The organism is Brevibacterium sp. LS14, assembly GCF_012027885.1.
In the GTDB taxonomy this organism is placed as follows: domain Bacteria; phylum Actinomycetota; class Actinomycetes; order Actinomycetales; family Brevibacteriaceae; genus Brevibacterium; species Brevibacterium casei.
Window position 1 is genome coordinate 1 of sequence record NZ_SJXG01000049.1, and the last position, 55,414, is coordinate 55,414.

Below are 55,414 nucleotides of genomic sequence, written 5' to 3' on the forward strand. Positions count from 1 at the left end.
GGCTCTTCGTAATTGAGAGTGTAGATCGGTGATTCCAGGACACGGCGAGTCGCTGCGCGGATAGACGTCGAGGTCTTCCGATGATGGAAGTTCTCACACAATCCATCCGAAAGACCTCGACGTGGCCAAGCCTACTTTCTCGACCCCTGACCTCACGACATTCTGCCGACTCGACACCCTCGATCTGACCTGCACCGGCCAAAACATCACCGGGCACAAGGCGATTCTGGAATGCCGGCCCAACACTGCTGATGACTGGTGCCGTCGGTGCGGTGGCCACGGGATCGTTCGCGATACCGTCGTCCGCCGTCTGGCCCACGAACCTTTCGGCTACCGACCAACCACGCTTCATCTTCGCCTCCGCCGTTACAAATGCGTCGAGTGTGGCCGCGTCTGGCGTCAAGACGCCACAGCCGCGGCACCACCACGAGCGAAGATCTCGCGAACCGGCCTCGACTGGGCGTTGCGTGCCCTCGTCATCGATCACGACACCGTGTCCGTCATCGCTGCGAAACTCGCAGTGTCCTGGCACACCGCGAACTCCGCCGTCCTCGCTGAAGGTCAGCGGTTGTTGATCAACGACCCGACTCGTTTCGACGGGGTCAGCGTCATTGGTGTCGACGAGCATGTATGGCGGCATACCCGGCGTGGCGACAAGTACGTCACCGTCATCATCGACCTCACCCCGATCAGCGAGGGAACAGGCTCGGCACGTCTGCTCGACATGGTGGCTGGCCGTTCGAAGCAGGTGTTCAAACAATGGTTGAAAGACCGACCGAAAGACTGGCGTGAGGGCATCGACGTCGTCGCGATGGACGGATTCTCCGGCTTCAAAACAGCCTCAGCTGAGGAGCTGCCCGACGCTGTCGAAGTCATGGACCCCTTCCACGTCGTCAAACTCGCCGGTGATGCCCTCGACGAGGTACGTCGCCGAGTTCAGCAAGAGACAACCGGCCATCGCGGACGAGCAAAGGACCCGTTGTACCGGGCAAGAAGAACTCTGCACACGGGCAGCAGCTTACTCACGACCAAGCAGCAGGAAAGAATCGCGAACCTCTTCGCTGACCCGAACTTCACCGAAGTCGAAGTCACCTGGGCCGTCTACCAAGACATTGTCAGCGCCTACCGAACCGCGGACCGCAAAGAGGGCAAGAGACTCTTGCAAACGGTCATCGACGCCCTGACAACGAATCTGCCATCCGAACTTGTCGAGCTCAAACGGTTAGGACGAACGTTGAAGCGTCGAGCTGCTGATGTGCTCGCGTTCTTCACCCGACCGGGAACGTCGAACGGTCCCACTGAAGCGATCAACGGCAGACTCGAGCATCTACGCGGGTCCGCGCTGGGATTCCGCAACCTCACGCATTACATCGCGAGGTGTCTGCTCGAGTCCGGTGGCTTCAGACCGGTTCTACACTCTCAATTACGATGAGCCCCTTATCCGCGCGGCAACTCTGATCTGCTGGCCCGGATCGGTGATCTGGGGGTGCTGGCCAGCGAGGCTCCTCCGGGGGCGACGCCGACCCGGTGGCGGTTCATGGCCCGCGCCCGTCTGCTGGGTGCGCTGTCGGGCGCGACGGTGATCCCGGAGGCGGGCTTCCGGTCGGGATCGCTGCTGGTGGCGACAGAAGCGCACCGGCACAGCCGCGCCGTCGGCGCGGTCCCTGGCCCGGTCACGTCGGCGGCGAGTGCGGGTCCGCATGAGCTCATCAATCGCGGACGCGCCGAGATCATCACCGATACCGCGGACGTGACCGCCCTGCTGGACTCGCTGCATGATCCGGGCCGGCTGCTGAACCGCCAGGCACCTGGCCGGCAGCTCGATACCCCGCCGCAGAACACGGCGTCGCAGGAGGGGCCGCGCCTGTAGTGCGCCTCATGATCCTGACGGGCTCGGGCTCAGACTTGGAGGAACAAGTCAGCAGAGAGCCATCTCCCGGCGTGTACGGCAGGAACCGACATCGAGAGCGTCCAACCTGCACAAGGAACTACTGTGACGTCGTGTCAGCCTTAAAGCGGAGGCGGCGCGCTTGGTACCATCAGGTGTGGGATATCCGTACGAAGACCTAGCAGAGGCTCAAATTGAGGCCCTCGTTGTCCAGGCTGCGAAACTACTCCTGGGCAGGGGTGTTCAGGGGTTTGCCACAGGCGTGGATGGTGGCAGGGATGCTCGGTTTGAGGGGCTTGCAGACGGCTTCCCCAGTGCGGCACGACCGTGGGACGGGATTTCTATCATCCAGGCCAAGCACACTATGTCGTACGGCTATTTCAGCGACTCTGACTTTAGCGGTGGAGCCGCCAGTTCGGTGCTGGCCAATGAGCTTCCGAGGGCCAAGAAGCTCTACGAGAACGGAAAGCTCAATAACTACCTGCTCTACTCGAACCGATATCTCACAGCGAACGCCAATGAAAAAATCATCGAGATGGTCTCAGCTGAGACGGGCATCCCCAGTGAGAGCGTGCATCTTTGTGGAATCGAGGCTCTAGACGAGTCGTTTCGAATGGAACCACGGCTGGCGCAACTGGCCGGGGTAAACCCTCTCGACGGGCCACTTATCGTATCCAGTCGTGAACTTGCGGAAGTCGTGGAGGCGATCGCTGAGATTATCGATGACAACACAACTGGGATGCAAAGTCGTCCGCAAGAGCGCACTTCGTTAGCGGCGAAGAACGAACTCAACAGCATGACTGAGAAAACCTCAAGACGCTTGATGGGTAACTATGGCCACCTGCTCACGCAGTTCAAGGACTTCTTGGCCGATCCCGGCAATAGTGCGATTCGTGACCTCTACGATAGCTGCGCGGAAGACTTCGATCTCAAGATTTTGGCCCACAAAGAGGAGCATCACACGTTCGATAAGGTCTTCGGTCAAATAGTTGATCTATTGACTAGCAGAGATCCTCTTCTGGGCAGAAATCGCCGCCTGACGCGAGCAATGGTCTTTTACATGTATTGGAACTGTGATATCGGTGATACGGAGGTCGAAGCGGATGTTGTTTCCAACCAAGCATGACCATCCCGACCAAACCGTCATAGCCGTCTCCGGAACTATGATGAAGTATCTTTCGAGATATCGAGTCGTGACCTACGACGCACTGCTTGAACATTGCCAAAGCAAGAATCAAAAGGTCGACTACCTGTTCTCTCCGGCGATCAGCCTTCTGTTCCTGCTGGGTCTCGTGCGATACCTTCCCAAGTCAGACTCCTTTGAGTGGGTGAAAGCATGAGGCTAGTCAGGCTCTACTCCAATCAACCGAACATTTTCAGCCCAATCGCCTTCAATGAAGGCTTATCGGTTGTGCTCGCGGAGATCCGTCGAGATCAAGGCAAGAGAAAAACCGTACATAATCTCGGCAAGAGCACGGTCGCTCGATTGATCGATTTCTGTCTACTGAAGGGTAGACACTCCAGTTTCTTCTTGTTCAAGCACGAGGATATCTTTGCCAACTTCACCTTCTTCTTGGAACTTCAGTTGGGAGACGGAAACTACATCACTGTTGCGCGATCGGTAGATGCCAAACGCCCCGTTTCGATCCTCACCTCCACTGTCGACGTGCCTGATGCGACTGAATTAGAGATCGACCAATGGTCGCACGTAGGACTAGGGATCTCTCCGGCAAAGCGGTTGCTGGACGGCTTATTCGGATTCTCAGTGATTTCGCCATACGATTATCGAGACATAATGGGGTACGTGTTGCGCGAGCAAGACGACTATAGCGACGTCTTCCACCTGCGCAAGTTTCGAGGTAAGCATAGGGAGTGGAAGCCATTTCTCGCGCACCTGCTCGGATTCAATGCAGAGTTGACCGTGGAGCTCTACGATCAGGTCGATGAAGAAGAGAAGCTTGACCAAGCGATATATCACCATCAACGCGAAGCTGGAACTGCAGATAATGCCGATGTCGGGAAGCTCGACGGAATTATCGCTATAAGAACCCGCGAACTTGACCAATTCCAGTCAACATTGGACACTTTCGACTTCTCGCGTGCAGATGCCGAGGCCACTGAGGACTTGGTTGAAGACATTGAAGAGAAGATCGCCGCGGGAAACGAGGAAGCGTATAGGCTCTCGCAGCTGCTGAACAGACTAAACGATTCTCTCAACGAAGACGCGATCCTTTTTAGCCCGAGCCAGACCGAGAAGCTCTTTGCTGAAGCCGGCGTGGCCTTCCCAGACCAACTAAAAAAGGATTTTGAACAACTTATTGAGTTCAATCGAGCCATCTCCCAGGAGCGTCGTGACTACCTCCTTGAGCAGCGCACCGAAACTGAAGAGAGATTGCAGGCTCTGACGCCTGAACTTGAGTCCTTGCAACGTGAGCGTGCAAGACTCTTTGAGTTCCTTGATGGTTCAGACACTATTGAGAAGTACAAGGAAGTCTCGAACCAGGTCATCAGCATTCGGGCAGATATTGCTTCACTGGACCGGCAGCGTGAGGCACTGTCTCAGATCGTGCACTTGCGGCAGGAAAAGCGACAGGTTCAGGAACGTAGAAATCACCTTCAAACTGCTATCGAGCAAGATGTCTTAGTCCAGTCTGAGACGGCAGGCAATCGCTATCGTGAGATCCAACAGTACTTTGATGAGATCGTGCATGACGTTCTCGATGAGCACGCCCTACTTTCGGTAACCGTGGCATCCACCGGTAGTCTTGAGTTTTCGGCTGAGATCGTAGATTCGACGGGCTCTGAAACAAGTGCTGGTAGAGGATTCACGTTTAAAAAGTTGTTGTGCATCGCGTTTGATTTGGCGGTTTTGCGCACTTATCTGGGGCAGCAGTTTCCTAGGTTTTCCTTCCATGACGGCGTGTTCGAGAGTCTCGAACCACGCGCAAAGAGGCGCCTAATCTCGGTCTTGCGTCAGTATGCGGACTTAGGATTGCAGCCTGTTATCACAACTCTTGATTCTGATCTTCCGGAGGCGATTTCCTCGTCGCCTGATGCTATTGAGACGAGCGAAGTGGTATGTACATTGCATGACGATGGGGCTGAGGGCAGGCTATTTCGCACTAAGTCTTTCTAGCCTGGATCGCGCTGTCATCAATCACTGTTTGTAGGCGATGGCCGCCCCCTTTGCTCATATCCTGACTTCGTCCAGATGTCGGCCGCGAAGTAGTGTCTTCTGCCGAGGATCAGCGTCCAAAGGTGATGTTGGAGCCCAGGAGCCCTACACGCATTTCCTGAGCCAAGGTTTGATTCGCTTCTACCGTGAGCACGCGTAGCGCTGCGTTGGCTCGGGCGTGGTCGATCTTCTGCGGGCCGGTTTGCGGGGCCGGGCCGAGTGGGGTGTCGTCGCTGATCTGGTAGCGGTCGCGGTAGGCGGCGATGGTTCGGGCGTCGCGTCGCCAGCGTGCCTGCTCGCGCCTGCCGGCGGGAGGGGTGCCGAGCGGCTGGGTCCAGGGCTCGCCAGTCTGGCGGGCAGTGTCGAGGATCGCGTCGGCGCGGGTCTCGATCAGCTCTCGTCGCTCGGTCAGCGCCTGCCGCATGTTTGCGGCGATCGAGCCTTGCACGTGTGGGATGAGGCCGGCGATCAGCCGCGGAGTCTTCCTCGTGCGCCCCGACCCGGCCGGCTGGGCGGTGGCGCGGGCGAGGCGGTAGTGCATGACCTTGGCGATGTCCTCGGCGTCATCGAACCCGCGAGCGGCCACCAGGCGCGGGAACAGCGCGTCAACGTCGTGGTGGTTGGCCTCGGCGCGTCGCAGCTCGGCAGTTAGCGCTCCGAACGCGACCGACCCGATCGCGGCGTCGGCCTGCTCCTCGGTCAGGCCCGAGCCGTGTAGGAGGGCGGCCCAGCGGTCGTGCTGGGCGGCTGCGGCGATGGTCTCGTACTCGGCGGCGAGCTGCGCGATCGAGCCCCACTGGTCCTGCTCGGCGGTGATCGTCTCGTGCGCGGAGACCTCGGCCCCCGAGTGCTGCACCACCCCGTAGAGCACGGTGCGCGAGCTCGCATCGGGATTGTCCGCCGGATGCGGTTCAGGGTGGTTGGGGTCGAGGCGGTCCGGGATCACGTAGGCCAGATTCGCCAGCCGACCGCGAGTCATCGCGACATAGAAGTTCTCACGGGTCGAGGACGGCTCGACCAGCACATGCGCGGTATCGACCGTGACGCCCTGGGCCCGGTGCGCAGTGACTGCGTATCCCAGATCGACGTGCTCTGCCACGTAGTCGGAGGGCAGCACGATCGACCCGAAACGGTGGCCGGGCTTGCGGATCGTGATCGACCCGTCATCGCGCACGTCGGTGATCTGCCACCGTTCGCCGTTGCGCACCCAGCCACGGCCGGTGCCGGTGCGCAGGCGCCGGTCGTTGCGGCGGGTGATGATCGTGTCCCCGACCCCGGCGGACGTGCCCTCGGCTAGCGCGACTTCGCGGCCGGGCTTGATCTTCCCGGTGAGGATGAGATCGGCGCGGGCTCTGGCGTTTAGTGCGGTCACGTCCTCGCGGGTCTCGGCGATCAGCACCGAGGCCCGTCCGGCGTCGCGGTCGGCACGCCAGGCGGTGTAGGCGGCGTCGATCATGTCCTCGGCATCACCGTCGCTGACGCGGTCGTGAGCGAGGTACGTGTCGATCACGCGGGTGCGGCCGTGGCGCAGATCGAGGGAGGCGGTCTTCTCCCATTCGTGGACGAAGCGGTGCACGTCCACGAGCTCGGGGGCGTCGTCGCGGTCGGCCACGAGCATCCCGAAGCTCCCACCCGCATCGACGGATTGGAGCTGCCCGTAGTCGCCGACCAGCAGCACCTTCGCGCCCGCCTCGGCCGCGAGGCCGGTGATGCGATCCAGCGACAGGGTGCCGGCCAGGGAAGCCTCGTCGATGATGACGAGCTGCCCGGCCTGGAACGTCTCCCCGTGGAGGAGATGGTTCTGCCACCATTTCGCCGTGTTCTCGGTCGCGATCCCGAGATCCTCGCCGAGGACCTGCGCCGCCACCGCCGACGGTGCCAGCCCGACCACGGACCCGTTCCCGTGCTGCTTCTCCCATGTCCGACGCAACGCCGACATGGCGGTGGTCTTCCCGGCTCCTGCCGGGCCGACCAGCACGTCGAGAACCCTCCCGGAGACCGCGATCTGGGTGAGCGCTTCGGCCTGGTCGTCACCGAGCAGGCGCCCTTCCCGGTCGGGCTTCGCGGTGATCTTCTCGACCGTCTCGACCTCGACCACCGGGCCGGTCAGGGTGCGGGAGCGTTCCAGGAGACGGTCTTCGGCCTCCAGCAGCACCGTGGAGGAGAACACGGTCGAGTGGCGGGGCCGGAACACGCTGCTGCCGTCTGGGCGGCGGAACGCGGCCGGGCTGGTGGCGAGCTCGGGCGGCGTCAGCCGCAGCGAGGCCTGCTCGGCGGCATCGGCGATCATCTCCACGATCGCCTCCCGGTCGCTCACTGTCGCGAACCTCCATGCCATCGACTGCCGGCTCGCCTCGGAGTGCAGGTTCCATCGCCGCCAGGTCGAGCGTTTCTCGCCGACGACCTCGACCACCGCCTGCCCGAGCTCGGAGATCACCTCCAACGGCACATCATCAGCCCGCAACGGCCGCACCTGCTGCGCCTCGGCGAGAAGGCCGCCGGCCCAGCCGGTCGCGTCCTCACCCAGCAGACGACCTGCCCGCTCACGCCAGCCGCTCGTCAGGTCGGCCAGGGAATGGACCTGTTTCTCGGGGCGTGTGGCGAGGGTGGCCTGGGCGCGCAGGCGCACGATCGTCCGCGCCGAGGGCCGGCGGCCGTGCTCGGCGGTGTAGGCGGCGATGAGCCGGTCGGTCTCGGCATCGATATCGCGGGCGCGGGAGGAGAACTCCTCGATCAGCTCCTCGCTGACCCCGGTGATCTCCCACGCCGGGTTACGGTCCCGGCCCCGATCCCGCGCCTCCCACTCCACGCCGAGCGTGCCGGTGAGGCGGTCGGCCAGGACCGCGTTGTAATGCTCCGAGAGCGCGACGACCGCCGCGTGCATCGGGCGGCCATCCAGTGACCGCCATCGTCCGTCCAACGCGGTCTGGACCTTGTTGGAGATCACGACGTGAGTGTGCAGCTGCGGGTCCCCGGAGCGGCTGTCGTAGTGATCGAAGGCCGTGGCGATCAGTCCGGTCACGTCGACCTGGGCGACCGCGCCGTCGGCGGCGGTGTAGCCGGTGCGGGTCGCGGCGACCTCGCGCTCCATGAAGTTCACGACCTCGGCGATCGCCTCGTGATGCGCCTGGGCGATCAGGGCCTGCGTGCCGGCGTCGGCCACGCCCCACAGCACGGAGACGGACTTCGGCACCGAGAACGTGTAGTCGAACCCCGCGACCGCACGGCGGTTGCCCCGCTCGTTCTCCTCGGCCTCGATCTGGCTGATCTGCTCGGCACGCTCACCCATCCCCAGGCCGGGGTCGAGGTCGGCGGCGCGCTTCTCGATCCGGTCGGCGACCGAGACGTACCGTGGGAAGGCCCGCCCGAGCGGGTCGCCGCTGACGGGATCGCGGCCCATCCCGATCAGCAACTGCAACTGCGACTCCGAGACCTCATCGCCGAGAGCGATCCGCCCGTCTCCGAGGCCGCGAAGGGCCGACCCGATCCAAGTGCCCGGTGGTGTTCCCTCTTCCGTGTAATACCTGGTCAACGGGGTCGAGAGGGAGCGGTCGCCGTCGGCGGCAGCGATCGTGCGCATCAGGTACTTGTACCCGTCGCCCGCGCTCATCACCCGCATCGAGACCGTCATGCAGACCAGGTGGACAGACTCACCACGGCATCGGTGTGAGCCTCAATGCCGGAGGTTGGCTACAGGGCCGGCCCGTCGTCGGACGGGCCGCGCCGCCGGGGAGCCTGCACGGTGGGCTCGAAGGTCGAGCGAAAGGGGTTCGGGAGCTGTCGGCGTGTTGCACTGGGGTTGCGCAACTGGTCGATCTCGCGCCGTTGCGCCTAGAGTTGCTCGTTCAGACCGTCCATGCTTGTGCGCAACTCGGCGAGCTGCTCGCTGATCTTCGCGTTGGCTTCGGTCAGGTAGTGCATGATCGCGACCTCGTAGCGCTCGGCATCAGAGGGTTGCAGCTCCGCGTTCACCACAACGAACTCAGCGAGAGCAAACGATCCGTTCCCGGCGGCCTCACTCATGCGACGGGAGGCCATGCGGGAGAACATTGCCGTGCGAGCGGCCCAAGGGGGAACTCGCCACCGTAGATGTCGCCGAAGGCTTCCTGGATGAGCTGGACCGTCTCCGGAGTGAGCAGCAACGGGTTCTCGCTCTCGATGACGGAGGCCATCGCCATGCAGCTCTCAGCAACCGCGTGGTGCGAGGCAGTCCTGCCCTTGATCTCCTGCGTGAGGTTCGGAGGCTCCAGCTCGTGCGGCTTCTGCTTCGTGAACACGTTCCAGAGATCGACTCCCGTGCGCTCATGGTAGGCGCCGTAACGACGTAGATCGTCAGCGATCTTGCCTCGCTCAGCCTCCGTGATCGCGAGCTCCACCCGTTCCACCATGACCTGTCTCCTGTCCCTTCGCTCGGCCCGCCGCGGGGCCTGTCGATCTCCAGGTGACCGCGCGATCCCGCCGCCGCGAAGCCTTGTCAACCTGGGTTGACACCTTGATCTGCAAGAGGTGTGGACCAACTCTGAGCGGTAGGTGATCAGGCTGGCGACGAGAGAACGCCGAGCCAAAAATTATGCCGTGGGAAGCCCGGTAAGGGTCGCGCAGGTGACAGGGAGGTGAGTGGGAAGCGCTGGAGAAGTTCGGCGCCGGAGACGGACTCGCTTACCTGGCAGCAACCAGACCGGTAGGGCAGGCAACCGCTCAGCACCGGGAAAGCCAATCACCCGGAGCAACTTGTGTCTGCACGTCGCACTTCCCCCCGTTTCCTCGCCGCGAATTGGCTCGACCTTCAGCGGGTACGGAGGGCTCGACCTTGCCGTCGAACACGCCACTGGTGGGGGATACGGTCTGGTTCTCCGAGATCAACACCTCGGTCGCGCAAGTCTTCTCTCACAATTGGTCGGATGCCCCAAACCTCGGCGACATCTCCGTCATAGACTGGAGTACCGTACCGCCGGTCGAAATCGTGATAAGCGGCTTCCCCTGCCAGGGCGTCTCAATCGTCGGCAAGGGTGCAGGCATCGCGCCAGGTACTCGCTCGGGGCTCTGGTCGTGCATGGCACGCGCAATCGAGGAGCTGCAACCCGCGTGCGTCGTGATCGAGAACGTAAGGGGTTGCTCTCGGCCCCCGCTACCCGACCCGCGAAGGGGTATCAAGTGGACCCGTTGACCGTGATCCTACAGCCGCTGGCCATGCAACCGTTTGCGACTTGGCATCCGACCCGTGCGGTCTGGGGGACGCATCAGCCCGACCTCTTCGGACGGCAGGCGCCGTACTCGGAGACCTGGCCGACTTGCGGTATGACGCACGATGGATCGGCCTACCGGCTTCACTTTCCGGCGCTGATCACCATCGCTTCCGTATCTTCATCGTCGCCTACCGCAGGGGCGCTGTTCCGGACGCCGCTAGCAACGGACTCCTCTCGGGGCGGAGAGACGATGGAGACGGTCAGAGCCCGCGGCGGCACTATCGCACTGAGTCATCAGATAATCGACCTCGCACTTAACGGACCGGGCGGCTCGACCATCAACTCGAACGCAGCGGAGACCCTGTTCGCGCTAGTCGACAGCATCTTCGTCGCTGGGGGCGATACGCCGACGCCGTCGCACGATGGGAGCACATCACCCGACGCGGCGCCCCTGCCCCCGCAGTTCTGAACGAGGACAGAGGGCCACGTTCGTCGCCGGAGTTCGTGGAATGGCTTATAGGTCTGCCAGTCGGATGGATCACCGACCCGATGGGTGATCTGACTGCAAATCAGCAGAACACCGCGTTGGGTAACGGGGTCCTGCCACTTCAAGCGCTCCTTGCCCTGCGCAGTCTTGGACTACGTATGGAACCACGCCGATTTGGGCGATCGTCAACTGCCGCGCAACGATCGGCGGAGTTCGGGAACAGTTCGACGGCCGAGCCTCAGATAATACCTTCGAGGCGCTGCTCGATCTGCGGCTTCGGCATCGCCCCGATGATCTCGCGCACGATCTCACCCTTGTCGAAGACCTTCATCGCAGGGATCGAACTGATGTTGTAGCGCGAGGCGATGTCGGGGTTCTCGTCGACATTGAGCTTGGCGATGAGAAGCTTTCCATCCTGCTCGGCAGCAATCTGGTCCAGGACCGGCGCGATTGCACGGCACGGGCCGCACCAGGCTGCCCAGAAGTCCACGAGAACGGGTACGTCGCTCTGGAGCACAACCTCATCGAAGGTCTGGGTGTCGACGGTGGTGACTTCGCTCATGGGACTGATTTCCTTCCTGTTACACGTTGCGTGCGATAGACCGCACGCACACCACAACACCCTACCCCCTGGGGGTATTCCCGTGGTGCTGGTTTCAGGCCAGTCGCATCGTGGTCAAGCAGGTTTGCGCATCGTCGTCGACGCTCGAAAGTTTGGAGGTGGCGGTCTGGCCGTCGTGGGTGATCGAGATCGACGTCTCGATGCCTCGGGGCAGCCAGATCCCGACGAAGCCGTTGTCGAGGGTTCTCATCTCCTCGTCGACGATCGTCTCGCCGGTCGTCGCATCCGTCACCGTGACGGCCACGTCTGCGTTGCGCAGCTCACCCAGGCATCCGGTCGGGCTGTGGTAGTAGCAATCATGGGGCTGCGACCGATACGGGGCGACGGATACGTAGATTTCGTTACTTGGCAACCGCACCTCTGCCGTGTGTTCGTGCTGATCGGTGAGCGTGACCGCCTCCGCAGTGATCGACGTGGTCAAGGTCTCCGTGCGTTCGTCCAGCGGGATCGCATCGAGCGTTTCGACCAGCTCACGCACGTCGAGGCCATCGAGACCGTTCTCGGCAAGGATCTCGGCTCCGCTGGCCGAGGAGGCTGAGGGTGAGTCGTTGGCGGCCGTGCATCCGGTGAGCAGGAAAGCGCCGACCACGACGGTGATTGCAGCGGTTTTCGTTCCGCCGTACTTCGGGAATGGCCTGAAGTTTTTCATGGGATTCCTTGCCGTGTCTGCCGTGGTGCCAATTGGCCATACTACCCCATAGGGGTAGTGCCTACCTGCGTGACGCGGAAGCCCCCCGGAACGAGCCCGGGAGGGGGCACTGCGTTCAGTCGTGCTTGCTGATTTCCGGTTCATGTTCGGCAATGTGCTCGGTCTCGATCTGGAAGGTCGAGTGATGGATGGAGACCTCGAAGTGTCCTGCGACGCAATCTTTGATCTCGTGGAGCGTCTGCGCGGCATGACCGTCGGTGAAACACTCGTCGTCGACGACGACGTGGGCGGTCAGGGTCGGCAGGCCGGTCGCCACGGTGGAGGCGTGCAGGTCATGGACATCTTTGACATGGTCAAGTTCGAGGATGTGCGAACGCACCTTGTCGAGGTCGAGGCCCTTGGGAGTGAACTCCATAAGGACGCCGGTGGTCTCGCGCATGAGCTTGAACGCGCGAGGCACGATCAATGTGGCGATAAGCAGTCCGGCGATGGCATCGGCCTGCATGAACCCGGTCGTGGCGATGACGATCGCCGCGATGATCACTCCGAGCGACCCGAGGGCATCATTGAGAACTTCGAGGAACGCGGCACGCATGTTGAAGTTCGAACCGCGGCTGGAGGCGAGGATGGTGATGGCGATGATGTTCGCGACCAGGCCGATGATGCCGAATATCAGCAGTTCGCTTGCGGGCACCTCCGGCGGCTCGAACAGTCGCCGGATGCCTTCGATGGCGGCGTAGGTGCCCACCGCCAGCAGCAGTGCCGACTGTCCGAGGGCTGCGATCACTTCGATACGCCGGAACCCCCAGGTGCGCTTGGAGTTGGCGGGCTTGAGCATCAGCGTCGCGGCGATCAGTGCGACCAGCAGCCCGGAGGCATCGGTAATGGCATGGGCGGTGTCGGTCAGCAGTGCGAGGCTGCCGGTGATGATCGAGCCGATGGCCTGGGCGACGACGATCGTCGCGGTGATCGAGAATGCGATCCAGAGTTTCTTGCGGAAATCTCCGGGGTGACCGGTCTCGCTGGCGGCGGGGCCGTGATTGTGTCCTGCGCCCATGACTACTTCTTGTCCGTATCTGTCGCGTGGTGGGTATGTGGGAGTCGCAGGTGCGTGCAGAGCAGGGCCTGCGTGCCGGTGGCATCGAGGAGGCGTTCGGCAGCGGCGATGAGGGTACGCAGGAGCTCGGACTGTGCCAGCGAGTACCAGGTGGAGCGCCCTTCCGGGCGCATCGTCGCCAGGCCGCACTCGACGAGGAAGCCGACATGCTTGCTCGCCGTGGACTGGGCCAGGCCCATGTGCTCGACCAGGTCCCGGACCCGGTGCTCCCCGGAGGCGAGGTGCTGCACGATCGCTAACCTCGTCGGCTCCGCAAATGCCTGGAACAGGTGGGCGTACGCTACTGTCGCCACTTCGTCGAGGGTTGCCCCCTCCTCTTGAATCATCGTCATAGGGCGATCATATCGCGCTAGAGCGATATTGTCGAGTGTGATCTGTTGCTCCGACACGGAATGAAGCTCAGGGGTCCCGTCGCACCCGAGGATGGGCTACCTGGGGGATGGTCGGTCGCATAGCTGCAGTGGGGAGCTACGTCAGCTGACCATCGGCCCCGGTGGAGAGCAGGCGGGGTGGGGAGCCGATGTCGATGAGTCGGGTGAAGTAGTCCTGTGCGCAGGTGGCGAAGACCCCTACCTGCGGGTGGCTCCTCCTCTGCCCTGGCCAGGTCAGCGCCACGGTCACCCGTGGGGCATCCTCGATGGGCAGATAGACCACCTCCGGCGCGCGGTGATTGTGCGTTGTCGCCTCTGCAGTGATGCCGATGGCGTCGCCGACAGCGATGCGGGTTAACCACTCGTCCGTGTTCGCCACCGAGATCGTGCGCGGCATGCGAGCAGTCGTACTCCACAGCTCCCCGGTGGCCGTCGGAGCGGTCGCGCAGACCGCCACCGGCCCGTCAGCGAGATCGGCTAGGGTCACCGACTCCTGCCGGGCACGCGAGTCGGTACTCGTCACCGATGCAACCAGGCGTTCGGTGAACAGCGGTAACCGCTCCAAACCCGGACCAATGGCACGTTTGGGTGAAGAAGAGCGGATGAGTGCGGCATCGATCGCCCCCGTCGCGCAGGGCCCAGATCGGGTCCGTCGGGCGACTGTATTCGATGAGCTCAGCGTGCCCACGCTTCCATTCCTGGAACAGAGGCAAGGTGTGACGGCCAAAGCCGGCCCAGGCGCAACGGCACCAGGATGCGCAGTGAGGCCGTGGTGCGATCTTCCAGGTGAAAAGGTAGGTTTGAATCCGGTTCCGAGAAGGGCACATGGGCCTGGGTCCGACGATCAGACTCTGTTGTGAGCCGCGGCCCGCCCTCGCCCTCGCAACGTTCAAGTGAGTAGATCCTGGAGCGGCCGAACTTCAGACGGATGCCGTAGCCGCCGTTGGGTCCGTCAGGCAGAAACTCTGCCCCCAATTCTTCGAGGGCGGCCCGCACACGCTCCTGCTTCTTCTACGACAAGTCGTGTCGCCCCTTCTCGAAGTCGCGCAACTCTTCCTTGGTCACGTTGGCTTCACGGGCAATATATTGGGCGCTCACCTTCACGAGGATGCGCGCGACGCGTGTCATGTCACCGTTGAAGATGTGCTGGCTCTCCATCACTCGCCTCCAACGACGTGTGTCCTATTGGGCTCAGCGGGAAGTGGAGGTGCCTACGGGATTCGAACCCGTGTAAACGGTTTTGCAGACCGCTGCCTATCCTCTCGGCCAAGGCACCAAGTCGCCGGCGAAGTCAGTCGCCCGGCGTGAGGCCAGCAACCAGGTTGAAGGCGCCGGTGAGAATGTTCAGCGACACGACCCCGACGACATCAGAGATCTCACGGTCGCTGTACCCGTATCCCCGAAGCTCGTCAATCTGCTCGTCGGTGATCGACGTAGGCTCACGGTAGATCTGGAGGCCGAGCGCGATCATCGCCGCGACCGGGCCGGTCATCGCCGTACCCTGCTGGGCGAGTGCGATCTCGTCATCGCTGACCCCGAGCGATCGTGCCGCGCTGATGTGCGAGGCCAGGCACATTCCGCATCCCTGCTTCGACTGCACGGCGATCGAAACGAGCTCGCTGACCTTACGGTCGAGCTTGGCGCGACGCATGGCTTTGCTCAGCTGCAGATAGCCGCCGAGCACCGCCGGGGAGTGCGCCATCGTCGAGACCATGTCTCCGACCTGGCCGTGCCGCTCGACGAGATCGCCGAGCAAGTCTCGTGAGGCCCCCACTGCGGTCTCAGGGGTCAATCGGGAAAAACGGGGCATGATGCCTCCTCTGTCAGTTCGGTCGCGAGTTCGAGGTGGGAGAACCCGCACGAGTGCGTTCCTGCTGCTGATGTTCGGCATGGAAGATCGCAGCCTCAGCCAGCGCCCCGGCATGCACACCGTTCAATAGGTAGAAGTCGCCGGACTCGCGTCGCTGCCGACTCACGATCCCGGCCGACTCCAGGCGGTGAAGCTCGTGGGAGGTCTGGTCGACGGGAAGGTCGACGATGTCCGCCAGATGATTGGCAGAGACCTCGATGTCGCGAATGGCGAGGATCATCTTCACACTCACCGGATTCGCCAGCAACGCGAAGACTCCGACCGCCGCATTCAGATGCGGTGTGTCATACGTGGCGTGCACGTGCTCAACCTTCTTCATAGTCATCAATACTACCCCATACCCCTATAGGGTATCAAGGGTTATTCAATCGATGTGACGGACTCGGAAACGCGTGGCCGGGTGCGGCGGATCGGGGTGAGGCCAGAGGCGACGGGTCCGCGCAGGAGCACGTGTCCAGTCGGGAGGGTCAACCGCGTCCAACGGCCGGCGGTTGAGATCGTGGCCCCGTTTCCTCGGCTGAGGAACCCGAAGACGTAGGCGGCGAACGCAACGCCTTGTGGCAGCGATGCGAGTGCCGTGTCCGGGGTACCCCAAACCGTGCCCCGGATCTTGCGGACGACATCGTCGCCGGGTTTGTCGGGAAGTGCTTGGGCGACGGCCTCGATGCCGGCACGGGCGCTGCGCATCAGCGTCAGGCTGGACACATCCGCAATAAGTCTCCACCCGTGTTGCGGGGGTTCGACGCTGGTCCAGGCGGGTGCCAGCGCGGTTTCCGGCAACGCCAGGGTAAGAGGGTCGGCGGTCGCGGTCAACGTTTCCACGGTGACGTCGCACTGCAGCTGAGGGTCGGAGCGGAGCGTGCGAAGGACGAGGATCGTAGGAGTGCGGTCGAGCGGACCACGGGGCGTTAGCGCGGCTGCGCTCATGCGCAGCAGCCCGGCCGCGGCCTGCAAGCGCACGCCATGGGCACCGGCCTGCGCGGCCCGCTTAGCGAAGGTGAGCGCGTCGCGGGCGGACGGCGCGTCGGCAAGGAGCAAGCGCGCTGGCATCCTGAGGGTTTGTGCCCGCCGTGTCCTGGAACGCGGTGATCGGGGTCCGGGTTCAGGAGCGAACGAGCCGGTTGATGGCGTCGGTGGCTTCCTGGATCTTCTCGACGGCCGCCTCGTCGCTGAGCTTGGCGGCATCAAGCACGCAGTGCTTGAGATGGTCGTCGAGCAGACCAGTCGCAACCCCCTGGAGGGCACGGGTCAGAGCGGAGACCTGGGTGAGGATGTCGATGCAGTACTTCTCCTCATCGATCATCTTCGCGATCCCACGCGCCTGTCCTTCGATGCGCTTCATGCGGCCGAGATAGCGCTCCTTGTCGCTGATGTAGCCGTGCTGGTGGGAATCGGTATCGACAGACATGGGCATGTCCTTACTTCTGGCGCTCCAGGACGGAACGCGTGCTGGCTTCGGGTGTGAGGTCGATGCGCCGCAGCAGCTGGGCGTTGAGCGCGACAACCACGGTGGAGGCTGACATCAGGATCGCGCCGATCGACATTGGCAGGACGAATCCCACCGGTGCCAGGATACCGGCCGCCAACGGCACCGAAAGAAGGTTGTAGCCGGCGGCCCACCACAGGTTCTGCTTCATCTTGCCGTATGCGCGTCGCGACAGCTGGATGATCGAGAGCACGCTGCGTGGGTCGGAACTGGCCAGGATCACCCCGGCCGAGGCGATGGCGACATCGGTGCCCGCGCCGATCGCGATGCCGACATCGGCCTGCGCCAGAGCCGGGGCGTCGTTGACGCCGTCGCCGACCATCGCGACCCTCTTGCCCTCTTCCTGCAGCTGGGAGACCTTCGCGGACTTGTCCTCCGGGCGCACGCCGGCGAAGACGCGGTCGATGCCGAGCTCCCGTCCGACCTCGTTCGCGACCGCCTCGGCATCGCCGGTGATCATGACGACCTCGACACCGAGGGCGTGGAGGGCGTCGACGGCGTCGCGGGATTCTGGCCGGACCTCGTCGGCGAGCCTCAGCCCGCCGACCACCTGGCCGCCGCGGAGAACGTGCAGAATGATCGCGCCCTCGGAGCGCCATGCCTCGGCCGTGCCGACCTCGTGCTGACCGGTCTCCTCGAGCAGCCGGGGCCCGCCGACGCGGACCTCCTGGCCGGAGACGGTCGCGGTGACGCCGACGGCGGGCGAGGATGAGAAGCCGCTGGCCTGCTGGAGGGCAAGGCCCTTGTCCTTGGCGGCGGTGACGATGGCCTTGGCGAGCGGGTGCTCGCTGTCGGCCTCGGCCGAGGCAGCGAGGGCGAGGACCTGGTCGGCGTCGAGTTCGCCGGTCGGCTCGACGCCGGTGACGGTGGGCTCGCCCTTGGTCAGCGTGCCGGTCTTGTCGAACAGCACCGCGTCGACCTGCCGCATGGACTCCAGCGCCAGGCGGTCCTTCACTAGGACGCCTCCGCGGGCGGCTCGCTCGGTGGCGATGGAGACGACCAGCGGGATCGCCAGGCCGAGGGCGTGGGGGCAGGCGATGACGAGCACGGTGATGGTGCGCACGACGGCCTCGTCGGGCATGCCGATGAGCGTCCAGACGACCGCAGTGACCAGCGCCGCGCCAAGAGCGAACCAGAACAGCCAGGCCGCGGCCTTGTCGGCGATCCGCTGGGCGCGGGAGGATGAGTTCTGCGCCTCGGCGACGAGCCGGTTGATGCCGGCCAGGGCGGTGTCGTCACCGGTGGCGGTAATCTCCACCCGCAGACCGGAGTCGGTGGCGACGGTGCCGGCGGTGACGGTCTGGCCCTCGCCGCGAGAGACCGGGCGGGACTCGCCGGTGATCATGGACTCGTCCATGTCGGCGCGGCCGTCGACGATGGTTCCGTCGGCCGGGACGCTGCCGCCGGGGCGCACGATGACCACGTCGCCCACGTCGAGGTCGGCTGGGGCCACCTTGACGACGTTCTCGCCCTCGACGCGCTCGGCCTCGTCTGGCAGCAGTGCCGCCAACGAGTCGAGCGCCGAGGTGGTCTGGGCCAGGGAGCGCATCTCGATCCAATGGCCCAGCAGCATGATGACGATCAGCAGCGCCAGTTCCCACCAGAATTCGAGCTCGTGATGGACGAGCCCGAGCGTGGCGGCCCAGGAGGCGAAGAAGGCCACCGTGATCGCCAGAGCGATGAGTAGCATCATCCCGGGCTTGCGGGACTTCAACTCGCTGACGGCACCGGTGAGGAAGGGCCTGCCGCCCCAGACGTACATGACGGTGCCCAGTGCCGCGGCGACCCAGCCCGCCCAGCCGGGGACCTCGTAGCCCAGCAGCATGGCGAACATCGGTGAGAGGGCAACCGCGGGGATGGCGATGACGAGGTTGATCCAAAACAGCCGGCGGAACTGGCCAACGTGGTCCCCGTGCCCGCCATGGCCGCTGTGATCTCCGTGCCCACCGTGCTGGGCATGCTCATCGTGGCCGCCGTGCTCGTCGAGGCCCGTGTGGCCTGAGTGCTGCCCGTGGTCCATGGCGTGGCCCTGATGCCCGGTGTGCTGACCCTCGCGCGTGCCGTGCGCATCCGCCGAGGCGTGCGCGGACACAGACCCGTGGTGATGCTCGCCGTGGGCGGGTGTATCGGTTTCATGGCCGTGGTGCTGGTGTGAGTTCGGGTCCGTCATGATTCCTCTCCTCCGTCATCGAGCCAGGCCGATTGCCGCTCACCCGGTGGCCGGGCAAGCGAACGTCGGCTCAGGACGCTGGTTGGATCTCGCTCTCGACGACCCACTTGTGGTTCGTCATCTTCATGCCGTCCGTCTCGTAGTCGACCATGTAGACCGTCTCATCGGTGGACGAAGCGATGGTGGCCTTTACGCCTTCCATGCCTTCCATGTGCTCGGCGAGCAGAGTCACCTCTGTGCCGTCGGCCAGACGCTCGTCGCCGGCATCCTCAATTTCTTCCTGCACGACCCACTTGTGATCAGTGACGGGGTCGCCGCCACCTGCGGGCGTGTAGTTCACGGAGTACGTGTACGTGTCGAATGCGCCGGAAATCGTTGCTGTAGCCCCTTCCATGCCTTCCATGTGGTCGGCCGTGAGCTGCACCTCGGTACCGACAGGGTAGGTGGGCTCACTGGCTTCGGCGATACCCTCGGGTGCCGGTCCGCCGTCCATCGGGTGCTCCATCTCCTCATCACCGCTTTCTGCGTTGTTGCCGCCGTGGCCCTGATGCTCCTCAGTAGCCGAAGGGTCGGTCTGCTGGTCGTCGTCTGCTCCGCTGGCGCAACCGGCGAGCACGAGCGCCACTCCGAGCGCTCCCGCTGCCAGTCCTGTTCGCAGTCTCCTCTGCATGTCATTTCCTTTCATCAATATGCCTACCATATACCCCTAGGGGGTACTAGTCAAGGATTGTGTGTTGTGTCGGTATGGATCAATCGGAAGCCCCTTCTCAGAGGGTCTGCTCGTGTTGGATGGGCAATGCGGCGATGAGGGGATGGTCGAAGCCCGTCGGTCCGATCTTCGCGGCTCCTCCGGGAGAACCCAACTCGTCGAAGAACTCGACGTTGGCCTTGTAGTAGTCAGACCATTCGTCGGGCAGGTCGTCTTCGTAGTAGATGGCCTCGACGGGGCAGACCGGTTCGCAGGCTCCGCAGTCGACGCATTCGTCGGGGTGGATGTAGAGCGAGCGTTCGCCCTCGTAGATGCAGTCGACAGGACATTCGTCGATGCAGGCGCGGTCCTTGACGTCCACGCAGGGAAGCGCGATCACGTAGGTCATGGCTGCTCCTCTCGGTCGGGTGCGGATCGGCGGTGAGAGCCGGTGGGAGGCTCGGGGAAGTCGTCAGTCTCTGCCGGGCCTGCGGCCGGGTGCGGGATGCGCAGGCGCAGGACGGTGGCGACGAGGCTGAGGGCGATGATGATCGCACCGAGGATCGTCATCGTCCCCGACAGGGTGAGCACCGGCACGAGCAATCCGGCGACGATGGTGGGCACGCCGAATGCCAGGTAGGCAACTGTGTAGATCACAGCCATCACGGCGGCGCGTTCCGACGATGCCGTGTGGGGCATGAGTGTGCGTAGTACCCCGAGGAACGCTGTGCCGAACCCGGAACCGACGATCGCGACCGAGGCGACATAGGCTGAGTAGGAACCGAGTGCGAGGGCGCCGATGCTCACTGCGGTGCCGAACGCCAGGGCACTGGTCGCATACAGGCTGATGGTGCGGGCGGAACGCCGCTGTAGGACGGACGAGGCGGTGACTCCGGAGATCGCCAGTGCGAAGATGACGATCCCAGCTTGGGTGTGCGTGGAGCCCCCAAGCTCACTGCCGACGAGGTCGGCTCCGAGCGCGAGGAAAAGCCCGTTGGTCGCCCACCCGGCGATGATCACGGGCACTCCGGCGGTGAACATGCGGCGCAGGTGCGGTGGCACGGTGAACCGCGGACGGAGGTCGCCACGTCGTATCCGGGTCTTCGGGGCCAGTTCCGGTGTGCTCCACACGACCGTTGCCACGATGAGGAAGGCAAGCACGAGCGACCCGAAGACGGCAGTTGTCGGTTCGGAGGTGAGATCGAGGAGAAGCGCAGCACCGAGAGCCCCGGCCCCAAGGCCAATCATCGGGCCGATCGTGTTCCACAGGGCTGCGATGTTCCGATGCGACGGGGACTCGAAGTCGATCATCATCGCCGACAGCGCCGGGATCAGCAGACCCGCTGCGAGCCCTTGCAAGGCTCGGGCGACCAGGAGCGCCGCGAGGCTACCGGCGAACCAGAACATGGCCACGCTCAGCGCCAGCGCCAAAGAACCGGCGGCCACGACCGGACGTCGGCCGACGTGGTCGGAGAGTGGTCCGAGGTAGAGCAGCGCGGCCAGGAGGGTGAAGGTGTAGACCGCGAACACGAGTGTGGTGGCGACGGGGATGAGTCCGAGCCGTTCGGCGATCTGGGGGTAGAACAAGGACGGCGCGCTGGCAGCGGCCATCATGAGAATGGTCGCTGCCAGCGAGAGCACGAAGCCCCGCCGTGGGATCTGCCTAATACAGTCTCCCGCCATCGCCTATGCCCGCACGCCGTGGAGCTGCTGCCCCCACTGGTAGACGGTGCCGACTGCGTCGATGCCAGTGACGCCGACGACGATGCCGTCGGTCTCGTGGCGGACGATGAACTCCTCACCGGCTTCCAGGTGGGCGTCTGCGCCGGCTGTGTACCCGACTCCGGAGATCATCTGACCGTAGACCATTGCCATGTAAGGGCTGCGTGGCAGGTAGGCGCCCGGATCGTCGCTAATGCCGAGGTCGTGCAATGCGGCCTGCGCGGCATGCGCACCCTGTGCGGCGGCGTCTTCCCAATGGTCGATGCGCCAGGCGCCCAGTGCCTCGTCGTGGTGCGTGGCCACACCTCCGGCTGCGTAGACGTGTTCTGCCGCGGCGCGGAGGTGATCGTCGACGTCGATACCGTTCGTCCACGGTGACGGGGCTGCGGGCGTCGTGCCGAGCGCGAGGAGAAGGAAGTCAGCCACGACGGGATTTCCGTCGTTGAGGGTGATGGTGACACCGGATTCTGTTTCGTCGACATGCTGGAGAGTGCGACCGAATCGGGCCTGCACCTTGGCGGCATGGTCGGCGGCGAGGCGCTCAGCCACGGGCGCCCCAAACGCTCCGACGCCGGGAACTGAACTGCGGGAGACCAGCGTGACCATGTGTCCGTCGGCTTGCAGAGACGAGGCTGTCTCGGCTGCGATGATTCCACCGCCGTAGATCGCTACCCGCGCGGGTCGCCCCAGTCCGGTCAGCAGCTTTCGGATGCCCAGGGCATCCTCCACGGAGTGAAGAGCGGTGACCCGCCCTTGTCCGGCGTCTTCGCCGCCGAACACGTCAGCGGGCAGGGAGCGAGGCATACTCCCGGTCGCGACGATGAGCGCGTCGTAGGAGACCTGTGCGCCGGAGGTCAGCTGGACCTGCTTCGCCGAGGTATCGACTTTGAGCACGGTGTCGGCGATGACCTCGATCTGAGGCAGCGGGAGCTTGATCATCTCCGGCGGTGTCGGACCGAACGCGATTCCCTTGATGAGCATCCGCGTATAGGGCGTCTCCCCGGTGCGGGTCACCAGCGTCACCCGGACATCGTCGCGTGAGGCGAGAGTGCGGGCGGCTGCGGCCCCGGCTGCTCCCGAGCCGAGGATGAGAACGTGCTGTGGGGTCATAGAAGAACTCCTGAACTGCTGGTCGTGATCGAACTGATGCGCCGGCGTCAGGAGCGCACGAGGCGGGCGATGGCCTCGGACGCCTCGCCGAGCCTCTGCTCGCTCACTGGTCCGCCGGCGAGTGCGGCGTCGAGGACACAATGCTTGAGGTGATCGTCGAGCAGGCCGAGGGCGACATTTTCGAGTGCCCTGGTGACTGCGGAGATCTGGGTGAGGATGTCGATGCAGTAGCGGTCCTCGTCGACCATCCGATCGATGCCGCGGATTTGGCCTTCGAGGCGCCGCAGACGATTGCGGTACTTCGTCTTATCGCTGATGTATCCGTGGACGGACGCGTCGCCGTCGCCTCCTGCGGGGCAGGTGTCGAGGTGGGTTTCGGTGGTGGGAGTCGTAGTGGTCATGTCGGTTCGCTCCGATCAGGTGGCGGGGTGCCGCAGCGGTGCCGCGGCACCCCGCACGCTGGTGGATTACGCCATGTTGGCGGCGTACTTGGCCGGGTCCGAATCGAACGCAGGCCCACAACCAGCGCAGCAGAAGTAGTAGCGCTCATCCTCGAAGTCGCGGTAGAGGCCGACGGCCTCGGCGGTCTTCTTGCTGACCGGGGTGCCGACCATGACCGGGCAGGTGGTCATGTCATCGGCGCCCCCGCCAAGAAGGTTCTCGCGTCCACCGTTCTCCACGGCCGGGTTGGTCTCGTTCGTGCTGCAGCAGCTGCTCATTCTCTGGTGTTCCTTCGTTATTGGATTCGTGTGGATGGGTGGGTTCTCGTACGTCACTTCGAGGCGACGCTCGTGAACCCGCGCAGGCGGAGGCTGTTGCCGACGACGAAGACGCTGGAGAACGCCATCGCCGCACCTGCGAGCATGGGGTTGAGCATGCCGAGCGCAGCGACCGGGATCGCGGCGGTGTTGTAGGCGAATGCCCAGAACAGGTTGGTCTTGATCGTCGACAGGGTCTTCCTGGACAGGCGGATCGCGTCGACGGCGGCCCGCAGGTCACCGCGCACGAGCGTGATGTCGGAGGCCTCGATCGCGACGTCCGTGCCGGTGCCCATCGCCAGGCCCAGATCAGCCTGCGCGAGCGCGGGGGCGTCGTTGACGCCGTCGCCGACCATCGCGACGATCTTGCCCTCTTCCTGGAGGCGAGTGACGACGTCGACCTTGTCCTTGGGTAGCACTTCGGCGATGACCTCGTCGATGCCGACCTCGGACGCGATCTGGCGGGCCACGGCCTCGTTGTCACCGGTGAGCAGCACCGGGGTCAGGCCGATCTCCTTGAGCCCGCGGATCGCCTCGGCGCTCGTGGGCTTGACGGTGTCGGCGACGACGAGGATGCCGCGCGCAGCACCGTCCCAGCCGATCGCGACGACCGTCTTGCCCTCGCCCTCGGCCTGGGCCTTCGCCTGTGCGACCTCCGGAGAGAGCTTCTGCGACCAGTCCGCCAGCAGAGACTCGCGGCCGACGACGACCGGGGTCCCCTCGACGATGCCCTGCACGCCCTTGCCCTCGACATTGGCGAAGTCCTCTGGAGTAGGCAGCTGGCCGACTTCCTGGGTCGCGCCCTTGGCGATCGCCTGCGCAATCGGATGCTCCGAAGAGTCTTCCAGTGCACCGGCGAAACGCAGCAGCTCCGCACGATCCACACCGGGCTCAGTGATCACGTCGGTCAGAGTCATCTTGCCGCTGGTGACGGTGCCGGTCTTATCGAGCACGACGGTGTCGACCTTGCGAGTGGACTCCAGCACCTCCGGGCCCTTGATGAGGACGCCCATCTGCGCACCGCGCCCGGTGCCGACGAGCAACGCGGTCGGGGTCGCCAGACCCAGCGCGCAGGGGCAGGCGATGACGAGCACAGCGACCGCTGCGGTGAACGCGGCAGCGACGGGGAACCCGCCTCCCAGCCAGGCGCCGAGGGTGATGAACGCGACGACGATGACGATCGGCACGAAGATGCCGGAGATACGATCGGCCAGACGCTGCACCTCGGCCTTGCCGGTCTGCGCGTCCTCGACGAGCTTCGCCATCTGTGCGAGCTGTGTGTCCGAACCCACACGAGTCGCCCGCACGACCAGGCGGCCGCCGGCGTTGACGGTGGCACCGGTGACCGAGTCGCCCTCGCGGACCTCGACCGGCACGGACTCGCCGGTGAGCATCGAGGCGTCCACCGCGGAGGAGCCGGAGGTCACGAGACCGTCGGTGGCGATCTTCTCGCCTGGACGGACGATGAACTCGTCGCCGACCGCCAGCTCAGAGGTGGGGATCTTCACCTCTACGCCGTCGCGGAGTACGGCGACTTCCTTCGCGCCCAACTCCAGGAGGGCGCGCAGCGCGGCCCCGGCCTGGCGCTTGGATCGCTTCTCGAAGTAGCGGCCGGCGAGGATGAACATCGTCACGCCCGCGCCGACTTCGAGATAAATGTTCGCCGCGCCATCCGACGGAGCGATCGTGAACTCGAAGGGGTGCGTCATGCCGGGAGTGCCGGCAGTGCCGAGGAAGAGCGCATAGAGCGACCACAGCAGCGCGACGGAGGTACCCATCGAGATGAGCGTGTCCATCGTCGCCGCACCGTGCTTGAGGTTCGTCCACGCCGCCTTGTGGAACGGCCAAGCTCCCCAGATGATCACCGGTGCGGCCAGGGCGAGTGAGGCCCACTGCCAATACGTGAACTGCAGCGCGGGGATCATCGCCATCGCGATCACGGGAACAGTGAGCACGATCGCGCCGATCAGCCGATGCCGCAGCGAGGTGAGCTCACTGTCTTCCTCCTCCCCGGCCTCGGTCTCCGACATGTTCGCCGTAGTGTCCTTGGGCTTGGGCAGTGCGGCCGTGTACCCGGTCTTCTCGACCTCGGCGACCAGCAGTGACGGATCGTAGCCGGCAGGCACGGTGACCTTAGCCTTCTCAGTGGCGTAGTTGACGGTGGCCGCGACGCCATCGAGCTTGTTCAGCTTCTTCTCGATCCGGTTCGCGCAGGAGGCGCAGGTCATCCCGCCGATCTCCAACTCGATGTCCGGCCCACCCGTTGGGGGCGCTGATGTGCTCATCCTCTTCCTTCTTTCTCAGCTCTCGTGCGACGCCAAGCCCTGCGGGTCAGTGGCCGTCGGAATGCGAATCGTCTGTCTTCGAGCCGTCACCGTGCTCGGCGTCGATCACGAACTCGGCGGTGTGCACCTGCCCGTCGACCTGGAAGTCCAGGTAGAGCAGGTAACGGTCGGCGGTCGGGGCCTCCGCTGCGAATCGGATCTCGGGTCCGGCCGTGTCCCCGGCCTGGGGCTCGTCGCCCTCGGCGTGGACGTGCAGGTAGGCGAGGTCACCCTCGCGCAGCGCCACCAGGTGGCCGAACGCGCCCAGGTAAGGCTCCAGCGTGGTCACCGGCTGACCGTCACGCTCGACCGAGATGGTGAGCTCGCTTGAGGTGCCCGCAGTGAGGTCGCCGTTGAGGGAGACGGTGTATCCGTCGACCTCGTCGGTGGTCTGCGCCTCGGTCTCGACAGGGGTGAAGTCGCCCGCGACCTCGATTGCGCGGGTGAGAGTGATGCCTTCGGCTTCCTCGCCCGCGGGTGTGAAGTCGGCGTACACGCGGTAGGTGCCCGCCTCGTCCCAGGTCCACGGCACCGACCAGGTGCCTGTGCTCGTGTCGAGTTCGGGGTGCACGTGCTGGAAACCGGCGCCGTCGGTGCGCACGGCGATCAGATGCAGGTCCTTCTCGTGCGCGGTGGTGTACTCGGTCACCGGTTCGCCGGACTCGTCGAGGATCTGGAAGCTCAGGTCTCCATCCTCGCCTGCGGCCGTGGGGGCCTGGACCGGAGAGAGCACGAAGCCGTCCGCGCTTGCGGAGACCCCGTTCAGAGCGGGCTCCGCGGTTTCCTGCGCAGCGTCGCCGTGCCCTTCACCGTGTGCGTTCACGTTACTTCCTTCTGCCCATGCTGCTGCGAAGCTATCGGGAATGACGGCGCCGGCGAGGCCGAAGGCCCCGCCAAACGCCACCACCAACCCGGCCCCGTAGAGCGCGAGCCGTCCTCCGGCCTTCATCAGACGCGCACCGCCGAGTAGCCGGCCTCCTCGACCGCCGCGAGGACCTTGGCGTCGTCGATCTCACCCTCGGCGGTGACGTTGAGCTTGCCGGTCTGCGCGCTGACTTGGATGTCCTGGACGCCGGGGATCTCGCTGACCTCCTCGCGGATCGACATCTCGCAGTGGCCGCAGGTCATGCCCGTCACCTGGTAATCGTTCGAAGCCATCAGGTATCCTCCTTGCATGTCGGTAGTACCCCTACCGGGTACGTGTACAAGTCAACGCTATACCCCTGTCAGGTATTCCGCAAGGAGGGAGGCGATCGTGTGAGCTGCATCGCGCAAGTGCTGCAAACGATGGTTGGAGCGTCCGAGGTGTGCCTTGTGGTGCACCGATGCTGCGGGGCGATCCGCTGGGTTTTGTCGATGCGCGTCGGAGAGTAGTGACCCCTCGGCTCATCAGAACCGTGGACTGCCTTGCCGCATCGACGAAGGCAGCGAAGACTGGTACGAAACCGACTCCCGCCCCACAGCGATCATGCGCTATTGCTGTTGGTTCGGAACTGGCGAGCTCGTCCGGCTCCACAGGCGTTCGAGATTAGTGAGCGGATCAGACAAGAGCCAGCAAGAGTGCGCGGCCACGCCAGAGGCAGCGAGGCACTCCTGTGATGCACATTGGCGTAGCCCGCTGGTCGCCCAGACGCTTGCCGTCCACCGGCCTGTCGGCCCGGTGGTTTACGACTGCCTCAACATCTTGTTCATTAGGTCGGGCTCGGCAATCATGTTCAGCGAGTTCGGTCGTCAGCCGGTCAGCGTGGGCGATGCGATCCTTCTCGGCCCGAACGTATTGTTCAGCTGCGAGCCCGAGTGCCAAGTGTCGGTGACGTCGATCCGTGTCGATACCGATTTCGCTCTCGATCAGTTCTTCTGGCAGCACTCTGCGGTGCTGCACGATCGGCTTGACGCCCCCGGTTTCGCGGAGAAGATCTACTCTGAACCAGCGCAGATCCTGCGACTCGGCAGAGATCGGGCCGGGATGGTTGTGCCGTGGATTGATGAGATGGTCGCGCTCAGCGTTGAGAGACGGTTCCGAGAGAGATTCAACCGACTCCAGGCACTCTGGTTCGCTGTCATGGATGTGCTCGGACGATTCATCCAGGTCTCGCCTGCGAGGCTGACACCATTGCAGCGTGCACGCGCGCGTCCAGTGCTGCCGCGCAGTCGCAGGTTAGCCCCTCTCCGTCCGGAGGCGCTGCTGGCACGGGAGGCACTGCATGAAAACGTCGCCTATAGGTGGACACTCCACGAGCTGTCCGAGAGGGTGCGGCTCTCCCCGCAGCAATTGACCCGTGTGTTCGTCGATGCCTTCGGGAAGACCCCGATCGCGTATCTGACGATGCTTCGCGTGCAGGAGATGGCCAGGCTGCTGCGCGAGTCCGATCTTTCTGTCGCAGCAGTAGGTCGTTGCGTCGGCTGGTCCAGCCGTTCACGGGCGACGGAGGCATTCATCGAGCACGTCGGGCTCAGCCCGAGTCGCTACCGCTCCATGCGCCCGGTTGTCGCGGATAGATAGCAGCAGAGTCGTCCGGGAAATCATCACTTCGTCCGGCGTCCGACCGGACTCAGCTGCTTCCAGCCCTACGCAGGCTCTGAGGCTGATACGCCAGTAGGTCCACGTCAGGTGCCGCCCGTGTCCTGACGGCCAACCTACCGACTGTTCCGTTCGCTGACCGTCTGACTCGCCGGAAGCTCCTGGCTCACCTCGCTGGTGCAAGGCCAGCCGCGACCTCGCGGCTGGCCTGCCGAGAGGAGGCCGACGATGGCGACGAGGGAGGAAGCCCGCCAACAGCGGGAAGCGAAGCTCGACGAGCTCCACGAGAAGCTCACCGGTGCCGTCGAACGGCTGGTCACCGGTGAGAACTGGGCCGATGCGATGCGGTTCGCTGCCCGGTTCCGGTCGCGGAGCTTCAACAACGTCTGCCTGATCTGGGAGCAGCACCAGGCCGCATTCGAGGCCGGCGGGGTGCCCGAACCGTTCCCCACCCTGGTCGCGGGATACAAGCAGTGGCAGCAGCTGGGCCGACAGGTCGAGAAGGGCCAGGCCGGGTATCAGATCCTCGCCCCGGTCACTGGCAGGTTCGCCTCGACGAACCCGGCCGATCCGGACTCCTGGCGGCGTCTGAACCGGGGTGAGAAGCCGAAGCCCGGTGAGGTCGTGCGCTCCCGCATGGTCGGCGTGCGCCCGGCCTACGTCTGGGACGCCTCCCAGACCAGTGGCGATCCGATCCCCGAACGGCCAGCGCCACGGCTGCTCGCTGGCGAAGCCCCCGAAGGTCTGCGCGAGGGTCTGGCGGAGCAGGTCACGGCGGAGGGGTTCGAGCTGCTGTGGGTGCCGCACGAGGGCATGATCGGCGGCGCGAACGGGCTGACGAACTACTCGACCCGGCAAGTCGCCGTGCGCACGAACATGGACGACGCCGCGCAGGTGAAGACTCTCGCCCACGAGCTCGGGCATGTGCTGATGCATGGGCCGGACCAGGAGGAGGCGCGGCAGCATCGCGGGATCGGTGAGGTCGAGGCCGAATCGGTGGCGCTGATGATCGGCGCCGCCCACGGCATGGACACCACGGGCTACACGATCCCGTACGTGGCCGGGTGGGCGGCGAACGTCGACGGGAAGAACCCGGTCGAGGTCGTGCAGGCCGCCGGTGAGCGCATCCGCAAGACCGCGCTCAGCATCCTCGACGGCCTCGACACGAACCAGGTGCCCGACGGCACACCGCCCGGGCTGGAACGCGACGGCCCGGCCCCGAAGAGCCCACGGCAGGACACGCCCGGTCGGCAAGTGGCGCCGTTGCCGGCGCCGGAGCGGGCCGCTGCGGTCGTGTTGGGGCGGGGGCTGTGATGTCCGAGAGCAGGTTTACTCGGGCGGTCCGGCAGATGGATGCGTCCTGGCCGCTGGGGCGGGCCGCGATGGTGTTCGCGCAGTCCGGGGTGCCGGTGTTCCCGTGCGCGCCGGAGGGCAAGCAGCCAATCACCCGACGCGGCTTCCACGACGCCACCACCGACCCGGCGCAGGTGGAGGCCTGGTGGCGCAGGTTCCCGGCGGCGAACATCGGCATGCCCACCGGCCGAGCCTCGGGCGTCTCCGTGGTGGATGTCGATGTGCACGGCGTCAACGGCTTCGACGCGATCCGCGCCGCGCGGCGGGAGGGGCTGGTGCATGGCTGGGAGACGATGGTGCGCTCACCGACCGGCGGCCTGCACATCTACTTCCCGGCCGCCGACAGTGAACAGCCGTCGTGGCAGGCCGGCCGTGCCGGGGTGGATTTCCGTGGGGATCGCGGCTACATCATCGTCCCGCCCTCGCGCCGCCAGATCGACGGCGAGAGCGTGCTCTACCGCCCCACCTCGTTCGCCCCCACCGACGGGCGGGCGCTGGATGCGCAGCGCCTGCGGGAGTTTCTCACCCCGCCCCGGCCCCGCCCGAAGACCGGCCCGATCTCGGATGCAGGGGCGATGGTGGATGCGGGTCGGATGGCGTCCTGGCTGAGCGGGCAGTCCACGGATCGCAATCTCAAGCTGTTCTGGGCCGCCTGCCGCCTCGCCGAGGGCAATGTGCCGGTCTCCGAGGCGCTGGATGCGTTTGCGAGCGTGGAGCAGCCGGATTTCGGGCAGCGGGAGATCACTCGCACCGTCGAGTCCGCCTACCGCACCATCACCACCGGTGTCGGCACCTCGACCCGGGCCGAGTCCGTGCCGGAGAGATTCGGGCCGGTGCCGGCTGCGACGCGGGCGGGCCGGGGGCTGTGATGGGCGGGCTGTCGGGGCGGCGATGGGCGGTGGTCGCGGCCGCGTCGGGGACGGTGCTGATCGGCGGCGGCGCGTTCTGGCTGAGCTTCGTCGCTCTGGCCGATCTCGCGGTGCGCTCGGGCATCACCAGGAACCAGGCGTGGATCTGGCCGCTCTTGGTGGACGGGCTGATCGTGGTCGCGACCGTCGCGGTCGTCGCCCTCGACGGGCATCGGGCGGCCTGGTACCCGTGGGTGCTGCTGATCGCCGGGGCGCTGATGTCGGTGAGCGCGAACGCCGCGCACGCCCTCGTCGCCGCTGACGCCTCCGTGCCGGGCCTGCTCGCGGCCATCGTCGCCGCGGTCCCGCCGCTCGTGCTGCTGGCCTCCACGCATCTGACGACGGTCCTGACCCGCTCCACCAGAACCCCGGTCCCCACGCCGATCACCCCCACCCCGGAGTCAGGATCGGCGCTGGAGGTCTCCGAGACCGCTGGCGCGCAGGCACAGGCCGCACCGCTCCTTCTGCCGGAGCTTCCCGAGCGGCCACGTTCGGCCACGGGCATCGCGGTAGCGACAACGCCGGCCCCGGCCGCCAAGGTGCTGGGCGAGCAGACAGAGCCTGACCGATCGGATGTGCCCGTGCTGGAGGCGGTGGCCGAAACCCCATCGGCTGAGCCCGACCCGCCAACGTTGGCAGGTGCTGGGCGGCGGGAACGGGCGGCAGTGCTGCGGGGGCGGGGCTGGTCGAACAAGGCGATCGCGCGCGAACTCGGCGTGCACGCCTCGACCGTCGGCCGCTGGTTCCCCCGCACCGATCCCGCGCCCGCCGCAGACCAGGAGACCTCGGCAGTGCCCGAGCACCACAACGAATCAGATGAGGAGAAGGAGCAGAAATCATGAACCCCTACGAGCAGGACAACCCCGGCAGGCAGGACACGCCCCCGCCGGAGACGACCCGCCCTGACCGGGCGGAGACACCGGGTGCTCCGGAGGCGATCCAAGCCGCCGACGTCACCCGCACAACCGGTGCCAAGACTGAGACTGCGGATGTTGATCCGGCACTGCGCAAGGCGCGCGGGGTTGACTGGGTACGCACCTCGGACCTGATGGCGAGAGGCACCGGGCAGATCTCACGCCTGGCGATCGACTTCGAGGCGAACCTCGCACACAAGGCCCACGACGGCCTCGCCCGCGGCGTCACGCGCCTGGGTGCAAAGGAGCGTGAGCTGCCCCCGATCTCGGCGTTCGGCCGCAGTACGAGCCGTGACGGGGCCGGGCGCGGCCCGGTCGGAATGAACTGAGGTGACCGGCCATGACCACGACCATGCCCGGCGCCGAACGCCGAGCACCAGGTGTCGGAGAAGGCGAGTGCACCTGCCTGCCAGGAGGTGCCGAACCCATGACGACCACGACTCACACAGGTTCCCCGCAGCGGGGGCCTGAGAACTACACGACCAGCGCCGGGCTGCGTGCCCTGCTGGCCCGGCTCCACGCGGCCGGGCCCGGGGCATGGGCGCGGGACCCGGTCGCCGGCGAGCTGATGCAGTATGCGGCGCAGAAGTACGCCGCGCTGGCGCGCAAGCACTCGTTGGACCCGTGGGAGGCCGCCAGCGCCGCGTTCGATGTGATGCGCACCCGCTCCGCCCGGGAGGCGATCGACCCGTGGGGCGTGGTCACGCACGCGGTGCGGATCACCTGCATCGCCGAGGAGCGCGCCCAGGGGCTGCTGTGCTCGACCCATCAGGCCCGCCGCCCGCACATCTCCGCGTTCCACGACGCCGAGCGAATCTCCGACAGGGAGACGCCGCTGTCGGAGTATCACCCCGCGTTCCAGGTCACCGACCCCGAACCCGATCCCGACGGCACCGGAGACGCCGGAGACGGTGACGGTGGCGGTGGTGGTGTGGTGGGGGTGGCGATGTCGGCGTCGTCGGCGGCTGAGGACGCGATCGCGCTGGTGACGATGCTCGGCTGGGAGCCCGCGACCGCGCGGGCGTCGGTGGAGCACATCTGCGGGGCGCTGGCGAAGGCCGGGGCGCGGCATACCGCGTTCGAGACCCTGCGACGTGACCAGCACGCCCGCGCGCTGCTGGATCTGCCGGGCCGGTCCTGGACCGGGCTGCTCAAGGCGCTGCTGGGCAACCCGCACCCGGCGCTGGCGGCGACCAGCGCGGGCCGCGGGGTGCTGCTGCGGCTGCTGATCGGCGAGACGATCCCGATGCTGCTGCGCGATGACGATCTCGTGCTCACCATCTGCCTGGCCGCCCCACGACAGGCCCGGAAGTAACCGGGGACCACGAAGAGAGGACTGAGAGGGGTGAGTGGTGATGAGTATCGAACTGCAACGCACCGTGGAGTCGATTCAGGTCGGTGCCCGTCATCGCGCCGACCTCGGCGATATCCAGGCTCTGGCTGACTCGATCCGCGAGCACGGCCTGTTGCAACCGATCACGGTCACCCCCGAAGGGGTGCTGGTGTGCGGGCGACGCCGGCTGGAAGCGATCCGGCTGCTGCACTGGCGCACGGTCAGCGTGTGGGTGCGATCGGGTGTCTCGACCCGGTTGGGGCATCTGCTGGCCGAGCAGGACGAGAATGCGCACCGCAAGCCGCTCAACCAGCTGGAGGCCGCCGCCCTGTACCGCGAGCTCAAGCAGCTCATGACCGAGGACGCCCAGCGCCGCGATGTCGTAACCCGCTTCTCGGCGGAGAATCAGCCCGGTGCTGACGGGGGTGCCAAATTGGCACCCCCGTCAGGGGGTGTCGGTGGGAGGAGCCGCGCGCAGGCCGCGCGGATGGTCACCGGCCGCGCCTCGTACACGACGCTGGAGAAGATCTCGGCGATCCAGGCCATGGCCGAGAACCCCGAGAATCCCGAGGCGCTGCGCGAGCAGGCGACGACGGAGCTTGCGGGGATCGAGGCCGGCGGGCCGGTCGACCCCGCCTATCAGCGCCTGCGCGGCCAGGTCGAGCAAGCGGACGCCTCTCGCCAGGCGTCGCTGCGCGCGATGGCCCAAGAGGCCGTCGCCCGTGTCACCGCCGCTGGACGCAGCAAGCCCCGCACGCACACCTCGGCCCGGCCGGCGGTGGTGCCGGGGCGGTGGCCGGTGACGGCGTTCGTGCAGACCTGGACCTCCCTGGCGGAATGGTGGACCCACTACGACGTGGACGAGCTCGCCCGCGAACTCACCGAGGAGCAGGCCGGCATCTTCCTCGACGTCGCCGACGGCACCAGCGCCTTCGCCGCCCGCCTGCGCATCTCCCTCGACACCACCGGCCACGACGTCGAGACGACAACCGAGGAGCCCCGTACCGACGAGGACACCGGCCCCGGCGCTGATGCTGAATCAGGCGAGAGCGTCTCTCGGCAGCATCTGCGTGCTCTGTGACCGGGTGCGTGCACCTGGGCGGCATGAAGACTTTCGCTGACTCCCGCCCGCGCACCCGCCTGATCGTCCTGCTCGCCGCCGGCCTGGTGATCGTGCTCCTGGCCGGCATCGGGATCTACGGCCTGATCCTCGGCCCCGACACCAGCCCACCCCACGACCGTGACCCCGAGCCGGGCGCGTCGTCGAGTCCGGTCGAGTCCGGCACGCCACGGCCGGGGCGGATCGCTGCGGTGGTCGGGTCCGGGGACCCTGAGGAGTTCGCCCGCAACGTCGCGACGGCGGTGTTCGCCTGGGATACCGGGTCGGGGCTGATGCCGCTGGACTACACGAGCGTGCTGATGGAGGTCGCCGACCCGACCGGCACCGAGCAGGCCGGCCTCGCCTCCGATATCGCCGCCTATCTGCCCACGCGGGAGGCATGGGTCGAGCTGCGCCAGTACGCCACCACCCAGCACCTGGAGATCACCGATGCGTTCGTGCCCGGAGCGTGGGCGACCGCGCAGGAGCAGGCGCAGCCGGGGCAGCTGGTGGAGGGGACGACGGCGATCACGATCGAAGGCGTCCGCCACCGTGCCGGGGTGTGGAACGACGAACCCGTCGACTCCGCGCACGAGGTGGCGTTCACCGTGTTCGTGGTCTGCGAGCCCGCCTACGACACCTGTCATCTGCTGCGGCTGTCCGAGCTGGACAACCCCCTGCGCTGACCCGAGAGGTCTGGGGAGAAAGGAGGGGCGTGGTGCTCAAGAAGCTCGCTATCGGACTGCTCGCACTGGCGCTGGTAGCACCGTTCCTGTCGATGGTCGGGATCGGGCTGCTGATGAACCCCGCCGCGACCTGGGCCTGCACCGTGCCCGGCGGCGGACTGCAAGTCGGCGAGGTGCCCGACGAGCTCGCCGTCGAAACGCGCGATGGGGAGTCGTTCACGCTGAACAAGAAGCAACTCACGCACGCGGCCACGATCATCGAGACCGGCTCCGGCGTCGAGGGCGTGAACCGTGACGGACTCCAGATCGCGCTGATGGCCGCACTGACCGAGTCGACCCTGCGGCAGCTGTCGAACACGAGCGTCTACCCGGAGTCAGCGGACTACCCGAACGATGGCGATGGCAGCGACAACGACAGCCTGGGGTTGTTCCAGATGCGCCCGCAGGCCGGGTGGGGGTCGGTCGCAGAGCTGATGGCCCCCGAGTATCAGGCGCGAGCGTTCTTCGGCGGCCCGGACGGCCCGAACCATCCCTCGCCGCGCGGGCTGCTGGACATCCCCGGCTGGCAAGACATGGGCAAAGGCGAGGCCGCCCAAGCCGTGGAGGTCTCGGCGTTCCCCGACCGGTACGAGAACTACAGCCCCGTCGCCGTCACGATCCTCGACACCCTCCTCGGCACCACAGGCACGAACGTCGAAACTGACCCTGGTGTGGTGCCTGCTGTGGCCGGGGCGGCGGAGTCTTCGCGGGTGGTGTTCCCTCTGCCCGAGGGCACGTGGACGGCGACCGACCCGTACGGGCCGCGCACCCACCCGATCACCGGGGAGCAGTCCTTCCACACCGGCAGCGACTTCGCCGCCCCGGACGGCACGCCCATCCTCGCCGCCGCCGACGGCACGGTCACCGTCGCCGAGTACACCGATGCGTGGGGCGGGAAGGTCGTCATCGAACATCAGGTCGGCGGCGAGCAGGTCGCCACCGGGTACATCCATTCCTGGGCCGACGGCATCCACGTCGAGGCCGGCGATAGGGTGCGGGCCGGGCAGCACATCGCCGACGTCGGCTCCTCGGGCCAGTCCACCGGCCCGCACTTGCACCTTGAGGTCTATGTCGGGGGCACCGGCGGTGAGCACACCGACCCCGCCGCCTGGCTGAACGCCCACGACGCCGCGGACCTGCCCGAGGCCGAGACCGGCCCACCGGCCGGCGACTGCGACCCCGACAGCAATGGGCCTGGTGGGGAGCCTGACCCTGCCCCGGCCGGTGACCCGGATGAGCTGGTCGACGACCCGACCAGTAACGGGCAGATCACCCGCCGCACCCTGCACCTGTATCAGCAGACGATCGCGGCGTTCCCCGAGACGACCTGGTCGTGCTACTCGCCACGGCCGGGCACGGTCTCGGAGCACCCGCTGGGTCGGGCCTGCGATATCGCGTTCGGCAACGCCATCGGGCAGATGCCCACGCCCGCGCAGATCGAGGCGGGCTGGGAAGTCACGAACTGGATGAAAGACCACGCCGAGACCCTCGGAGTCGACTACCTCATCTGGCAGGACAAGATCTGGTCCCTCGCCCGTGACGACGAGGGCTGGCGCGACTACACGCGCGGCACCGATATCACCACGAGGCATCAAGACCACCTCCACGTCACCCTCGCCGATTCGGGTGGTGGGGCCTGATGGACGTGTTCCCCGATTTCGAGGGCCTGGGCGGCATCGGCGACCTGGAAGAGGTCATCGGCGCCCTGTTGACGTTCGTGCTCATCATCGCGGTGCTGATGCTCATTATTTCCGGCATCGTCTGGGCGATCGCGTCTGCGTCCGGGAACTACGCCGCCGCCGGCAAGGCCCGCACCGGCGTGCTCGTCGCCCTCGGGGCGGCGATCCTCGCCGGCGCCGGGGTCGCGTGGATGAACTGGTTGATCGGCATCGGCCAACAACTCTGAACCCCTGCGCTGAAGCTGCTGCGCCCGCCCCCGGTCTTGTGGGGGCGGGCGCTGCTGCGTGTCTGGCGGGGTCGGGTGCACCTGGTCGAGAGAACACCTCTGTCTCATCTGTCGAAGGAGCGCCCTGCCATGACCATCACGACCCTCGCCACCTGGACCCTCGCCCGCTTGGCGATGCTCCCGATGCAGATCGACATCGACCCCAACGACTCGGGGCTGCCCGGCATCGACCAGCTGCGCACCATCGTCGGTGCCGTCATGACCGTCGGCCTCATCCTGTCCGTCCTCGCGCTGATCGTCTCGGCGATCGTGTGGGGCTTCGGCTCCAACTCCAGCAACCCCCACCTGGCCGGCCGCGGCAAGATCGGCGTCTTGATCTCCTGCGGTGCGGCGGTGATCTGCGGTGCCGCGGTCACGCTGATCAATTTCTTCTGGGGCGTCGGCCAGGCCGTCTGAACCCGCCTATCTGTGTGAGGGAGGTCTGTGATGGCGCTGTGCGATGTTCCCGTCATCTCCACGGTCTGCGACTCCGCCGGTGAAGCGGCCGCGTCGCTGATCGCCGCCCCGTTCGACTGGTTCGCGCAGGCCGTCGGCGGGGCGGCGGGCTGGCTGATCGAGGCCATGTGGACAGTGTTCGACACGACCACGCTGGTCGACGTCACCCAAGAGGGGTACGTGTCGGTGTACAACCTGCTGTTCGGGATCGGCGTGTTCATCGTGCTGATCTTCTTCTGCTTCCAGCTCATCCTCGGCCTGATCCGCCGCGACCCCACCGCGCTGTCCCGCGCCGCCCTCGGGGCCGGCAAGGCCGTGCTCGGCTCCTTCGTGGTTATCACCCTGGCCGCGCTCGCGCTGGAGATCACCGACCAGTTGACCATCGGGATCATCCAAGCCGCCGGCGAGACCACGGCCACGATGGGCGACAAGATCATCCTGCTGGCCGCCGGACTGACCGCCATCAACATCTCCGCCCCCGGTGTCGGGGCGATCGTGACGATCTTCCTCGGCGGGCTCATGGTCGCCGCGGTCGCGATCGTGTGGTTCTCGCTGCTGATCCGCAAGGCTCTGCTGCTGATCGCGATCGTGCTCGCCCCGCTCGCGTTCGCTGGTGCGGCGTGGGATGCCACCCGCGGGTGGATCGGGAAGTGGGCGGCGTTCGTACTCGCCCTCATCATCTCCAAGCTGGTGCTCGTGGTGGTGTTCCTCATCGCGATCACCCAGATGGCAACCCCCATCGAGGCGGACCTGACGGCGATCACCGAGCCAATCACCGGCATCGTCATGCTCGCGATCGCCGCCTTCGCCCCCTACATGGTCTACCGGGTCATCGCGTTCCTCGGCTTCGACCTCTACAACACCATGGGATCGGAACAAGAAGCCAAGAACGCCATGAACCGACCCGTCCCGGTGCCCGGCACACCGCAAGGCGAAGGCCCGAAGAAGATCCTCGACACCAACGGCAACGGCGGCGGAGGAGGTGGGGGCGGGGGTGACGAACCGCCCCCACCCGGAGGCGGAAACCCACCCGGCGGAGGCGGCGGCGGTGGGGGCACGCCGCCACCACCAGGCGGCGGAGCAGGTGCCGGAGCAGGTGCGGGCGGTGCGGGCGCCGGCGGTTCGGCGGCCGGTGCGGGAGCTGCCGCGGGACCGGTCGCGGCGGTGGTCATCGGCGCGGAGGTCGCGAAGAAGGCCGCGACGGCCGGCCCCGAGGCCGGCAAGCAGATCGGCGCCCAGGCCGAGGCCGCCACCGACGGCGCCAACCAGAACACCGGCAACACCAACACCAGCGGGAACGGTGAGAGCGGTGGGAGTGGGCCGGGCGCGCAGGCACCGCCGCGCAGCACCCCGCAGCCGAACCTGCCGACCGGCCCGAAGCCCGACGACGGGCCCAGTAAGCCGCCGACCGGTGGGAAGGAGTGATCCTCGTGAGCAACAAGCACAGCGCCGAAGAAGCGCGTACGGGCACCGACCTGGTGCCGGTGAAATTCAGCAGATTGACTCGCCGCGGCATCTTGCTGGGATTGTCCGCGACCCAGCTGGCGACCCTCGCCGTCGGAGTGCTGTCCCTGGTGGGCGCGTTCTACGCCGGCGGGATGCTCATCGCCTACACCGCCCCGATCTGGGTGTCCTCGATCGTGCTGACCTGGATGCCCGTCGCCGGGCGCCCGGTCGTGGAATGGGTGCCCGTGGCCGCCTGGTGGCTGTGGCGGACCACCGGCGGACAGTTGGCCTACCGGCGCCGCATCGTCGCTCCGAGGCCGGCGGGCACGCTCGCGCTGCCCGGTGACATGGCGCGGCTGCGCGAGCACGTCGACCCGCAGAGCGGGGCGGGCATGATCCACGACCCTCACCAGGCGACGCTGACGGTGGTGTGCGAGATCCGCCATCCCGCGTTCGTGCTCCTCGATCCCGGCGAGCAGGCCCGCCGGGTCTCCTCCTGGGGGCGGGTGCTGGCCAGCGTCTGCCTGTCCGGGCGGATCGCGACCGTGCAGGTGCTGGAGCGCACCCTGCCGGACTCGGGCACGGGCCTGGCCGAATGGTGGGCCGCCCACGGCAGCCAGGACGACTCCTTCGCATCGAGGACGTATGCCGAGCTGATCGAGCGCGCCGGGCCCGCCGGGGAGCGTCACGCCACCACGATCAGCCTCAGCCTGGATATGAAGACGGCGGCCCGGCAGATCCGGACCGCCGGCGGCGGGCTGCGGGGCGCGGCCGCGGTGCTGCGCCAGGAGATGAGCACACTGACCGCGGCGCTGCGCTCGGCGGACCTGACCCCTGCCGGGTGGCTGAGCCCGGGGCAGATCGCCGTGATCCTGCGCAGCGCCTACGACCCGGCCGTCGCCGCGACCCTGGAGCGGCACGGGGAGATCGGCCAGTCGCTGGCCACCGCCGGCCCGGTCGCGGTGACCGAGACCTGGACGAGGCTGCGCACCGATACCGGCTACCACGTCGTGCTCTGGATCAGCGAGTGGCCCCGCTCGATGGTGTATCCGGGGTTCCTCGCCCCGCTGGTGCTCTCCTCAGGGATCGGGCGATCCCTGTCGCTGCTCTACACCCCGCTGCGCACCGATCAGGCTGCCCGTGACATCCGCAAGAAGAAGGTCGAGCACATCTCCGATGCCGCGCAGCGCCGCCGGATCGGACAGATCGAGGACGCCGCCCAGACCGCCGAATACACCGACGTGCTCCAGCAGGAAGCTGACCTAACCGCCGGGCACGGCGTGCTGCGCGTGACCGGTCTGGTCGCCGTCTCGGCGCCCACCATCGAGGAACTGGACGCCGCGGTCGCCGCGGTCGAGCAGGCCGCCATCCAGGCCTCCTGCGAAACCCGCCGCCTCGTCGGCCAGCAGGCCGCCGCGTTCACAGCCGCGGCCTTGCCCCTGACCCGGCCCGTATGAGCCGGCTCAGTTGTCCTTCGGGGGCTTCTCCTGTGCTAGGAGTTGGGAGAAGTGCGCGTCGTTTGGGGCGATATCTGGTCGGAGCCAGTGCATGACCTGATACGTGTTGTTCACCAACATGAAGCCGTCCGACGCCATCGCACCGGCGGAGAAGACAACCTGATCATCTCCGAGCGCGTCCAGCAATTCGGCGTTGTCATCGCCATGGACGAGGTCACCGTAGAGGAACATACGTGCGATCTCGTTGTCCCAGGCATTGACACGAACCCCGGCTGCTTCTGGGTCGATCGGGGCCTGCATAATCCGCATTCGGCGAGGCGGGTACTGCGCCCAGTTCTCACGCAACTGTGTCAAATGCTCAGAGACATTGGTGGCGTCCGCCGGCCGAAAGTACTCCAACGCGGCAAGAACCGTTACCCATGCGAGCCGGTCGCCCTTCTTCGTGAGCGTGAGTGGACGGATCAGTGTGAGTGCGTAAGCCACCTGCTCTTTGGGAGGAATGACCTGGCGAATGCCTGCCAGAGACGACTGGCCTGTGGCTTGATCGACAACGAAGTTCATGTGCAGCTGTTGCCCCAGGTTCATCGCATCGTCACGACGTGCGAGCTCGCACGAGAAGAGCTCTTCCGCTCGGCGTTTGAACAGTCGCAGGGTCTGAGTGTGCCTCGCTGCGAGCTGATCGCTGGCCCTATCCTCACCGCTCATGTGCTCCTCCGGCTGGTTCGTGCTCTGAATGCGTACCTCTCGATCACCACAGTCAAGGGGAGGAACCGTGCCTACATTCTACGATCCCGTCGCCGACGCCGAGGAGGCATCGCAGGCGCTGCGCGGCCTGGCGCACGCCAGCCGCGACTTCACCCACCCCGAGGACGCCTACGGGGTGATTGGGGACCTGCTGGCCGGGGTGCGCTCGATGCAGCAGTCGATCCAGCAGCTCGCCACCCGCCACGCCCGCCATGACGGGCGCGCCTTCGACGATGCCGGAGACCCCGCCGCCGGTATCCGTGATGCCCGCCTGGCCGCCGGGGAGCTCTCCGAGGCCGCTGCCGCCCTGGACCGTGTCGAGGAGGGGCTTAACCGTGCCTTGCAGGCTGCCGGTCGCATCGCCTGGCACCCCGCCCCGCCCGCACCCGCCGAGACGGAGATGACCAGGGTTCAGGGGCCGGTGTCGCGGTGGGTGAACATCGTCTTCCTCCAGAGCGGTGAAGCCGATGCGGTGCTGTGGCTGATCGACTGTGACGGCCCGGACGCCGCGATCGAGCACCTGGCCGGCTTCGACTACGGCGAGGAGACCACGGACGCGGCCATGCTCAACGGCTACGTCTACGACACCCCACCGACCGGGGCGCTGGACAAGGAAGCACGCACGGGAGAGTACACGCTGACCTACAACCCGGACCTCGGCCACGTCGCCCTCTACCGCCACCACCAGATCGCGCCCGAGGACAGCCTCGACACCGACACCCCCGCACCGACCATGGACCCCGACATGGGCAGTGCCGGCGGTGCCGCCTCGGCCGGGACTGCGATGGGCGCGGCGGGTGCTGCCGCTGCGGCGCTCTCTGATCGCGGGGTACGCGCCACCGGACGAGAAGCGGGCAGTGCCGCCGGGCGTGGGCCGGTGAGCGAGGGTTCCTGGTTCGAGCATCCGGGCGTCGCGGCGGTCAAGCGTGACCGCGGCCTCGGCCTCTGACCCGACTACCTCCCGTGGTGCCGCCGCCCTGTGGGGTCGGCGGCACCGGTATGTCCGTGACCGGGCGGGTGGGGTGCACCTGCACCACATCCCCGTCGTTCTCGTGCCTGGGAGGCCATCATGTCCGCCGTCTACTATCCCGCCGCGTTCGCCACCGAGGCCGCCCGCAACCTGCGCCACCTCGCCGCGGACAGTGAACTGCAGGCCACGGGTCCCGGCACCGCCACACTGCTGGGCGACCTGCGCGATGCGGCCACGGCGATGCGGGAGGCGATCGACCGGATCGCCGTCGCCCACACCCTCCCCGGCGCCCCGGCCCTCGCACGGGATACCGGGCTGCAGATCGGTGACGAGCTCCATCAGGCCGGCACCGCACTGGAGGAGACCACGACCCGCCTGACCGGTGCCGTCACCGCCATCGAACACCCCACCACCGTTCCGAAGCACACGACGCGGCGTTCCCTGCGCGCGGGGAGGCAGGCGCGGGTCGCGCAGCCGGCAGGGTCGTGGTTCGACCCGCACCCCGCCGGGTCCAGCAGAGGTCAGGAGCGGGGGTTGGGACTGTGAGCGAGAAGGAACGCCTACATACCTCCGTGCTGGTCGCCCCGGCCACCGAGCGGCGACGGCTGCGGGCGCAGCGCCGCCAGGCCGCGGCCCGGTTGCAGGCCGAGCAGCGTCGCCGCGAGGTCGCGGAAGCGAAAGCCAAGGCCGAGGTCGAGCGGGCCGAGCGCAAGGCCACTCGGTATTTGCCCGCCGCCGGGGAGCCCGGCAAGCAAACGTTGCGGACGCCGGGCCGGTTCCGGCTGCCCCGCCACCAGGACACCTCCGCGACCCTGTCGGCCCAGTACCCGTTCCTCGCCGAGGGCGGCCTGGGCTCGGCGGGCGTGTTCGTCGGCCAGGACCTCTACTCCGGGGGCTCGTTCGTCTACGACCCGTGGGTGCTGTATCAGACCGGGGTCATCACCGCCCCGAACGTCGTGGTCGCAGGGATCGTCGGCAGCGGCAAATCCTCCCTCGCCAAGAGCCTGTACACGCGCAGCCTGCCGTTCGGGCGGCGGGTCTACGTTCCCGGTGACCCGAAAGGCGAGCACACTGAGATCGCCCGCGCCGTCGGCGGGCGGGCGATCCAGCTCGGCCACGGCCTGCCCACCCGCCTCAACCCCCTCGACGAGGGCTACCGCCCCTCCGGGCTCAGCGATGCGGAGTGGGAGACGACGGTCGCCTCCCGCCGCCGCGACCTGATCGGCGCGCTCACCGAAACCGTGCTGGCCAGGCCCATGTCGCCGCTGGAGCACACCGCGATCGACACCGCCCTCGCCGAAACGGTACGGGAGAACGAGGTGCCGATCCTGCCGATGATCGTCGACCACCTCCTGTCTCCCTCCCACGACCCTGACGGGCGGCTGGCCGAGGACGGCCGCATGGTCGGACACGCGCTGCGACGACTGGTGGCTGGGGACCTCTCCGGCCTGTTCGACGGCCCGTCGACGGAGGTGTTCGACCCGACCCTGCCGATGGTGTCCCTGGACCTGTCGCGAGTCACCGAGAACTCCACGCTGGTGTCGGTGTTGATGACGTGCTCCAGCGCGTGGATGGAATCGGCGCTGCTGGACCCGAACGGCGGGCAGCGCTGGTGCATCTACGACGAAGCCTGGCGCCTCATGTCCGAACCCGCGTTGCTCAAGCGCATGGATGCGCACTGGCGGCTGGCGAGGGCGTACGGGATCAGCAACATGCTCATCTTCCACAAGCTCACCGACCTGGAAAACGTCGGCGACCAGGGCTCGGCCATGCGCTCGCTCGCGAACTCCCTGCTCGCCAATGCGGAGTCCCGCATCATCTACCGGCAGGAATCCGACCAGCTGGGCACGACCGCGAAGACCCTTGGACTGACCGGCACCGAGCGCGAGCTGCTGCCGACGCTGGGCACCGGACAAGGGCTGTGGCGGATCAAGGAACGCTCCTTCGTCGTCCAGCACCAGCTCCACCCGGCCGAGTACGAGCTCTTCGACACCACCAGCCGCATGTCCGATCCCGGAAAAAACCAACCCCGCGTAGGGTAAGAATCCGCGTGATTCCGCGGATCTCCAGACGTTCTGACCTTGACTGTGGGGTCGCATGTTCGTTACAGATGCAACCGTACGAGCGATCGGATCGATCTTTGTCGAAGCGGTCGTGGAGGGCATGAGCGCTCCCTGTGCTCATCGCTTGTGAGCTTGCACGAGAGTGCGGGACGTAGCGCTCCAAGCAGTGGTGGCGAGGACCGCGCCGAGAATGCCGATACCGACGAGGACGAGAGCCACGGCGGGAAGGCCGATAGCGGCGCCGAGAACACCGGCGAGGGGGTACGTGATGAGGAAGCAGGCGTGGGACAGGGAGAACTGCGCGGCGAACACCGCGGGCCGATTCTCTTCCGTGCTGCCTCGCCGCAGCAGCCTGGCGGAGGGGGTGAGGATCGTGGAGGTTGCCGCCCCCATCAGCGCCCACACGCTCAGCAGCCCGACCCACTGGGGCGTGCCATCGGTCCAGGCGAGCACCCCGGCTCCGGCCAGGAGAAGGACGGGCAGGGCGATGCCGCCGGTGAGCATGACTCGCCGGTCCGAGACGGCTTCCAAGAGCTTGGGCATGGTCAGGGCCACGATCATGGAGCCGCCTCCGTAGGCGGCGAGCAGGAGCGCAGCATCGGACTGGGTGCGGCCCAGATCGCCCAGGACGAGGACAGTGGTGTTGACGATCACCATCGCCGTGGTCGTCGCCACGACGAGGTTTAGCGCCATCAGGCCCTGCAGCTCCCGGCTGGCCCAGAACGCACGGGCGCCGCGGGTGAGGCGATCGAAGAACGGCGCCGGAGCGGGAGCCTCGAAGCGAGGAAAGCGGGAGACAAGCACCAGGGTCGCAGAGGCAAGGAACCCGACCACGGTGCCAGCGAAGAGATTGTGGAAGCTGACGACCGTCAGTAAGGCGGCGGCGAGCATCGGGCTCACCAGCGACTCCAGGTCGTAGGCGAGCCGCGACAGCGACAGGGCACGTGTGTACTGTCCCTCGTCCGGGAGCACGGACGGGATCACGGCCTGAAACGCGGGCGTGAACGTCGCCGATGCGGACTGCAACAGGAAGATCAGCACATAGATCTGCCACACCTCGGTCACGAACGGCAGCGAGAGCGCGACCCCAGCCCGGATGAGATCGGTCCCGATGAGTAGTGGCTTTCTCTTGAGACGGGCGGTGAGTGCCGTCGTGAGGGGGGAGACGGCGACGTAGGCCACCATCTTGATCGTCATCGCCACACCCATCACCACGCCGGCGTCGCCGCCGGCGATTTCGAAGGCGAGCAGTCCGAGCGCGACGGTGAGCAGGCCCGTGCCCAGCAGCGCGATGACCTGCGCGCTGAACAGTTTCGCGTAGGTGGGATTGCGCAGGACAGCAAGCATGAGACGAGGCCTAACGAACGAGAGTTTGTGCGACGAACGGGCTACTACTGCCGGGGTGCGTGGTGGTGGGGCGGGATCTGCCCGTTCGCGACCGCGTGCTCGGCCTGCTTGATCGCCTCGACCACCAGGGCGACCGCGTGTTCGTCGGTGAGGCGGTAGAGCACGCTCGTGCCCTCCTGCCGGGTCGTGACCATCCGCGCCATCCGTAGTCGGGCCAGATGCTGCGACACCCCCGAGGGCTTCTTCCCGACCAGTTCCGCCAGCGCGTTCACCGGCAACTCGTCGGCCTGGCGCAGGGCCAGCACGATCCTGATCCGCGTCGGATCGGACAACAGTCCCAAGACCTCCGCGGCGAGATCGACGTATTCCGACGCGGGATCCATGCCGCACATCTGCTTATCTGCATCCATACGCAGATACTAACAGCGGCGTATGGGTGAGGGAACCCTGCCGTCGTGTGCTGGACGAGGCCCGGCAGCTGCGCCAGCAGCAGCCAGGATGAACGGTGCGGGTACGGGATTGTGCACCTGGCCGGCATGAGACGACATGCGAATCTCCCTGAGCCGGTGCCGGTGTCGATGCGCACCGTGATCCTCGATATCCACGCCGACGGGTCGATGACCGTGATGATCGACGGCACCGTGTATCCGCCCGACGACGACCAGCGGCCGTGGTCGCGGGCCGCGTTCCCGCAGATCATCGACCACGCCAGCCAGGAGCGTGCGGTGCCGGTGCGGGTGGAGGTGCACGAGGCCGACGGCACGAGCTTCACCGAACTCGTCGCCGCACAACCACGCCGCGCCGACCCTGCACCCGAGCCGGCCCCAAAGACGAGACGGCCCAAGGCGGTGCCGGCGCTGATCGAGGTCACCGGGGAGGGGTTCGTCGCCGGGGAGGACATCGCCTGCACCGTGCTCGTCTCCGACACCGACGCGGCCGGCGACGGCACTGCACGGGGGCTGCTCGATCCGCGACGGGTCGGGGATGCCGGAGAGGTGCTGCTGGTCGGGCGCGTCTCCGGCACGGTCGTGGCGCGCAGGCTGCGATGAGCGTCCCGCAGGGCCGCCAGAGCGGCAGCTTCGGCGACGAGCTGACCAACGCCGCGATGATCGGGCTGGTCGGACTGTTCGGCCTCGCCCTGATCCTGCGCGGCGCCGGATCGGTGGCCGCGTTCCTCACCGGCACCGACCAGCCCGCCGCTGGGCCCGCCTCCGGCATCTCGGTGCTGTTCCGGCCCGGTGATCCTGCCGCCGCGCTCGACGCGCCAGGGATGAGCGCGGTCGCCTACTGGGCCGTGACCGTCGTGCTGCTGGCCGGGCTGGTCGCCGGCGGCTGCTGGGTGTGGACGCGGCTGCGCCGTCACGCCCGCAAGACCGAGGTCGACCCGCACACAACCGCCGGAGTCGCGACCCGCCACGAGGTGGCCACGGTCGCCTCACCTACGGCGCTGCTCACCCGCGCCGGGAACTTGCGACCCTCTCTCTCCAAGCCGACCCCGGCGGATGTCGGCTACCGACTCGGGATGTGCCGGGGCAGGGAGGTGTGGGCCAGCGTCGAGGACTCGATCCTGCTCATCGGACCACCCCGCTCCGGCAAGGGCCTGCACGTGGTAATCCCCGCGATCCTCGACGCGCCGGGGGCGGTGATCGCCACCAGCACCCGCCCGGACAACCTCACCGCGACCCTGCGCGCGAGAGAGAAGCACGGCCCGGTCGCAGTGTTCGACCCCCAGCACCTGGCCGAGGGCGTCCCGGCGGGGATGCGCTGGTCGCCCGTGCGTGGCTGCGCCGACCCTCTCACCGCGATGATCCGCGCTACCGGCCTCGCCTCGGCCACCGGCCTGTCTGCCGGCGGGGTGGAGTCTGGCGGATTCTGGGAAGGCAAGACGAGGACTGCGCTGCAGGCTCTGCTGCACGCCGCTGCTCTTGATGGGCGTTCCCCGGCGGAGCTGTTCCGCTGGACCCTGGACCCCTCGGCTGCGGCGGAGGCCGTCGCGATCCTCACCAACAGCCCGGACGCGGCCACGGGGTGGGCGGACTCGCTGGAATCCATGATCGACGCCGACCCCAGGACCCGCGATTCGATCTGGCAGGGCGTCTCTCTGGCCCTCGGTGCTCTCGCTGACCCGCGGGTGCTCGATGCCGTCAGCCCCGGCCCCGGGGAGGAGTTCGACCCCGAAGCGTTCATCCGTGATCGGGGCACCCTGTTCCTCCTCGCGACCGGTGCTGGAGCCGGAGCCTCCGCAGCACTGGTCGCCGCGTTGGTGGAGGATCTCGTGGAGACCGCCCGGCGGATCGCGGCACGCTCACCCGGAGCCCGTCTCGACCCGCCACTGCTGCTGGCGTTGGATGAGATCGGCAACCTCGCCCCGCTGCCGTCGTTGCCGACGCTGATGGCCGAGGGCGGTGGCACCGGAATCACCTGTTTGCCCGTGCTCCAGTCTCTCGCGCAGGCGCGCGACAAGTGGTCGGAGAACCAGGCCGGCGCGATCTGGGACGCCTCCATCGTGAAGATTCTTCTCGGCGGGGCTTCGAACAGCAAAGACCTTCAAGACCTGTCCACGTTGATCGGTGAACGTGATGAGTACACCGACTCGATCACCCTCGGTGATCACGGCACTCGCCAGAACCAGCGCTCCGTGCGCAGGGTCGCGATCTTCCCGCCCGACCGGTTGCGGACCCTCCCGTTCGGCACCGCGGTGACCCTGCTGCGTGCGGCCCCGCCGATCGTCACCGATCTGCGCGCCTGGCCCGCTCGCGCCGACGCCGACCAGCTCAAGACCGACCGGGCCGAGATCGAGGCGCTGCTGCGCCGCCCCGACCCGCCTCGGTAGGTCCGGGACAGCTCGTGTGCACCTGCCTGTCACGACGGCCGCCACGACAGGTGGCCGCATCAGGAAGACAGGAGCAGCACGATGGCCGAGCACGAGAACCCAGGAACCGGCCCCGAGACCCAGCCCGAGCAGGGCGCGGATGTCCGCGAGTCCTTCAAGGGACGCATCAAGTCCGAGCCGACGCTGGGCACCACTCAGAAGGGCAAAGCGGCGTTCTACGCGAAGGTCGAGCAGCGTCATTGGGACTACGAGGACGACGGCACCTACACCCGTCTGCCGAACACCTACCACGACCTCGTCGCCTACAAGGGCGTCGCCGTGCGCGCCTACAAGCAACTCGCCAAGAACGACTTCTTCATCGCCGAGGGGCGCATGGAGGACTACCAGTCCAAGAGCACCGGCGAGACGAAGCAGCGGTTCGTCGCGACCGCGCTCGGTCACGACATGGCCCGCACCACCTACGAGGTCGACCGCACCCCGCGCCGCGAACAGGCCCAGCGACCCACCGTCGAACGTGACGCAGCCCAGCAGTCCGCCGGTTCCGGCGTTCCCGAGCAGCCGGAACGGCAGGTGGCGCAGCAGCAGACGCCTGCCGCGTTCGCCGCGCCCGAGTACCGGCCCGACCGGCAGTCGCCGGACATGGGCCTGTGAGCACCGAGGAGTCCCGATCATGACCGACGACCGCGACCACGAGACCCCCGGTGAGCCCGCCGTGGAGGAGCTGCCCGAGGACGAGCTCGACCTCGACGACGAGGGGATGCTCGAAGACGAGGACGAGGAGGACCCCGGCCCGCCGCACCCAGTGAACTGGTACCTGCTGCGCGCCGACGAACTCGAAAAGGAGTGGTACGCCCTGAACCGGTGGGTCGAGACGACACGCCGCACCTACGGGCTGCCCGCCAGCGTCATCCCACCGTTCTGGCACCGCCACGACGAACTCGTCTGGGAGCTCTCAGCGCTGCATCTGCACTGGCTGTGTGCCTACCACCCCGAGCAGAACGGCAGTGCCCCGTTCGGGTGGCATCGCGACTTCGCCGACGCCCGCGCCAGGCTGCGCGAATGGGTCGCCGCCTCCGGTACCCGCCTGGACCGCGACCGGCCAACCAGGCAGACGACCTGGCCCGGCGAGGACCCCGCCGACCCGGTCGAGGACGTGTTCGTCGCCGACCGCGATGCCGACTTCGTCGAGTACGTCGCCGCACGAGTCGCCGAACGCCGCGCCGCCGAGGACGCCTTCTTCGCAGGCGCCGATCCGCGCACCGGGGAACTGCGATGAGTACCGCAGCTCAGCAGACGAGCGCCGAGCTCTCGCGGCTCCAGGAGCTGGGGCGAGAGCTCGGCGCGTCGTTCCTACCGCCGACTGACCGTCAGGGCGCAGCGGTCAGGACGATTCTGGTCGCCTCCATTGATATGTCTCGGGAACCGAGAACCGAGGAGTGATCTTGATCCGTGCCGGATCAAAGCGGCCCCCCATGGTCTTGGCCTTCTCGATCCGGATGTCGAGCAGCATCTTGAGCATGCGGCGCTTCTCGACCAGGTCGAGAGCTTCCCATGCGGCATCCAGATCCTTCGTCTGGATCAGTGCGAGGAGTTGCCTGTCGGCGACCGGGGGAACGGCGGCTTTCGCGGCACGTTCGATCTCGGGCTTGAGGCGTTCCTCGACATCGGCCAGCATCGTCATGCTGATCCGGCCCTGTGCATACTCGCCCGCTGCGTCGGCGAGGCGCCTGCGCAGTGCTGCGACATGGTCCTGGGCTTCGCGGACCCGCTCGTTCCAGTTGTCGTCCGGGCCCAGAATGACCGCTAGGCTCTCAGGCTTGGACAGCCAACCAAGTAGTGCGCCGGTGACGTAAGCGTCCGTGTAGGGAATGTCGATACTGACCTTCCGGCACCCCACTTTCCCGCAGATGTAGTTGTCGCGAGGCATCCCAGTCCGCTTGCGATCCACGGCACCATGAATGCGCACCAAGGGGTGCGAACAGAAGCCGCACCTGGCAATGAATGACAGCAGCCACCTGGGGTGACTATGGTTGCCTTCCTCCACGTACCGAGTACGGCGAGCCCGGTCCGCAAGGATCTGGTTGACCTTCTCCCACTTTTCGACCGGAACGATCGCCGGCCAGTCCGCTTCACCGATGACCTCGCCCTGATACATGCGCAGGCCCGCAATCGTTGGACTCTTGATGAGTTGGCGCAGGGTTGAGCTCATCCAACCTCGCGACTGGTCGGACGTCGGCTTCATCGGGGTCGGCACCCCCGCGCGATTCAGGCGAGTCACGATGTTGTTGATCGAGACCCCGTCCAGAATCTCATCGACGGCCGTGATGATGATCGAGGCCTTTCCCGGGTCGATCTCCTGACGAACCAGCGCACGCGTCTGCTCGTCATACACCCTGCGGTACCCGTAGGGGAGCCGACCGTGTGGGCGACCCTTCTGCGCGTTGAGCCGCACGGTGCGCAGCTGCCGGTCCCGGATCACCGCGGCGTCCTTCTCCGCAGTGAGGAACTCCAGCCCCATCATGAAGCTGTCGTCATGGCGGGAAAAGTCATAGACCCGGCCCTTCGTCAGGTAGAGCACACCGGCTTCCTGACAAGCCGCACGCAGTTGCACGTACGCCAGTAGCTCACGTCCGGCGCGGGAGGGCTCCCACGTCACGAACGCGTCATACTTCTTGGAGGCGATCAGGTGGAGAGCCTCCTCGAACCCCTCACGCTCGCGGGTGCGCCACTTCGATGCAGATCGATTGGCATCGGTGATGACCCTGCCGACATTCCACGTCTGCTGCGCGCACCAGGCGCGGCAGTCCGTCTCCTGATCGTCGGTCGAGCGCATGAGGTAGTGACGATCCATCGAGGCTCGCGTGTATATGAGAGCCTTGATCTCGGAAGCCGGTGGTCGGGTGGGTAGTCGAGTCTCCATGACAGACAGGTGCTCCTCTTGCATCTGCCATCTAGCTGCTGGGTGAGCCGACGAACGACGTCGACTCCGACATGCTCGCCGCGATGGAGGACCTCCTCGACTCGTGGCCGGGCACCCTCATCGTCGTCTCCCACGACCGGTACCTGCTCGAGCGCGTCACCGATCAGCAGTACGCGATCCTCGACCACCGGCTGCGGCACGTGCCCGGCGGGGTCGACGAGTACCTGCGGCTGCGCGCGGCCGGGGCCGGCACGGGTGGGTCGGCCGGCGGACCAGCCGGCGGCACCGGTGAGGCGGGGGCCGCCTCGGCGGGGGGATCCGACTCCACGGCACCCACGCTCAGCGGGGCCGAACGGCGGGCCGCGACGAAGGAGGTCTCGGCGATCGAGCGGAAGATGGAGAAGCTGAGCACCCGGGTCGACGCCCTCCACGCGGAGATGGCCGCCCACGACCAGTCCGACTTCGAAGGGCTCGCGTCGCTCACCGCCCAGGTGCGCGAGCTCGAAGACGAGACCGCAGCCCTCGAGGAGCGCTGGCTCGAGATGACCGAGGCCCTCGAGGCGTAGCCGCCGACAGGGGTGGTGCCATCGCCCTGGCGGGACTAGGGTCACGTGCATGACCGGTGACCGATGGCGCGAGCGGCTCCGCGAGGAGGACGTGGAGACCCGTGCGCTCATCGTCGCCTTGAGCGCCTCGATCGACGGGATCTCGGCCGCCCGGGAGGGTGACAACAGCGACGACGAGCACGATCCCGAAGGAACGACGATCGCCTTCGAACGGTCCCAGGCCGCTGCGATGCGCGATCAGGCCGCTCAGCGGCTCGACGAGATCGCCGCAGCCTTCAACCGCCTCGACGCGGGCACATTCGGAATCTGCACCGAGTGCGGTGGAGAGATCGCCGAGGCGCGTCTCGACGCCAGACCCTATGCCGCGCTGTGCGTGACCTGCGCGGGACGGAGCACTCGGAGCCCCACATGAGCGCCGCGATCGTCACCCTCTTCCTTCCCGCCCTCGTGCTCGCGGCCATCGGCGTCATGCTCCTCGTCTCCACGCTCCGCCGCCCGGCCTCGGCCCCCGTCGCCGGCTTCGTGCTCCGAACCCTTGCGGCCCTCGGGCTCCTCGGGGCCGCGGTTGTCGCCGGAGTCGGACCGTGGCTGCCGATCCCCTACGGCATCGTCGTCATTCCGCTGCTCGCCCTCGTGTTCGGGTTCGTCTGGGTCGTCGGCCTCCTCGGCACCGCACTCCTCGTCGAGTGGGCGGCGAAGCGCTGAGACGCCTCGGCGAGCAGCGACCAACGTGACGACATGTGACAGCGTCGTGACCTTCTGTGACGGCCCGCGGCAGACAGCGACGGGCACTGTGATGAGCTGGCGGGGTCCTCAACGCGACGATGCCCTGTTATCGGGATCCACTGTCGCGGGGCCCGCCGGCCCACCTCGGCACTATCGGGAGAACACATGTCACAGTCCAACGCACTCACCCAGCGCCTCGACGCCGGGCCGGTGATCTGCGCAGAAGGATTCCTCTTCGAACTCGAGAAGCGCGGATACCTCTCCGCGGGAGAATTCGTGCCCGAGGTCGCGCTCGAATACCCCGAGGCCCTGCGCAGCCTCCACGTCGACTTCCAGCGGGCCGGCTCCGACATCGTCGAAGCCTTCACCTACAACGGCCACCGCGAGAAGATGCGCGTCATCGGCAAGGAGGACCTCCTCGAGCCGCTCAACCGCGCAGCCCTGCAGATCGCCCGCAGCGTCGCGGACCAGAAGCCCGGCAACCTCGTGGCCGGCAACATCTCGAACTCGAACATCTGGGACCCGGCCAGCGAGGAGAAGCAGAACGAGGTCCGCGGAATGTTCTCCGAGATGGTCGACTGGGCCGTCGACGAGGGCGCCGACCTCATCATCGGCGAGACCTTCTACTTCGCCGGTGAGGCGCTGGCCGCCGCGGAGATCGCGAAGGCCTCGGGCCTGCCCGTCGTCCTCACGCTCGCTCCGATGGCGTTCCAGGAGATGGCCGACGGCGTCGGCATCGTCGAGACCGCCCAGCGCCTCGAGCAGTCAGGCGTCGACGTCGTCGGCCTCAACTGCTTCCGGGGTCCTGCGACGATGCTGCCGTGGCTGAAGCAGATCCGGCAGGCCGTGTCCTGTCACGTCGGCGCCCTGCCGATCCCCTACCGGACCACCGAGGAGGAGCCGACCTTCTTCAATCTCTCGGATCCGAACGCCGCCGTGCCCTCCCCGCACGGTCGCACGTTCCCCACCGCGCTCGACCCGCTCCAGACCAACCGGTACGAGATCGGCGCGTTCGCGGAGGAGGCGTACGACCTCGGGGTCAACTACCTCGGCGTGTGCTGCGGTGCCACCCCGATGCACATCCGCGAGGTCGCCGAGGCGGTCGGCCTCACCACGGAAGCGAGCCGGTTCTCGGAGAACATGAGCAACCACTTCATGTACGGAGACAACGAGCGCCTCGCCGAGAACGTCGTCGCCCTCGGCGACCGCGCATAGTCGGCGGCCCGCACGGGTTTGAGTCGGTTTCCGCCCGATCGGTCGGTTCGCGAACAGAGCGATCGGGCGGACACTGATCAGTTGCGATGCCGACTCGTTTCGGTGTCGCGTCCACCGCGCGCAAGGGCCGCGGCCCGACGAGTGTCAGACGACGTCGACCTCGTCGAGGGCCTTCTCGAGGCGGGCGACGGTGCCATCGATGTCACCGAGCTTGTCGAGGCCGAAGAGCCCGATCCGGAACGTCGTGAAGCCCTCCTGCTCACCGGTGTGCAGCGGCACTCCCGCCGCGACCTGGACACCGACCTCCTTGAAAGCCGCCCCGTTGGCCAGCTGTGGGTTCCTCGTATGGACGACGACGACGCTCGGCGCCTGGTACCCGGCAGCGGCGACCGAGGGAAGCTCCCGGGCGGCGAGGACCGCGCGGACCCGCTCGCCGAGTTCGAACTGCGCGGCCTCGAGCTTGTCGAAGCCGCGCTCCTCGGTCTCGCGCATGAGCGCGGCGTTGTGGGCGAGCGCATCGGTGGGCATCGTCGCATGGTAGGGCGCCCGACCGGCCTCGTACTCGTCGGCGATGAACAGCCACTTCTTGAGATCGAGTGCGAAGCTCGTCGAGGTGCCCACGTCGACCGCGGCACGACCGCCCTTGCTGAGCATGACGTAGCCGGCGCACGGTGAGCCGCTCCACCCCTTCTGCGGGGCGCTGATGAGGACGTCGACGCCGAGGTCGCGCATCGACACCCACACCGCGCCCGAGGCGATGCAGTCGAGGACGAAGACGCCGCCCACCGCATGGACCGCCTCGGCGACCGCCCGGATGTACTCATCGGGCAGGAGCATGCCCGAGGCCGTCTCGACGTGGGGGGCGAAGACGACGGCGGGGCGTTCGCGTTCGATCGCTGAGACGACCTCGGCGATGGGGGCGGGCGACCATGCCGCCTGCGCGTCGTCGGAGTCGGGGACGGCGGGGAGGACGACGGTCTCGTCTGCGATCGATCCGGCATCGAGGATCTGCGACCAGCGGTACGAGAAGAGCCCGTTGCGGAGGATGAGGCACTTCTTCCCCGTCGCGATCTGTCGCGCCACGGACTCCATCGCATAGGTGCCGCCGCCGGGGACGATGGCCGCTGCATCGGCGTCGTAGGCGGTGCGCAGAATCCGGTTGATCTCCTGCATGACGGAGACGAACCGTGCGGACATGTGGTTGAGGGAGCGGTCGGTGAAGACCACCGAGTACTCGAGGAGGCCGTCGGGGTCGATGTCGTCGTGGGGCAGCGTGGTCTCAGTCATAGTCCCACAGTGCCATGTTCGCAGGCCCGGGGCCACCGAACCGTTGCGGCGCTCAGAGTTCGACTTCGCTCCGGTCGCCCGACCACAGCGTGTGGAAGATCCCCGGTCGGTCGACGCGGCCGTAGGTGTGGGAGCCGAAGAAGTCCCGCTGCGCCTGGATGATCGCCGCCGTCGCCCGCGGAGCGCGGATCCCGTCGAGGTAGGCAAGCGCCGAAGAGAGCGCGGGCACCGGGATCCCCTGCCCGATCGCTGCCCCGACGGCCGAGCGCAGCGCCCCCTGAGCCTGACCGACTTCGGCGCGCAGCTCATCGTCGGCCAGAAGCGAGCCGAGCCCCTCCTGCCGATCGTAGGCGGCGACGATCCGGTCGAGGACGCGGGCCCGGATGATGCACCCGGCCCTCCAGATCGAGGCGAGCTCGCCGAGGTCGACGTCCCACCCGTACGCCTGTGCCCCGGCCGCGATCTCGTCGAAGCCCTGGACGTAGGCGAGGATCTTGCCCGCGAAGAGCGCCTGCCGAACCGTTTCGATCCGCTCGCCGAGGCGGTCGGGAGCGACGGGGTCGTCCCCGTCGGCAGCGGCCCGCTCCCCCGTCGGCCCGCCGGCAGCGTTCCGGTCCCCCGTGGACAGGGGCTCGGTGTTCCCGACGGGACCGGGGATGTCTGCGCCGAGGGCGCGCAGGGCACCGGCCTGGGACAGGGACCGGGCGAAGACCGCCTCGGCGATCGTCGGCACGGGCACCCCGAGGTCGAGGCCGACCTTCGCCGTCCATGCCCCCGTCCCCTTCGCCCCGGCGGCGTCGGCGACGATGTCGACGAAGGGCAGTCCGGTGGCCGCATCGGTGTGGGCGAGGACCTCGGCGGTGACCTCGATGAGGTAGGACTCGAGTTCGCCGGCGTTCCATTCCGTGAGCACCGCGGAGATCGCGGCGGGGCTGAGCCCGAGGTCGTCGCGCAGGATCCGGC

At 66.9% G+C, this 55,414-nt stretch carries 57 protein-coding genes, 1 tRNA gene and 1 pseudogene (1 of these 59 cut by a window edge); 29 read left to right on the forward strand and 30 right to left on the reverse strand.

Annotation, left to right across the window (positions count from 1 at the left end; all coding sequences use genetic code 11):
• The first annotated feature begins 121 nt into the window (after window positions 1-121).
• From EZE58_RS09405 to EZE58_RS09420, 4 genes and pseudogenes are all read left to right on the forward strand, one after another.
• Window positions 122-1,432 carry an ISL3 family transposase gene (locus EZE58_RS09405; protein ID WP_167560104.1) on the forward strand — a complete coding sequence of 437 codons (1,311 nt, stop codon included), beginning with the start codon at window positions 122-124 and terminating at the stop codon, window positions 1,430-1,432.
• 15 nt (window positions 1,433-1,447) lie between these two features.
• Window positions 1,448-1,870 (forward strand): annotated as a pseudogene (locus EZE58_RS09410) (DNA-processing protein DprA); the annotation flags it as partial.
• 175 nt (window positions 1,871-2,045) lie between these two features.
• Window positions 2,046-3,014: an ABC-three component system protein gene (locus EZE58_RS09415; protein WP_167560377.1), complete on the forward strand. Its 969-nt coding sequence runs from the start codon at window positions 2,046-2,048 to the stop codon at window positions 3,012-3,014.
• A 198-nt stretch (window positions 3,015-3,212) separates the two neighbouring features.
• Window positions 3,213-5,024, forward strand: a complete 1,812-nt coding sequence (locus EZE58_RS09420; protein ID WP_124108933.1) for a DUF2326 domain-containing protein — start codon at window positions 3,213-3,215, stop codon at window positions 5,022-5,024.
• A gap of 109 nt (window positions 5,025-5,133) precedes the next feature.
• Here EZE58_RS09420 and mobF read toward each other — a convergent pair whose 3' ends face one another.
• The 3 genes from mobF to EZE58_RS09435 all read right to left on the reverse strand — a co-directional run bounded on the left by mobF (window position 5,134) and on the right by EZE58_RS09435 (window position 9,451).
• Window positions 5,134-8,694 carry a MobF family relaxase gene (gene mobF / locus EZE58_RS09425; RefSeq protein WP_240941233.1) on the reverse strand — a complete coding sequence of 1,187 codons (3,561 nt, stop codon included), beginning with the start codon at window positions 8,692-8,694 and terminating at the stop codon, window positions 5,134-5,136.
• 200 nt (window positions 8,695-8,894) lie between these two features.
• On the reverse strand, window positions 8,895-9,086 hold the full coding sequence (locus tag EZE58_RS09430) for a hypothetical protein (protein ID WP_167560379.1): 192 nt from the start codon (window positions 9,084-9,086) through the stop codon (window positions 8,895-8,897).
• The gene (locus EZE58_RS09435; RefSeq protein WP_167560381.1) at window positions 9,083-9,451 is read right to left on the reverse strand and encodes a hypothetical protein; all 369 of its coding nucleotides are present in this window, start codon (window positions 9,449-9,451) and stop codon (window positions 9,083-9,085) included. The genes EZE58_RS09430 and EZE58_RS09435 overlap by 4 nt, the downstream gene beginning before the upstream one ends.
• A 443-nt stretch (window positions 9,452-9,894) precedes the next feature.
• Between EZE58_RS09435 and EZE58_RS17405 the strand changes: the two genes are divergently transcribed.
• Window positions 9,895-10,230, forward strand: a complete 336-nt coding sequence (locus tag EZE58_RS17405; RefSeq protein WP_225984242.1) for a DNA cytosine methyltransferase — start codon at window positions 9,895-9,897, stop codon at window positions 10,228-10,230.
• Between the two features lie 744 nt (window positions 10,231-10,974).
• On the opposite strand, the gene trxA is transcribed toward EZE58_RS17405, so the two are convergent.
• The 21 genes from trxA to EZE58_RS09545 form a co-directional block, all read right to left on the reverse strand.
• Window positions 10,975-11,298 (reverse strand): thioredoxin, encoded by a 324-nt coding sequence (trxA, locus tag EZE58_RS09445; RefSeq protein WP_167560383.1) that lies wholly within the window; start codon window positions 11,296-11,298, stop codon window positions 10,975-10,977.
• 94 nt (window positions 11,299-11,392) lie between these two features.
• Window positions 11,393-12,007 (reverse strand): CueP family metal-binding protein, encoded by a 615-nt coding sequence (locus EZE58_RS09450; RefSeq protein ID WP_205772202.1) that lies wholly within the window; start codon window positions 12,005-12,007, stop codon window positions 11,393-11,395.
• Window positions 12,008-12,122: 115 nt separating this feature from the next.
• Complete coding sequence (locus EZE58_RS09455) at window positions 12,123-13,064, reverse strand: cation diffusion facilitator family transporter (RefSeq protein ID WP_006214174.1); 942 nt, start codon at window positions 13,062-13,064, stop codon at window positions 12,123-12,125.
• A gap of 2 nt (window positions 13,065-13,066) precedes the next feature.
• Window positions 13,067-13,456 carry a metalloregulator ArsR/SmtB family transcription factor gene (locus EZE58_RS09460; protein WP_167560385.1) on the reverse strand — a complete coding sequence of 130 codons (390 nt, stop codon included), beginning with the start codon at window positions 13,454-13,456 and terminating at the stop codon, window positions 13,067-13,069.
• Between the two features lie 136 nt (window positions 13,457-13,592).
• Window positions 13,593-14,183, reverse strand: coding sequence for a LysR substrate-binding domain-containing protein (locus tag EZE58_RS09465; RefSeq protein ID WP_197464198.1), 591 nt, complete (start codon window positions 14,181-14,183; stop codon window positions 13,593-13,595).
• A gap of 323 nt (window positions 14,184-14,506) precedes the next feature.
• Window positions 14,507-14,653, reverse strand: a complete 147-nt coding sequence (locus EZE58_RS09470) for a hypothetical protein (protein WP_157554209.1) — start codon at window positions 14,651-14,653, stop codon at window positions 14,507-14,509.
• A 44-nt stretch (window positions 14,654-14,697) separates the two neighbouring features.
• A tRNA-Cys gene (locus tag EZE58_RS09475) sits at window positions 14,698-14,771 on the reverse strand.
• Window positions 14,772-14,786: 15 nt separating this feature from the next.
• Complete coding sequence (locus tag EZE58_RS09480; RefSeq protein ID WP_061873196.1) at window positions 14,787-15,305, reverse strand: carboxymuconolactone decarboxylase family protein; 519 nt, start codon at window positions 15,303-15,305, stop codon at window positions 14,787-14,789.
• Between the two features lie 13 nt (window positions 15,306-15,318).
• On the reverse strand, window positions 15,319-15,684 hold the full coding sequence (locus EZE58_RS09485) for a helix-turn-helix domain-containing protein (protein ID WP_061873197.1): 366 nt from the start codon (window positions 15,682-15,684) through the stop codon (window positions 15,319-15,321).
• Between the two features lie 41 nt (window positions 15,685-15,725).
• Window positions 15,726-16,403, reverse strand: coding sequence for a hypothetical protein (locus tag EZE58_RS09490; protein WP_240941236.1), 678 nt, complete (start codon window positions 16,401-16,403; stop codon window positions 15,726-15,728).
• Between the two features lie 64 nt (window positions 16,404-16,467).
• Window positions 16,468-16,773, reverse strand: coding sequence for a metal-sensitive transcriptional regulator (locus EZE58_RS09495; protein WP_006214168.1), 306 nt, complete (start codon window positions 16,771-16,773; stop codon window positions 16,468-16,470).
• Between the two features lie 10 nt (window positions 16,774-16,783).
• Window positions 16,784-18,685: a heavy metal translocating P-type ATPase gene (locus tag EZE58_RS09500; protein WP_259788409.1), complete on the reverse strand. Its 1,902-nt coding sequence runs from the start codon at window positions 18,683-18,685 to the stop codon at window positions 16,784-16,786.
• A 406-nt stretch (window positions 18,686-19,091) separates the two neighbouring features.
• Window positions 19,092-19,691: a YdhK family protein gene (locus tag EZE58_RS09505; protein ID WP_158493366.1), complete on the reverse strand. Its 600-nt coding sequence runs from the start codon at window positions 19,689-19,691 to the stop codon at window positions 19,092-19,094.
• Window positions 19,692-19,788: 97 nt separating this feature from the next.
• Complete coding sequence (fdxA, locus tag EZE58_RS09510; RefSeq protein WP_006214165.1) at window positions 19,789-20,118, reverse strand: ferredoxin; 330 nt, start codon at window positions 20,116-20,118, stop codon at window positions 19,789-19,791.
• Window positions 20,115-21,392: an MFS transporter gene (locus EZE58_RS09515; RefSeq protein ID WP_100244661.1), complete on the reverse strand. Its 1,278-nt coding sequence runs from the start codon at window positions 21,390-21,392 to the stop codon at window positions 20,115-20,117. Before EZE58_RS09515 ends, fdxA begins: the two co-directional genes overlap by 4 nt.
• A gap of 3 nt (window positions 21,393-21,395) precedes the next feature.
• Window positions 21,396-22,541 (reverse strand): NAD(P)/FAD-dependent oxidoreductase, encoded by a 1,146-nt coding sequence (locus EZE58_RS09520; protein WP_167560389.1) that lies wholly within the window; start codon window positions 22,539-22,541, stop codon window positions 21,396-21,398.
• Window positions 22,542-22,588: 47 nt separating this feature from the next.
• Window positions 22,589-22,942, reverse strand: a complete 354-nt coding sequence (locus EZE58_RS09525) for a metal-sensitive transcriptional regulator (protein WP_006214162.1) — start codon at window positions 22,940-22,942, stop codon at window positions 22,589-22,591.
• Between the two features lie 66 nt (window positions 22,943-23,008).
• Complete coding sequence (locus EZE58_RS09530; protein ID WP_167560391.1) at window positions 23,009-23,260, reverse strand: YHS domain-containing protein; 252 nt, start codon at window positions 23,258-23,260, stop codon at window positions 23,009-23,011.
• A 53-nt stretch (window positions 23,261-23,313) separates the two neighbouring features.
• The gene (locus tag EZE58_RS09535; RefSeq protein ID WP_167560393.1) at window positions 23,314-25,584 is read right to left on the reverse strand and encodes a heavy metal translocating P-type ATPase; all 2,271 of its coding nucleotides are present in this window, start codon (window positions 25,582-25,584) and stop codon (window positions 23,314-23,316) included.
• Between the two features lie 46 nt (window positions 25,585-25,630).
• A complete protein-coding gene (locus EZE58_RS09540) occupies window positions 25,631-26,572 on the reverse strand; it encodes a hypothetical protein (RefSeq protein WP_040560308.1) in 942 nt (313 codons plus the stop codon).
• On the reverse strand, window positions 26,572-26,781 hold the full coding sequence (locus EZE58_RS09545) for a heavy metal-associated domain-containing protein (protein WP_006213359.1): 210 nt from the start codon (window positions 26,779-26,781) through the stop codon (window positions 26,572-26,574). Before EZE58_RS09545 ends, EZE58_RS09540 begins: the two co-directional genes overlap by 1 nt.
• Before the next feature lie 553 nt (window positions 26,782-27,334).
• On the opposite strand from EZE58_RS09545, the gene EZE58_RS09550 reads away from it, so the two are divergent.
• From EZE58_RS09550 to EZE58_RS09610, 13 genes are all read left to right on the forward strand, one after another.
• Window positions 27,335-28,126 carry a helix-turn-helix transcriptional regulator gene (locus EZE58_RS09550; RefSeq protein WP_240941237.1) on the forward strand — a complete coding sequence of 264 codons (792 nt, stop codon included), beginning with the start codon at window positions 27,335-27,337 and terminating at the stop codon, window positions 28,124-28,126.
• A 246-nt stretch (window positions 28,127-28,372) separates the two neighbouring features.
• Window positions 28,373-29,458 carry an ArdC-like ssDNA-binding domain-containing protein gene (locus tag EZE58_RS09555; RefSeq protein ID WP_167560395.1) on the forward strand — a complete coding sequence of 362 codons (1,086 nt, stop codon included), beginning with the start codon at window positions 28,373-28,375 and terminating at the stop codon, window positions 29,456-29,458.
• A gap of 35 nt (window positions 29,459-29,493) precedes the next feature.
• Entirely contained in the window at window positions 29,494-30,366 is an 873-nt protein-coding gene (locus EZE58_RS09560) for a bifunctional DNA primase/polymerase (RefSeq protein WP_100244604.1), read from the forward strand.
• Window positions 30,366-31,247: a DUF2637 domain-containing protein gene (locus tag EZE58_RS09565; protein ID WP_205772204.1), complete on the forward strand. Its 882-nt coding sequence runs from the start codon at window positions 30,366-30,368 to the stop codon at window positions 31,245-31,247. The genes EZE58_RS09560 and EZE58_RS09565 overlap by 1 nt, the downstream gene beginning before the upstream one ends.
• Window positions 31,244-31,648: a hypothetical protein gene (locus EZE58_RS09570; RefSeq protein ID WP_167560397.1), complete on the forward strand. Its 405-nt coding sequence runs from the start codon at window positions 31,244-31,246 to the stop codon at window positions 31,646-31,648. The genes EZE58_RS09565 and EZE58_RS09570 overlap by 4 nt, the downstream gene beginning before the upstream one ends.
• A gap of 98 nt (window positions 31,649-31,746) precedes the next feature.
• On the forward strand, window positions 31,747-32,634 hold the full coding sequence (locus EZE58_RS09575; protein WP_040560311.1) for a hypothetical protein: 888 nt from the start codon (window positions 31,747-31,749) through the stop codon (window positions 32,632-32,634).
• Between the two features lie 40 nt (window positions 32,635-32,674).
• Window positions 32,675-33,733 carry a ParB N-terminal domain-containing protein gene (locus EZE58_RS09580; protein WP_167560399.1) on the forward strand — a complete coding sequence of 353 codons (1,059 nt, stop codon included), beginning with the start codon at window positions 32,675-32,677 and terminating at the stop codon, window positions 33,731-33,733.
• Window positions 33,734-33,756: 23 nt separating this feature from the next.
• The gene (locus EZE58_RS09585) at window positions 33,757-34,437 is read left to right on the forward strand and encodes a hypothetical protein (RefSeq protein ID WP_167560510.1); all 681 of its coding nucleotides are present in this window, start codon (window positions 33,757-33,759) and stop codon (window positions 34,435-34,437) included.
• Between the two features lie 32 nt (window positions 34,438-34,469).
• The gene (locus tag EZE58_RS09590) at window positions 34,470-36,116 is read left to right on the forward strand and encodes a M23 family metallopeptidase (protein ID WP_167560401.1); all 1,647 of its coding nucleotides are present in this window, start codon (window positions 34,470-34,472) and stop codon (window positions 36,114-36,116) included.
• A complete protein-coding gene (locus EZE58_RS09595) occupies window positions 36,116-36,382 on the forward strand; it encodes a DUF6112 family protein (protein WP_167560403.1) in 267 nt (88 codons plus the stop codon). The genes EZE58_RS09590 and EZE58_RS09595 overlap by 1 nt, the downstream gene beginning before the upstream one ends.
• A 129-nt stretch (window positions 36,383-36,511) precedes the next feature.
• Window positions 36,512-36,838 (forward strand): DUF6112 family protein, encoded by a 327-nt coding sequence (locus EZE58_RS09600; protein ID WP_006213370.1) that lies wholly within the window; start codon window positions 36,512-36,514, stop codon window positions 36,836-36,838.
• 30 nt (window positions 36,839-36,868) lie between these two features.
• Entirely contained in the window at window positions 36,869-38,302 is a 1,434-nt protein-coding gene (locus EZE58_RS09605) for a type IV secretion system protein (RefSeq protein WP_167560405.1), read from the forward strand.
• 5 nt (window positions 38,303-38,307) lie between these two features.
• The gene (locus EZE58_RS09610; RefSeq protein WP_167560407.1) at window positions 38,308-39,780 is read left to right on the forward strand and encodes a PrgI family protein; all 1,473 of its coding nucleotides are present in this window, start codon (window positions 38,308-38,310) and stop codon (window positions 39,778-39,780) included.
• A 6-nt stretch (window positions 39,781-39,786) separates the two neighbouring features.
• On the opposite strand, the gene EZE58_RS09615 is transcribed toward EZE58_RS09610, so the two are convergent.
• Window positions 39,787-40,485: a hypothetical protein gene (locus tag EZE58_RS09615; protein ID WP_040560313.1), complete on the reverse strand. Its 699-nt coding sequence runs from the start codon at window positions 40,483-40,485 to the stop codon at window positions 39,787-39,789.
• A gap of 67 nt (window positions 40,486-40,552) precedes the next feature.
• Between EZE58_RS09615 and EZE58_RS09620 the strand changes: the two genes are divergently transcribed.
• From EZE58_RS09620 to EZE58_RS09630, 3 genes are all read left to right on the forward strand, one after another.
• Complete coding sequence (locus EZE58_RS09620) at window positions 40,553-41,473, forward strand: hypothetical protein (RefSeq protein ID WP_167560409.1); 921 nt, start codon at window positions 40,553-40,555, stop codon at window positions 41,471-41,473.
• Between the two features lie 120 nt (window positions 41,474-41,593).
• Window positions 41,594-42,040 carry a hypothetical protein gene (locus tag EZE58_RS09625; RefSeq protein WP_167560411.1) on the forward strand — a complete coding sequence of 149 codons (447 nt, stop codon included), beginning with the start codon at window positions 41,594-41,596 and terminating at the stop codon, window positions 42,038-42,040.
• Window positions 42,037-43,536: a hypothetical protein gene (locus tag EZE58_RS09630; RefSeq protein ID WP_006213376.1), complete on the forward strand. Its 1,500-nt coding sequence runs from the start codon at window positions 42,037-42,039 to the stop codon at window positions 43,534-43,536. Before EZE58_RS09625 ends, EZE58_RS09630 begins: the two co-directional genes overlap by 4 nt.
• Window positions 43,537-43,674: 138 nt before the next feature.
• Here the strand turns inward: EZE58_RS09630 and EZE58_RS09635 are convergent, their stop codons facing one another.
• Window positions 43,675-44,904, reverse strand: coding sequence for an MFS transporter (locus tag EZE58_RS09635; protein WP_167560413.1), 1,230 nt, complete (start codon window positions 44,902-44,904; stop codon window positions 43,675-43,677).
• Between the two features lie 44 nt (window positions 44,905-44,948).
• Window positions 44,949-45,314 (reverse strand): metalloregulator ArsR/SmtB family transcription factor, encoded by a 366-nt coding sequence (locus tag EZE58_RS09640; protein WP_197464170.1) that lies wholly within the window; start codon window positions 45,312-45,314, stop codon window positions 44,949-44,951.
• Window positions 45,315-45,482: 168 nt separating this feature from the next.
• Here EZE58_RS09640 and EZE58_RS09645 point away from each other — a divergent pair, with 168 nt between their 5' ends.
• The 4 genes from EZE58_RS09645 to EZE58_RS09660 all read left to right on the forward strand — a co-directional run bounded on the left by EZE58_RS09645 (window position 45,483) and on the right by EZE58_RS09660 (window position 49,013).
• Window positions 45,483-45,953, forward strand: a complete 471-nt coding sequence (locus EZE58_RS09645) for a hypothetical protein (protein WP_231882187.1) — start codon at window positions 45,483-45,485, stop codon at window positions 45,951-45,953.
• On the forward strand, window positions 45,950-47,737 hold the full coding sequence (locus EZE58_RS09650; RefSeq protein ID WP_063249311.1) for a type IV secretory system conjugative DNA transfer family protein: 1,788 nt from the start codon (window positions 45,950-45,952) through the stop codon (window positions 47,735-47,737). Before EZE58_RS09645 ends, EZE58_RS09650 begins: the two co-directional genes overlap by 4 nt.
• An 81-nt stretch (window positions 47,738-47,818) precedes the next feature.
• Complete coding sequence (locus tag EZE58_RS09655; protein ID WP_006213381.1) at window positions 47,819-48,388, forward strand: hypothetical protein; 570 nt, start codon at window positions 47,819-47,821, stop codon at window positions 48,386-48,388.
• Between the two features lie 106 nt (window positions 48,389-48,494).
• Window positions 48,495-49,013: a hypothetical protein gene (locus EZE58_RS09660; protein WP_144589511.1), complete on the forward strand. Its 519-nt coding sequence runs from the start codon at window positions 48,495-48,497 to the stop codon at window positions 49,011-49,013.
• Between the two features lie 105 nt (window positions 49,014-49,118).
• Here the strand turns inward: EZE58_RS09660 and EZE58_RS09665 are convergent, their stop codons facing one another.
• Window positions 49,119-50,681: a recombinase family protein gene (locus EZE58_RS09665; RefSeq protein WP_081609408.1), complete on the reverse strand. Its 1,563-nt coding sequence runs from the start codon at window positions 50,679-50,681 to the stop codon at window positions 49,119-49,121.
• Between the two features lie 47 nt (window positions 50,682-50,728).
• Between EZE58_RS09665 and EZE58_RS09670 the strand changes: the two genes are divergently transcribed.
• The 4 genes from EZE58_RS09670 (at window position 50,729) to EZE58_RS09685 (ending at window position 53,164) form a co-directional block, all read left to right on the forward strand.
• Complete coding sequence (locus EZE58_RS09670; RefSeq protein ID WP_342474252.1) at window positions 50,729-51,223, forward strand: hypothetical protein; 495 nt, start codon at window positions 50,729-50,731, stop codon at window positions 51,221-51,223.
• A gap of 49 nt (window positions 51,224-51,272) precedes the next feature.
• A complete protein-coding gene (locus tag EZE58_RS09675) occupies window positions 51,273-51,635 on the forward strand; it encodes a TraR/DksA C4-type zinc finger protein (RefSeq protein ID WP_119296711.1) in 363 nt (120 codons plus the stop codon).
• On the forward strand, window positions 51,632-51,928 hold the full coding sequence (locus EZE58_RS09680; RefSeq protein WP_119296712.1) for a hypothetical protein: 297 nt from the start codon (window positions 51,632-51,634) through the stop codon (window positions 51,926-51,928). The genes EZE58_RS09675 and EZE58_RS09680 overlap by 4 nt, the downstream gene beginning before the upstream one ends.
• A 186-nt stretch (window positions 51,929-52,114) precedes the next feature.
• On the forward strand, window positions 52,115-53,164 hold the full coding sequence (locus EZE58_RS09685; RefSeq protein WP_167560415.1) for a homocysteine S-methyltransferase family protein: 1,050 nt from the start codon (window positions 52,115-52,117) through the stop codon (window positions 53,162-53,164).
• A gap of 144 nt (window positions 53,165-53,308) precedes the next feature.
• Here EZE58_RS09685 and EZE58_RS09690 read toward each other — a convergent pair whose 3' ends face one another.
• Together EZE58_RS09690 and gndA are read right to left on the reverse strand one after the other, a co-directional pair.
• Window positions 53,309-54,451 carry an aminotransferase class V-fold PLP-dependent enzyme gene (locus tag EZE58_RS09690; RefSeq protein WP_063249316.1) on the reverse strand — a complete coding sequence of 381 codons (1,143 nt, stop codon included), beginning with the start codon at window positions 54,449-54,451 and terminating at the stop codon, window positions 53,309-53,311.
• A 52-nt stretch (window positions 54,452-54,503) separates the two neighbouring features.
• Window positions 54,504-55,414: the 3' portion of an NADP-dependent phosphogluconate dehydrogenase gene (gene gndA, locus EZE58_RS09695; RefSeq protein ID WP_100227382.1), read on the reverse strand. Its footprint extends 616 nt past the window's final position; only the last 911 of its 1,527 coding nucleotides appear in the window; its start codon lies off the right edge, out of view — the gene reads right to left on this strand; it ends in the stop codon at window positions 54,504-54,506.

Excerpts from the sequence above, each read along its gene's own strand:
- EZE58_RS09520 (WP_167560389.1), bottom strand. The coding sequence starts at position 22,541 with ATGACCCCACAGCACGTTCTCATCCTCGGCTCGGGAGCAGCCGGGGCC.
- EZE58_RS09455 (WP_006214174.1), bottom strand. The coding sequence starts at position 13,064 with ATGGGCGCAGGACACAATCACGGCCCCGCCGCCAGCGAGACCGGTCAC.
- EZE58_RS09680 (WP_119296712.1), top strand. The coding sequence starts at position 51,632 with ATGAGCGCCGCGATCGTCACCCTCTTCCTTCCCGCCCTCGTGCTCGCG.
- EZE58_RS09560 (WP_100244604.1), top strand. The coding sequence starts at position 29,494 with ATGGATGCGTCCTGGCCGCTGGGGCGGGCCGCGATGGTGTTCGCGCAG.
- EZE58_RS09570 (WP_167560397.1), top strand. The coding sequence starts at position 31,244 with ATGAACCCCTACGAGCAGGACAACCCCGGCAGGCAGGACACGCCCCCG.
- EZE58_RS09515 (WP_100244661.1), bottom strand. The coding sequence starts at position 21,392 with ATGGCGGGAGACTGTATTAGGCAGATCCCACGGCGGGGCTTCGTGCTC.
- EZE58_RS09535 (WP_167560393.1), bottom strand. The coding sequence starts at position 25,584 with ATGAGCACATCAGCGCCCCCAACGGGTGGGCCGGACATCGAGTTGGAG.
- EZE58_RS09580 (WP_167560399.1), top strand. The coding sequence starts at position 32,675 with ATGAGTATCGAACTGCAACGCACCGTGGAGTCGATTCAGGTCGGTGCC.
- EZE58_RS09615 (WP_040560313.1), bottom strand. The coding sequence starts at position 40,485 with ATGAGCGGTGAGGATAGGGCCAGCGATCAGCTCGCAGCGAGGCACACT.
- EZE58_RS09505 (WP_158493366.1), bottom strand. The coding sequence starts at position 19,691 with ATGCAGAGGAGACTGCGAACAGGACTGGCAGCGGGAGCGCTCGGAGTG.
- EZE58_RS09565 (WP_205772204.1), top strand. The coding sequence starts at position 30,366 with ATGGGCGGGCTGTCGGGGCGGCGATGGGCGGTGGTCGCGGCCGCGTCG.
- EZE58_RS09485 (WP_061873197.1), bottom strand. The coding sequence starts at position 15,684 with ATGAAGAAGGTTGAGCACGTGCACGCCACGTATGACACACCGCATCTG.
- EZE58_RS09450 (WP_205772202.1), bottom strand. The coding sequence starts at position 12,007 with ATGAAAAACTTCAGGCCATTCCCGAAGTACGGCGGAACGAAAACCGCT.
- EZE58_RS09595 (WP_167560403.1), top strand. The coding sequence starts at position 36,116 with ATGGACGTGTTCCCCGATTTCGAGGGCCTGGGCGGCATCGGCGACCTG.
- EZE58_RS09605 (WP_167560405.1), top strand. The coding sequence starts at position 36,869 with ATGGCGCTGTGCGATGTTCCCGTCATCTCCACGGTCTGCGACTCCGCC.
- EZE58_RS09625 (WP_167560411.1), top strand. The coding sequence starts at position 41,594 with ATGTCCGCCGTCTACTATCCCGCCGCGTTCGCCACCGAGGCCGCCCGC.
- EZE58_RS09435 (WP_167560381.1), bottom strand. The coding sequence starts at position 9,451 with ATGGTGGAACGGGTGGAGCTCGCGATCACGGAGGCTGAGCGAGGCAAG.
- mobF (WP_240941233.1), bottom strand. The coding sequence starts at position 8,694 with ATGACGGTCTCGATGCGGGTGATGAGCGCGGGCGACGGGTACAAGTAC.
- EZE58_RS09645 (WP_231882187.1), top strand. The coding sequence starts at position 45,483 with ATGCGCACCGTGATCCTCGATATCCACGCCGACGGGTCGATGACCGTG.
- EZE58_RS09640 (WP_197464170.1), bottom strand. The coding sequence starts at position 45,314 with ATGGATGCAGATAAGCAGATGTGCGGCATGGATCCCGCGTCGGAATAC.
- EZE58_RS09650 (WP_063249311.1), top strand. The coding sequence starts at position 45,950 with ATGAGCGTCCCGCAGGGCCGCCAGAGCGGCAGCTTCGGCGACGAGCTG.
- fdxA (WP_006214165.1), bottom strand. The coding sequence starts at position 20,118 with ATGACCTACGTGATCGCGCTTCCCTGCGTGGACGTCAAGGACCGCGCC.
- EZE58_RS09690 (WP_063249316.1), bottom strand. The coding sequence starts at position 54,451 with ATGACTGAGACCACGCTGCCCCACGACGACATCGACCCCGACGGCCTC.
- EZE58_RS09555 (WP_167560395.1), top strand. The coding sequence starts at position 28,373 with ATGGCGACGAGGGAGGAAGCCCGCCAACAGCGGGAAGCGAAGCTCGAC.
- EZE58_RS09660 (WP_144589511.1), top strand. The coding sequence starts at position 48,495 with ATGCTCGAAGACGAGGACGAGGAGGACCCCGGCCCGCCGCACCCAGTG.
- EZE58_RS09665 (WP_081609408.1), bottom strand. The coding sequence starts at position 50,681 with ATGCAAGAGGAGCACCTGTCTGTCATGGAGACTCGACTACCCACCCGA.
- EZE58_RS09655 (WP_006213381.1), top strand. The coding sequence starts at position 47,819 with ATGGCCGAGCACGAGAACCCAGGAACCGGCCCCGAGACCCAGCCCGAG.
- EZE58_RS09540 (WP_040560308.1), bottom strand. The coding sequence starts at position 26,572 with ATGAAGGCCGGAGGACGGCTCGCGCTCTACGGGGCCGGGTTGGTGGTG.
- EZE58_RS09585 (WP_167560510.1), top strand. The coding sequence starts at position 33,757 with ATGAAGACTTTCGCTGACTCCCGCCCGCGCACCCGCCTGATCGTCCTG.
- EZE58_RS09675 (WP_119296711.1), top strand. The coding sequence starts at position 51,273 with ATGACCGGTGACCGATGGCGCGAGCGGCTCCGCGAGGAGGACGTGGAG.
- EZE58_RS09635 (WP_167560413.1), bottom strand. The coding sequence starts at position 44,904 with ATGCTTGCTGTCCTGCGCAATCCCACCTACGCGAAACTGTTCAGCGCG.
- EZE58_RS09600 (WP_006213370.1), top strand. The coding sequence starts at position 36,512 with ATGACCATCACGACCCTCGCCACCTGGACCCTCGCCCGCTTGGCGATG.
- EZE58_RS09495 (WP_006214168.1), bottom strand. The coding sequence starts at position 16,773 with ATGTCTGTCGATACCGATTCCCACCAGCACGGCTACATCAGCGACAAG.
- EZE58_RS09545 (WP_006213359.1), bottom strand. The coding sequence starts at position 26,781 with ATGGCTTCGAACGATTACCAGGTGACGGGCATGACCTGCGGCCACTGC.
- EZE58_RS09525 (WP_006214162.1), bottom strand. The coding sequence starts at position 22,942 with ATGACCACTACGACTCCCACCACCGAAACCCACCTCGACACCTGCCCC.
- EZE58_RS09685 (WP_167560415.1), top strand. The coding sequence starts at position 52,115 with ATGTCACAGTCCAACGCACTCACCCAGCGCCTCGACGCCGGGCCGGTG.
- EZE58_RS09460 (WP_167560385.1), bottom strand. The coding sequence starts at position 13,456 with ATGACGATGATTCAAGAGGAGGGGGCAACCCTCGACGAAGTGGCGACA.
- EZE58_RS09430 (WP_167560379.1), bottom strand. The coding sequence starts at position 9,086 with ATGAGTGAGGCCGCCGGGAACGGATCGTTTGCTCTCGCTGAGTTCGTT.
- EZE58_RS09670 (WP_342474252.1), top strand. The coding sequence starts at position 50,729 with ATGCTCGCCGCGATGGAGGACCTCCTCGACTCGTGGCCGGGCACCCTC.
- EZE58_RS09575 (WP_040560311.1), top strand. The coding sequence starts at position 31,747 with ATGACGACCACGACTCACACAGGTTCCCCGCAGCGGGGGCCTGAGAAC.
- EZE58_RS09500 (WP_259788409.1), bottom strand. The coding sequence starts at position 18,685 with ATGTTCGCCATGCTGCTGGGCTACGAGGTCCCCGGCTGGGCGGGCTGG.
- EZE58_RS09530 (WP_167560391.1), bottom strand. The coding sequence starts at position 23,260 with ATGAGCAGCTGCTGCAGCACGAACGAGACCAACCCGGCCGTGGAGAAC.
- EZE58_RS09480 (WP_061873196.1), bottom strand. The coding sequence starts at position 15,305 with ATGCCCCGTTTTTCCCGATTGACCCCTGAGACCGCAGTGGGGGCCTCA.
- EZE58_RS09470 (WP_157554209.1), bottom strand. The coding sequence starts at position 14,653 with ATGGAGAGCCAGCACATCTTCAACGGTGACATGACACGCGTCGCGCGC.
- trxA (WP_167560383.1), bottom strand. The coding sequence starts at position 11,298 with ATGAGCGAAGTCACCACCGTCGACACCCAGACCTTCGATGAGGTTGTG.
- EZE58_RS09550 (WP_240941237.1), top strand. The coding sequence starts at position 27,335 with ATGTTCAGCGAGTTCGGTCGTCAGCCGGTCAGCGTGGGCGATGCGATC.